Here is a 54,358-nt window from a genome sequence, read left to right on the forward strand (position 1 = left end):
GTTCACACGCTTCGAGACCGCGCTGCGCACCCTGCCCGAACACCAGCGCGGCGCGTCGGTCCAGCCGCTGCTACACGCCTACCGCCGCCCGGGTCTGCCGATCGCGGGCTCGGTGCTCCCGGCCAAGCGGTTCCAGGCCGCCGTCCAGCAGGCGAAACTGGGCCCGGGCGGCGACATCCCGCACCTGACAAGGGAACTCATCGACAAGTACGTGGCGGACCTGAAGCTGCGCGGGCTGCTCTAAGCTTCGCGCAACCGCAGGTAGTGGCCGAGCCGTCCGGCCGCGTCGAGCATGGCCAGGCTCCGCGCGGTCAGCCGGGCGCTCCACTCCTCCAGGGCGCGGGCGAGGGATTCGGTGCCACCGGCGGCACGCACCTGGTCGATCACGGTGGCGATGCGGTCCAGCGGATAGCCACCGCGCCGCAGCAGGTGGGCGAGTTCGGCATCGCGGACGTCGGGCGCGGTGTAGCGGCGGTATCCGGTGCCGGATTCCCTTGCCGGAACCAGGATTCCGACCCGCTCCCACTTGCGCAGCGTCGCCGCGGTGACGCCGAGGCGGTGGGCCAGTTCGCCGATGGTGCGGTCCTGCGTATCGGCAGCCGGTTCCGTGGTGTCCCCGGCCTCGGCGGTCAGATGCCGTACCGCCCGCCGCACACTGTCGAGGGTGTCGCGATCCTGCAATGACTGCTGGTGACCCCGGTCGATGATCACCAGTGCGGTGTCGAGTTCGTCCTCGTGGATCGCGGTCATGATGCGGCCGCCCACCGCGTGCCCGTAGGCGCGGACCAGCGCGAGATACGCGTCGAGGGCCGCCGCGTGCAACTCGGTGTAGATCCGGTAGCCGCTGGCCGTGCGTTCGGCGGGCGGCAGGAACCCGTCCTGCTCGTAATTCCGCACAGCCTGGGTCGACAGGCCATGCTCGCGCGCCAGATCGGAGGGTCGCAGGTTGTCCATCGGTTTGAGACTTTACCCGGCCTACAACACCTGTTTAATGGACGGATCTTTGACCAAGTATCAACCGACGTTTCAACGATACGATTCATATACATGACTCAGGACATTCGAGACTTCGTACCCGCCTCATGTGAACTGCTCGGACTCGGTGAGCCCACCCACCGCGAACCCGCCTTCGGTTGGATCCGCAACGAACTCCTGCCCCCACTGGTCGAGCACGGCTTCCGCTCCATCGCCCTGGAGATCGACCGCGTGGCCGCCATGACCGTGAACGACTACGTCCTGGGCGACCCAGGCGTGCTGGAAGACGTGGTGCGAGAAGGCTTCTCACACGAATGGGGCGAACTCGAATTCAATCGCCGCCTGGTGCAATGGCTCCGCGACCACAACAACACCCACCTGCCCGCGGACCGCGTCACCTTCCACGGCTTCGACGCCCCGACCGAGAACTACAGCGCCCCAAGCCCACGCACCTACCTCGAATACGCCCGCGACTACCTGGGTCTCGACCTCGATGTGGCGGGCCTCGCCGGCGACGATCACCGCTGGAGCCGCCAGGAATCGGTCCTGGATCCGGCCATGTCCCCGGGCGCGACCCCCGAGGCGAAGCAACTGCGCGCCCTCGGCGAGGACATGCTGTTCGCGCTCTACCGCCGCGCCCCCGAACTGGTCGCCGCCACCTCCCGCGCCGAATGGTTCCGCGCCGAAACACATCTCACCGGCGGTCTCGCACTGCTGCGCTACCACGCCCAATGCGCCGAACCGCTCCCGCAGCACGAGCGCCTGACCCCGCTCATCCTCGCCCGCGACACCATCATGGCCCAGAACCTGCTGGCCATCCGCCGCCTCGAGGCCGATCGCGGACCGACCCTGGTCTTCTCCCACAACCTGCACCTGCAGCCGGGCCGGACCAGCATGCCCGTGGCGGATCAGGACCACAGCTGGTCCAACGCGGGCGCGATCATCGACGCGCTGGGCGTCATCGACTACACCTTCATCGCCGGAAGTCTCGGCCGCAGTGCGTCTTTCGAGCTCGAGGCGCCTGAGTCGGACACCTACGAAGGTCTGTTGGACGCCCACACCGCCACCTGGGGCTTCAGTCCCGCCGCCCCCATCACCGCCGGACGCCAGCGCGCGGATGTCATGCCGCACGGCCATTTCCCGCTGACCCTCGACCTGCTCGCCCGCGCGGACGCGGTGCTGCACATCGGCGACGGATCAGCGTGCCGCCGGGATTTCGAGCCCGTGCTGTAGCGCCGCGACAGTACTGTCCAGAATCTCGTAGAGGTGGCGCACCGACGGATCCGGTTGTGCCACCCAATGATCGAGCCCCACCCCGAATGCCGAAAAGCAGGTGGTGGCCGCGAGTTTCGCCCGCAGGTCGTCCTCGGGCAGTCCGGCCCGCAGCGCGAAGTTGCGGGCCAGGGCGTCGCGGCGGCCGAAGGTGCCGGTGAAATTCTCCTGGCGCAGTTGCGGATTGGTGATCAGCACCAGGCGGGCGCGCCGCGCCGTGTCCGCCTGGCGGCGGCGCAGCTCGGCCTGGCTGTCGTCGAGCAGGAAATCACGCAGCGCCGCGCGCAGCGCGACGAAGACCGCCTCCTGCGGCGGGCGGCGGTCCAGCGCGGCCAGCAGATGCGCCATGACGTCCTCCTCATGGCTGAAGACCACGGCCGTCTTGGAGGGGAAATGCCGGTGGAAGGTGCGGCGGGAGACGTGGGCGGCGTCGGCGATCTCCTGCACGGTGGTCTGCTCGAAGCCGCGGCGCTCGAACAGCACCAGCGCGGCGTCGATCAATTCGCGCCGCACCCTGGCCTTCTCGCGTTCGCGCAACCCGGTCGGTGCCGTCATTCCGCCCTTTCCTCGTCGTGTCGCCCACCCCTGGTGTCTCAATGTGACACTTCACAGGATAGTCTGGCCAAAGTGTCTCACTGTGACACCAAGACAGTGGCATCGAACTGGCATGGATACGAGAGGACTCTCCGATGACGCGACGCACCGTGATCACCATGATCTCGGCGGCACTGCTGGCCACCGGTCCGCTGGCCGCCACCGCCGTGGCCGACCCGCCCGCCAGCTCCGAGGGCGCGACCCCGGGCACCGTCATCGGCAACGAGGCCCTGCCGCAGAACTTCTGGCTCGACGGCGCGGGCTCGGCCCGCAAGCTCACCTACTGGACCCGCGACTCCGCCGATCAGCCCGCACTGTCCACCGGCGTCGTGTTCATCCCGGCCGGGACCCCGCCGCCCGGCGGCTGGCCGGTGCTGTCGTGGGAGCACGGCACCGTCGGCATCGGCGACGACTGCGCGCCCTCGGTCGCGGGCCGCTCCGACCGCGACATGGGCTTCCTCGCCACCTGGCTGAAGCAGGGCTACGCCATCGTCGCCACCGACTACATCGGCCTGGGCACCCCCGGAACGCACGCCTACCTCGACGGCCGCGCCGAGGCCCACGCCGCCATCGACATGGTTCGCGCGGCGCACGCCGTCGACGACTCGCTTGCCCAGAAGTGGGTGGCCATCGGCCAGTCCCAGGGCGGCGGTGCAACGGTTTTCACCGCCTCGCTCGCGACTCGCTATGCGCCCGAACTGGATTACCGCGGCGCGGTGGCCACCGGCCCGGCCTCCAATATCGTCGAGGCCGCGACCCTGATCGGCCCGAACACCCCGGCCGTCGGCTCTTCGCACATCACCGCCTACGCCACCTATGTGTTCAACGGGCTGAAAGCGGCGCGCCCCGACTTCGATCTGGACAGCTACCTCACCCCGCTCGGCAAACAGCTGGTGACCGCCGGGCAGACCCTCTGCTTCAGCCCGATGGCCGAACGCGCCGAGGGCATTTCGCTCAACCAGCTGGTGTCCCGACCGCTGTCGGAGGGCGATTTCGTGCCCGTCGCGCACTCGGTCATGGATGTGCCGCTCACCGGCTACGACCGGCCGCTGTTCATCGGCCAGGGCACCAACGACACCGATGTCCCCGCGCCGCTGACCGCCAAGCTGGTGGCCGATATGGCCGCCGCCGGAACCCATCCCGAGGTGCACGTGTACCCGGGGAAGGATCACAGCGGCGCCATGCTCGCCTCGCTGGCGGACAGCGTGCCGTTCGTGGCCCGACTATTCGCCTGACACTCAGCCGATGGTGACCGTGGTGTCGATCAATCCGAAGATCTCGCCCTGCGGTCCCGACACGATGCCCATGCGGCCGAAGGGGCTGTCGTCCGGACCCATGAGGACGGTCGCGCCGAGCTCCTTCGCCTGCTCCAGCGCGGCGTCGGTGCCCGCGACCTGGAACCAGGTCAGCCAGTAGTTGGCATCGCCGCCGGGCCGGCCCGTGGTGTCGGCCATGCCGCCCATGGGCCGGCCCTGCGGGTCGTTGAAGGTGGAGTAGATCATCTGCTCGTTGCCGATCTCGTCGTACGACCAGCCGAAGACCTGCTTGTAGAACTCCTGCGACGGCACGTATCCGTTGGTGTGCAGGTCGTTCCAGCAGTACGCGCCCGGCTCGTTGTAGATGCCCGCGCCGGTGTGCGCCTTGGCTTCCCACACGCCGAACACCGCGCCCGCCGGATCCGCGGCGATGAACATGCGGCCGACATCCATGACGTCGAAGGGCGGCATGAACACCGCGCCGCCCGCCGCCTGCACCGCGCCCGCGACGGCGTCGGCATTGTCGGCGGCGAAGTAGGTGGTCCACACCGAGGGCATGGCCACCTCACCCATCTTGGGTCCGATGCCCGCGGCGGGTCGGCCGTCGAGCATGGCGATCATGTAGCCGCCCGCTTCGGGCGGGCTGTCGAGGACGTCCCAGCCCAGCAGCCGGGAGTAGAAGCCCCGCGCGGCGGCGGGATCGTCGACCGAGCAGTCGACCCAACACGGAGTTCCTTGCGGCCAGGGCTTGTCGGTTGTCGGCATGAATCCTCCCGGGAACGGTCGGTGCGGCCTGTCGGACGGGCAGGCACATGGTCAGCTAACCACTCTTCCGGGCAATCCGGACTTGTAATACCGACTGGTCGTAAATTGATATCGAACTTTCTGTAGGGTGCCCGAAGCTCCGTTCGAACTGCTGTCTTTGCCCGAATCGTCTTTCCGTCGATCGATGTCCAGCCGGCACGAGGGAGTCGAAATGTCCACGGTGCGGGAAGCCGCCTACGCGGTCCTACGGTCTTTCGGGGCGACCACCGTCGTCGCCAATCCGGGATCCAACGAACTGCCGTTCCTGGATCGCATGCCCGAGGATTTCCGGTTCATCCTCGCGTTGCAGGAGGGCTCGGTCATCTCCATTGCCGACGGGTACGCGCAGGCCTCGGGGAAACCGGTCGTGGTCTCGGTGCATTCGGCCGCGGGGTTGGCCACCGGCATGGGTGCGCTCACCAATGCCTATGACAATGGCGCGCCGCTGATCATCCTGGCGGGACAGCAGTTTCGGGCCTTGATCACCGAGGAGGCCATCGTCACCAATCGCGATGCAACCGTGCTGCCGCGGCCGCTGGTGAAGTGGAGTTTCGAGGCGCCCAGCGCGCAATCGGTTCCGGCGGTGCTGGCCCGCGCCGCGGCCTGCGCGTTGACCGCGCCGACCGGGCCGGTGTGCGTGTCGATTCCTCTCGATGACTGGCGGCGCGAATCGGATTCCGACACCGACGGTTACGCGGCGACCCGGCGCATTTCCGGGAATCCGCAAGTGCCGCAGGCGGATATCGATAGGGTCGCTCAGCGTTTGGAGAACGCGGCGAACCCGGTGCTGGTGCTCGGGCCCGATGTCGACAAGTACGGTGGCTGGGAGGCGGCCGTCGCGTTGGCCGGAAAGCTGCGCATGGAAGTGTATTTGGGCAGCGGCGAGTATTCGCGCATGCCGTTTCCCACCGATCACCGCTGCTTCCGGGGTGCGCTCGGGGCGACGGTCGCGCAGGTGCGTGACCAGCTCGCTCCCTATGACGTGGTGGCCTGGATCGGTGGTGCGCTGCTGCCGTATCACGGCTGGTCTCCCGGTCCGTATCTATCGGGTGATCCCGAGGTCATCCACATCACCGCCGATCCGGCCCAGGCCGCGCGGGCGCCGCTGGGCTGGTCGATCGTCGGGGATCCGGCGGCCGCGTTGTGGCAGCTCGCCGAGGCGGTGGCCACCTCGGCCCGGCCCATGCCCGCGGCCCGTCCGGCCCCTGAACCCGCGCCTGCCGGTGGCCACTTCACCGAGCATCAGCTCTGGGATGTCCTCGCCGAAACCCGGCCCGCCGGAGCGCAATTCGTGTGGGATGCGCCGTCGATGATCGGCTGGTGGAATCGCGTGCCGATCACCGAGCCGCGCACCTACTACGCGCCGGGCGCGGCCACCGTGGGCTTCGGTCTGCCCGCCGCCGTCGGGGTGAGCCTGGCTCGTCCGGCTGGTCCGACCGTCGCGATCCTCGGCGACGGTGCCAGCAACTACACCATCGCCGGGCTGTGGACCGCGGCCCGCCACGGTTGCGACGTCACCTTCGTCATCCTGCGCAACGGCACCTATCAGGTGCTCGAGGACTATGCCGTCATGCTCGACGCGCAGCTTCCCGACATCACCTTGCAGGGCATCGACTTCGTCTCCCTCGCAACGGGTTACGGCGTTGCGGCCGAGCGCGTCTCCACGCCCGACGAGGCCGCGACGGCCTTGCGCCGGGCCTTCGCGACGCCGGGACCGCATCTGATCGAGGTCAATGTCAGCGCCCAGTCCAGCGGGATGTACTGATCAGGCGCGGTGCGGGTACGCGCCGCCGTCGACGACGATGCGCTGGCCGGTGAGGTATCCGGCGGCGGGGGAGGCCAGGAAGGCCACCACGTCGGCGATCTCCTCCGGGCGGCAGACGTGGCCGAAGGGGGAGCTGTCGTCGAGATCGGCCGCGTGCTTCAGGGTGCCGCCACTGAGCGCGGCGGTCAGGCGATCGCCCATATCGGAGCTGACCAGGCCGGGGGCCACGATATTGACGTGAATCCCGTTGGCGGACTCCTCCTTCGCCAGCGTGTGCGCCAGGGCTTCGAGTGCGGCCTTGGCCATGTTGTAGGGAGCGCCGTTCGCGCCCAGGGCGTGCGCCGCGACACTGCTGATCATGATGATGTCCCCGCGCGGGCACTTGCGCATCTCCGGCAGCACGAGCCCGGTCAGATAGTGCGGCCCGATGGCCTGAATTCGCAGCAGCCGTTCGACTTCCGCGGAATCGGTGTCGGCGACCGCGCGCCCTCGGCTGGCGATGCCGCCATTGTGCACCAGGATGCTGATCGGCCCGAGCTCGGCCGTGACTCGCTCGACCATGGCCGCCACCGCCGCGGCGTCATCGACCGGCCCATGCACGGCCAATGCCGTGGCCCCGGCCGAATTCAATTCCGCCACGGTCTCGTTCGCCGGTTCCTCGTGCCGCGCCCAGTTCACCGCCACCGCCGCCCCGCGCGCGGCCAACTCCCGGCTGATGGCCCGCCCGATCCCGCGCCCACCACCCGTCACCAGTGCGACCCGCCCCGCCAAATCACCTGCTGCTGCATTCATCCGGTCAACATATGACACCCGGACATCATTGCGATCGGGAGTGGCGGCCATTACAGTCCGACCGTTGGGTACGCAGCGGTTCCTTGCATCGGGGTCGTGCCGATCGCAAGCTGATCCAGTCCGGCTACCACGGGTAGTGGCCAATGTGCGTGCGGCACCCGTTCTCCGAGGGCGTGTGGCAAGTCTTTGTGAATAGTCGTGGTTCTTCTGGAAACGGATAGTTTTCTTTCCATAGGGTTGGTGATCGTTGTTTGTCGGTGGGTTGCTGTATGAACAGCGGTTGTGAGTCGCGCATCTGCCCCTGGGATGGTGTGCCGGTCCTACCGGCTGCCCTCGCTGGCGAACGCGGACAAGCTCGTGCAGGTCGCTGCGATGCTGCCGGTGTGGCAGGCCGGGCTCGGGCGCGCGCAATCCGCGGTACGGCGGCAACTGTTCACCACCGGCGTGCTGCCACGCTGGATCGACACCAAGGGCTGGAACGACGGCCTGTCGCAACGACAGTGGGACTCGATCTCCCAGCAGGCCCTGGCCGCGCACCGGTCATGGCTGGGAAACTGCGAACGCGTATTCCGCGAGTTCGTCACCGGATCGTCGCTGCCCGAAGCGCTCAAGCGAGACCTGTTGTCTGTGAACAAGGCCCACGCTTGGTACCTGCCCGGCGGATCAGCAGGTGAGCCGGTGCAGATTTCGCGCACGCGTGTGGTCGATTCGGAGGTGCTCGTGTTGGCGCGGGCGCTGATGCGTCGTGTCCGGTCCCGGGTCGGGGCACCGGATCTGCGGCGAGTGCGCACGATGGTGATGGACGGCAAGATCGCCGTCGTCGAAACCCCGAAACACGCTGGCACAGCCGACTATTGGGTCAGGATCTCCACCCTGACCAAGAACAAGCCCGTGTGGATACCGCTGCGCACCCAAGCCGCGTTCCTGACGCGTCTGGCCCGCCCGGGTGCGGTGGTGGCCAACCACTGCCAGGTCGTGGTCACTCCGCGCGGTGAGGTCGAGTTCCGGCTCGTCGTAAAGACCGCGAGGGCTACACCAGCCCGCGAACGCACGCGTGATCTCGGCCTGGATTGGGGCATGAGCAACTTGTTCGCGACCAGCGACGGCATCCTGCACGGTCGCGGGTTCCTGGATCTGTTGCGCGCCTACGACACTCGCCTGCAACCGTTGGTGGCTGCGCTGAACCGCCAGCACATCCGGTTGCGTGCCTCCCGCCGCTACCGCGCCCTGGTCCAGGATATTCGCGGGTTCGTCACCAACGAGGTCAATCGTTGCCTCAACCGAATCCTGCACCCGGACAAGGGCGCTGCCGCCGACATCGCCCGCGTCATCGTGGAACGCCTGGACTTCCGGGGCCTGGCACAGGCGGGAAAACTGTCCAAACGCCTGCGGCGCCTGCTCTCGGTCGCCGGCCGCGCCGCGGTCACCGCCAAGCTCGCGGCCTTGCGCGACGATTTCGGTATCGAGGTCGTCGATGTTCCTGCCGCGTATTCCAGTCAGGAGTGCGGCAGCTGCGGTTACACCGCCAGAAACAACCGCCGAACCCAAGCCTCGTTCCGGTGCCGGTTCTGCGGGCGGACCGTCCACGCCGATATCGGCGGAGCCCGAACACTGCTGAGACGTTCTCACGCGGCTGACTCCATCCGGTATCGGAACCGTGGGCAAATCCTGAACGCCCTCGACGAACGGTTCCGGTCCCGCTGGGGCCTGTCCTTCGCCGAGGTCGCTCAGCGACAGCGTCACCGGGCGGCACGAGTCACGCCCACCGCCGATCCTCCAGACACCACCGGAGGACGGCACAAAGGCAACGAATTACCATCCGTTGCCTGACTCTACGGCGGCTGGCACGACACTGGTCGGCCACGCTCAACGATGTCGGCCCCGACGGGAAATCGACGGTGCTGACCTCCGGCCAGCTGACCGCCTCGCTGCGAAAGGTGGACGAGGACAAGGCGACTCGGTCACCGAACGGCGACTACACCGACCCGTACCCGGTCCTGACCTTGGCCGACCGCCAGCCGCTCGTGCCCGGGCAGCCCACCACGATCGATCTGGGCCTGACCGCTACCGACGCCGTACTGCAGCCGGGCCACCGCCTGCGCATCGGCGTCTTCGCCTTCAACTTCCCGCGTGGCCTGCCGCTGCGACCGCTGTTGAACGAAAGTCAGCGTTGTCGCGGTTCAGGATTCGAGCACGACATCCGCCGCGCCCACCACATCCTCCGGACCGACGACCTCGTCGAAGGCGTCGCGGGCCAGCAGGTCGGCGTAGAAGCCGTTGCGCTCCACCAGTTCCCGGTGGGTGCCGCGTTCCATGACCCGGCCGTGGTCGAGCACCACGATCTGGTCGGCGTCGCGAATCGTGGACAGCCGGTGGGCGATCGTGATGGTGGTGCGATTCGCCGACAGCGTGTCGATGGCCGCCTGCACCTCCCGCTCGGTCTTGGTGTCCAGCGCGCTGGTCGCCTCATCGAGGACCATGATCGGCGGATTGCGCAGGATGGCCCGCGCCACCGCCAGGCGCTGCTTCTCGCCGCCGGAGAACCGGTAGCCGCGCTCGCCGACCAGGGTGTCGTAGCCGTCGGGCAGGCTCATGATGTGATCGTGGATCTGCGCGGCGCGGGCCGCGGCCTGCAATTCCTCCTCTGTCGCATCGGGTTTCGCGAAACGCAGATTGTCGGCGATGGACGAGTGGAACAGATAGGTCTCCTGCGAGACGACACCCACGGCCGAGGACAGGTCCGCGAAGGACAGGTCCCGCACATCGACGCCGTCGACCGTCACGCGACCCGACGTCACGTCGTACAGCCGTGCCACCAGATAGCCGAGAGTCGTCTTCCCCGAACCGGTTTCGCCGACGATCGCCAGGCTGGTCCCGGCGGGAACCTCGATGTCGATATTGCTCAACACCTCTCGATCGGCGTCATAGGCGAACCCGACCTTCTCGAACCGCACCGCTCCCGACACCTTCTCGGGTAGGGGAGTGGGTCGCTTCGGCTCCTCGATATCCGGTCGCAGATCCAGGTATTCGAAGATCCGCCCGAACAACGCGAGTGAACTCTGGATGTCCACGCCGGTGGAAAGCAGCATGACCGCGGGCCGCAGCAGTCCGGCCTGCAAGGTCGTGAACGCGACCAGTGTGCCGATCGACACCATCGGATGCCCCTGCGCCACAGTCATTCCCGCCGCCCAGTAGATCACCGCAGGCATGGCCGCCATGACGATGGAGATCGTCGACTGCCGCCACCTCCCCGCCATGCTGGACCTGATCTCCAGATCCACCAGCCCCCGCGATTCCCGCGTGAAATCGTCCACCAACGCCGGCGACCGCCCCATGGTGCGCGACAACAGGATTCCGCTGACCGACAGTGACTCCTCCACGATCGCCGACATCCCCGCCAGCTTCCGCTGCCGCTCCCCGGTGATCTTGCGCCGCTCGGACCCGACCTTCCGGCTGATCCACACGAACAACGGCAACATCACCAGCGACACCAACGTCAGCCGCCAATCCAGCGCGGCCATGGCGATCACCGCCGCCACCACGGATGTGAAGTTCGAAACCAGCGAGGTGAGCGTCGACGTCACCGTCGACTGCATCCCCCCGATGTCATTCGCGATCCGCGACTGCACCTCCCCGGTACGAGTCGTAGTGAAAAAACTCAACGGCATCGACTGCAGCCGCGCATACACAGCCGACCGCAGATCGTGCATCACGTTCTGCCCGACCGCCGTCGAAATATAGGTCTGCAACACGCCGAACACACTGTTCAACGCGGCCACCGCGATCATGCCCGCGGCCAGCAGGGTCAGCAGCCCGGTCCGCCCGTGCGGCAGAGCGTCATCAATGACACCGCGCAACAGAAACGGCGAAGCCAACCCCGCCAGCGAGGACAACCCCACCAGTGCCCCCACCAGGGCCAACCGCCCCCGATAGGGCTGAAAGAGCCGGACGATCCGGCCAAGTTCCGTCTGTGAAGCCACAAGCGCCTCCTTCCAAAGGGAGTCAAGCGCTATAACTGAGTCTGGCTCATAATTGTTCCGAGGACAATGAGCTATGCTCCAAATCATGCCGAACAGCCCGACGGACAACCCTCGTTCGATCCCCGACGACGACCTCGCCGACCTGTTCCTACGCACAACCAAGCGCATGCGCCGCACCCAATCCGCGCGACTATCGCCACTGGGTCTCACCCCCGCCCAGGCCCGCGCGCTGCGCATCATCGGCCGCGCCGCCGAACACGCCGACGAACCACTACGCATGTCCGCCCTCGCGGAACACCTCGGCATCGTCCCCCGCTCGGCCACCACCGTGGTCGACGCCCTCGTCTCGGCGGGTCTGGTTGCCCGCGAACAAGACCCAACCAACCGCCGCGCCACCCTCGTCACCCCCACCGAGGCCGGACGGGCGGCACTCACCCGCATGTTCGACGCCCGCCGCGAAGCAGCCGAAGAAATCTTCGCAGCCCTAACCCCCGCCCAACGCCACACCCTCCGCGACCTACTCGCCACCCTCGCCGCCGATTCCCCGCACTGACGCCATCAGCCGCCGGTCGCGCTGACCGAACGGGCCACTGAGGACGCTACTGCCGCCACGGGGGTGGTCCGGCCGGTACGGCATCCACCGTGGAAGACGCCATCATGTCGATGACAATCGCGACGCATTCGTGGCTACGACATGTGAGCAACCGTCAGGTCCATGAGTTCGTACAGCAGGTGTATCTGAGCGGCCGCACGCCAACCTCCTACGCCTCGCTAACATTCATGACGTTTGTGCCATGTCGGGTTGGCTGGGTTGCGCGGCTCAGTAGCGGATCGGGGGGGCGGATGAGACAGATCCTGTTTGCGGTGGCGATTGCGTTGACGGTATCGATCACCTTGACGCCGTTGCTGATTCGCTTGTTCAGCCGCGCGAAGATGGGCCAGGAGATCCGCGCGGAAGGTCCCGCGAGTCACCAGGCGAAACGTGGCACACCCACCATGGGCGGTATCGCCATCGTTGCCGGTATGTGGGCCGGATATCTGGGTTCGCATCTGATCGGGCTGCGCTACGACGCACCGGGTGTGACGGCATCGGGATTGCTGGTGCTCGGATTGGCCACGGCGATGGGACTGGTCGGGTTCCTCGACGACTTCATCAAGCTCTACAAGCGGCGAAACCTCGGTCTCACCGCGAAGGGCAAATATGTCGGCCAGTTCGGTGCCGCAATCGTTTTCGGCATTCTCGCCCTGCGGTTCCCCGACAGCACCGGGCTGACCCCGGCCAGCCGGCACATCTCGATCATGCGTGACCTGAACTGGCTGTCGCTCGTGCCAGTGCTGTTCGTGCTGTGGGCGTGTTTCCTGGTGGTCGCTTGGTCGAACGCCGTGAACATCACCGACGGACTCGACGGCTTGGCCGCAGGATCCATGGCCCTGACCCTGGGCGCCTACGTACTGATCACGTTCTGGCAATACCTCAACGCCTGCACCACTCGCCCAGGCGCAGGCTGCTACACCGTGCGCGACCCGCTGGACCTGGCACTCATCTGCGCCGCGACCGCAGCGGCATGCGTGGGCTTCCTATGGTGGAATGCCGCACCAGCGAAAATCTTCATGGGCGACACCGGATCTCTCGCCCTGGGCGGACTACTCGCCGGCCTGTCGATCACCACCCGCACCGAACTACTGATGGTGGTCATCGGCGCCTTGTTCTGCGCCGAGATCCTCTCGGTGCTGTTGCAGATAGTGGTATTCCGCAGAACCGGTCGACGACTGTTCCGAATCGCCCCGCTACACCACCACTTCGAACTCAGCAGCTGGCCCGAAACCACCGTCTCCATCCGCTTCTGGCTCCTCGCCGGACTGTCCGCCGCCGCCGGACTGATGCTGTTCTACGGCGAACACCTCTCCGCCACCGGCTAATCCTGAAACGCACTCATCTGCCGCGGAGCGCGCCAACTGGACCGGTCAGCGCGGGTTGGCCGAAAATTCGCACAAACACCTCGGAATCGGCGATTTTCGACCAATTCCCCTGGAAAGTGCGAGATCTGGCCAACTCTGAGCGCCTCCTTATCCGGCGTCGCCCAACCAGTCTGCGGGCACGCGCTCGTACAGTTCCACTGGAATTCCCATGACGCGCTCGCGGCCGAAAGCTGCGTACACATCGCCGTATCGAGTAGGGATGATCAGATTGGCGAACTGGTCGAGTTCGGTGTCGCACCAACGTTGAAGCAACGCGAAGAACTGCCTGATTTCAGTGTCGGTCATCTGCGCGCCGAAAGTGTCTGCCATGCACCGAGGCTAGATGCAGCGCGCAACAGTTCAGCGCTATTTGTAGAGACCCGGCGGCGTCGCGATCAGCTGAAGCGGCGGCATTTCGTCGGAGTGTCCGGATGCGGTGGAGCAGAACTGGAAGGGGCCGTCGGGGTCGAACAGGATGCTCATATGCGGATCGGCGTGGTCGAGAAACCACACGCTCAAACCCGTTCTGCTGTCGATCCGATAATGCTCCCACGTCCGCCACATAGCATCCAGTCGCGCGACCGCCTCAGCGTGCTTCCACCACTGTGGACACCACACTCGACGGCCCTTCCCGACTTCTCGCCGGTACAGAAGACTGAGATAGTTCTCCACGAATTCGACGACAGATCCGTACACCGACGGCGAGTTGCTTGGGTCCACAGAACACTGAACATACTCGGCCGCAAGAGGTTCGGCGCGCTTGGACCAGACCGACTGCCGATACCAGCCCGAACGGCTACCCTCAACGTCCCGTGCCAGCGCGACCCGGGCGGTCGGAAGGGGCTGTCCTGGACAAGAAATCGCAGTTCATCCGGTGAGCGGTGGACTCCGGCAAGCACTACATCAATCCCGGGACGCGATCAGCGATGCTGGCGTGCATGGCCGTTGGAGGATCCCGAGGGTGAGGGAACGTGGCGGCCGGGCGATCTGGCTGTGGCCGTCAGGGCGATACAGGCGCATCCTGTGAAGTGCGCGGCGTTGGTGGGTGTTGTCGGCATGCTGGACTCTGACTGGCGAGGAGGGGCGTATGGAGAGTGCGGCTAGTAGGACGGCGATGTTTGCGGCGGTGTCGCGGGGGTTGTATCGGTTGGAGACGGCGGGGCCGTGGGTGTTGGATGATGTGCTGGCGTTGGTGTTTGTTGGGCCGGTTTGGCAGGAGTTGCGGGAGCGGTTTGATCCGTTGTTTCCTGATCCGATTCGTCGTGAGGCTCGGGCGGCTGTTTGTACCCGCAGTCGGTACGCCGAGGATCGGCTGGTTGCTGGTGGGTTCACGCAGTATGTGATTCTTGGGGCGGGGCTTGACTCGTTCGCGTGGCGGCGGCCGGATCTGCTCGGGGCGTTGACGGTGTTCGAGGTGGATCACCCTGCTTCTCAGGCATGGAAGCTGGAGCGGGTCGGGGAGCTCGGGTTGCCGCTGAGTGGCTCGCAGGTGTTCGTGCCGGTGGATTTCGAGGTGGGATCGGTTCGGGATGCGTTGGGACCGGCCGGGTTCGACTGGGCGCGGCCGACGTTGTTCTGCTGGACGGGGGTCGCCCCGTATCTGACGGCACCGGCGATCGAGTCGACGTTGCGCACGATCGCGGGGGCTGCTCCCGGGTCCGAGGTGGTGTTCTCCTACCTGGCCGAGGACGCCGCGCTCGATGACGCGGGGATCGAATACGCCCGCATCTATACACCGATCGCGGCTGCTGTCGGCGAGCCCCTTCAGCCCGGCTGGTCGGTGTCGGAGATCGAGAGGCTGATCAGCCGTTGCGGGCTGAAGGTCGTGGACCATCCCACACGTGCGGACCTCGAGCAGCGGTACTTCGCGGGCCGTACCGATGGTTTGCGGCCCTATACCTTCGAGACCCTGGTTACCGCGCGGGTCATCTGAGCGGGCACGGCGATTCCGGTCCGCTACGCCGCGCTGACCTGCGGGCTATACCATTTCGCCGCGGCGGCAGGAGCGGGTCGGGGCGGGGTTGGGTGTCGTGGGGGAGGCGTACGGTCGGGGGCGGTTCGCTGAGTTGATCTTTTCCTCGAAACGGATGGGAAGCGGTATGCCTCGGGAGTTGGCCGATCTGTCGTTCGCGCGTTTTCTGGAGGTGCGCGACACGCTGGGGGATGAGGGCACGTACGACTGCGCCCATTTCGATGGCCTCGCCCTCGAGGATCCGCAGGTGCGCGGGGTGACGTTCAGCGAATGCGCGGTGACCGACGGTACGGTGACCGGCGGCATGTTCCGGTATTCGCGATTCACCGACGTCTGGCTGCGGGGCACGCGGTGGATTCGCACCGATCTGTCCGAAACCAATTGGATGGACACGGAATTCGTGATGGCGGCGCTGTCCGGGGTGGAGGCGTTCGGGTCGACGCTGCGCCGGGTGAGCTTCCACAACTGCAAGTTCGATTCGGTGAACCTGCGGGGCGCGACGCTGATCGATGTGTCGTTCGTGGACTGTGTGCTGCGCGATGTCGACATCATGGACGCCAAGCTCACCGGGGTGACGTTTCCGGGCTCGGAGATCAACGGCCTCATGCTGCGCAATGCCAAGTTGAAGAACGTCGATCTGCGCGAGGCCCGCTCGATCGGGATCGCGAGCGGCGTCGAGTCGCTGTCCGGCGCGACGGTCACCAATATGCAGCTGCTCGAACTCGCCCCCGTCTTCGCCCAGGCCTTCGGAATCGTGGTCAAAGACCGCTAGTGGGTAGCGCAAGTGAACTGACAGGGGTTACGCTCCTCACATGACGGAGTGGAAGCCCACGGCCTGCATCCTGTGCGAGTGCAATTGCGGCATTCAGGTGCTGCTCGGGCCGGACGGCCGGTCCTTCGAGAAGATCCGCGGCGACAAGCTGCACCCGGCCTCGGAGGGCTACACCTGCAACAAGGCCCTGCAGCTGGACCGCTACCAGAACGGCCACACCGGTCGGCTGACCTCCCCGCTGCGGCGGCGCGCGGACGGCAGCTTCGAGGAAATCGATTGGGACACCGCGATTTCCGAGGTCTCGGCCCGCCTGCTGGAGGTCAAGCACCACTTCGGCGGCGAGTCGATCTTCTACTACGGCGGTGGCGGCCAGGGCAATCATCTGGGCGGCGCGTACGCCCCCGCGACCATGGCCGCCTACGGCATCAAATACCGCTCCAGCGCCCTGGCGCAGGAGAAGACCGGCGACTTCTGGGTCGGCGCCCGCATGGCCGGCCACCCCATGCGCGCCGATGTCGAGCACGCCGAGGTGGCGTTCTTCATCGGCAAGAATCCGTATCAGTCCCACGGCTTTCCGCGCGCCCGCACGGTCCTGAAGGAGATTGCCAAGGACCCGGCCCGCTCGATGATCGTGCTCGACCCGGTCCGCACCGAGACCGCCGAACTGGCCGACTTCCACCTGCAGCTGCGCCCCGGCACGGACGTCTACCTGCTCTCGGCCATGGCTGCGATCCTGGTGCGCGACAACCTGATCGACCACGAGTGGCTGGCCGAACACACCACCGGCCTCGACGAGGTGCTCCCGGTCCTGCGCGCGGTCCCCATCGAAAAGTACTGCGCCATCGCCGATGTCGACCTCGACCTGGTCACCGCCGCCACCCACCGCCTGGCCGCCGCCAATTCCGTCGCCGCCCTCGAGGACCTTGGCGTCCAGATGAACCGCTATTCGACGGTCGTCAGTTACGTCGAGAAGCTGGTCTGGATCCTCACCGGCAATGTCGGAAAGCCCGGCACTCAGTACGCTTTCACCGGCCTGAGCAATCTCGGCCACGACCGCGGCCACCCGGCTGGCGAGGGCCCCAAGAGCCCGGTGGTCGGCGCGCACATCGTGAGCGGACTGGTCCCCTGCAATGTGATCAGCGAGGAAATCCTCACCGACCACCCCGCCCGCTACCGCGCCATGTTCATCGAGAGCGCGAATCCCGCCCACTCCCTGGCGGATTCGGCCCGCATGCGCGAGGCGCTGGAAGCCTTGGAACTGGTGGTCGTCATCGACGTGGCCATGACCGAGACCGCGCGCCTGGCCGATTACGTCCTGCCCGCGCCCACCCAGTTCGAGAAGTACGAAGCCACCTTCTTCAACTTCGACTTCCCCCGCAACATCTTCCACCTCCGCCACCCCGTGCTCCCCGCCCCCGACGGTGTGCTGCCCGAGCCGGAAATCCACGCCCGCCTGGCCGAGGCCGCCGGTGTCGTCGGCGAATCCGACTACGCGCCCCTGCGCGCCGCCCTGGCTCAGGGCCGCGAGGCCTTCGCCATGGCCTTCCTCGGCATTCTCGGCGACCCGGCCCGCTCGAAACTGGCACCCGTGCTGCTCTACCGCACCCTCGGTGAGACCCTGCCCGACGGCGCCGCCTCGGCCGCCCTGCTGTGGGCCGCGGCCTACAACATGGTCCGCAGGTTCCCCGCCAGTGTCGAACGCGCCGGGTACGGAACAGGTTTGGAAGCGGGGGAGCGCCTGTTCGAAGCGATCCTCGCGGGCAAGCACGGCATCGTCATCTCCGAGGACGACTACGCTGAAACCTGGAATCGCGTGCGCGGCAACGTACTCCGCCTGGAGATACCGGAACTCCTCGAGGTGGTCGCCACCCTGCCGGACGCCCCCGAGGACACCGCCGACTGGCCCTTCATCCTCTCCGCGGGCGAGCGCCGCGCCTTCACCGCCAACACCATCTTCCGAGATCCGGCCTGGCGCAAGCGCGGTGGCGCCGGCACCCTCCGCCTCAGCACCGCCGACGCCGACCGCCTGGGCCTGACCGAGGGTGACCTGGTCCGGATCACCACCCGCCGCGGCACCGCCCAGGTCCCCGTCGAACCGACCGACCGCATGCGCCCCGGCCACCTGTCCCTCCCCAACGGCTTCGGCCTGACGGTCGCGGACCCCGACGGCACCCCCGTCACCACCGGCGCGGCCCCGAACGAGCTGACCTCCTTCGACGACCGCGACGAATGGGTCGGCACCCCCTGGCACAAGTACGTCCCCGCCCGCCTCGATACCGTGACCGCATGAAACGAACGAGTTTCGCGAACTGGCCGTGCACGGTCGCCCGCACGGTGGACCTGCTGGGCGACTGGTGGACTCCGCTGATCCTGCGCGAAGCTTTCTACGGCGCAAAGCGTTTCGACGATTTCGAGTCCACGTTGGGCCTGAGCCGCAATATCCTCACCCAGCGACTGACCCGGCTGGTCGAGACCGGCCTGCTGACCAAGGTGCCCTACCAGGAGCGCCCGGTCCGCTACGAATACCTGCTCACCGATCAGGGCCGCGATTTCTTCCCGGTCATCGCGGCCATGATGGCGTGGGGCGACCGCTATCTGGCCCCCGAGTCGGGCGAGCCGGTCGTGTTGCACCACACCACCTGCGACCACGACACCCACGCCGAGGTCGTCTGCTCCCACTGCCGGGAACCGTTGCACCACAAGGACATCTCGGCGCGACTCGGCCCCGGCTTCCCGCCGAAGCTCCGCGACAAGGCCCTGGCCACCGGCCGTTTCGGCGATCAGTAAAGCTAGCCGTCGAGCCGGTGTTCCTCGACCGGCGTCGACAACGACGTGCCATTGAGCTCGAGATACAGATGCCGATCGGTGACCGAGATCGTGAGACTGTTCCGCCGATCGAACAGCGCCGCGGCCTCATCGATGAACGCCCGATCGAAGGCATACACCGGGATGTCCTCGGCCCGATGGATCTTCTTGGCGGGCAGCGCCGCCAGCACCTTCGCCACATCACGATGGGTGTAAACGGCGACCCGATCGGCCAGTTTGCTGGCCCGGTGGATGCGGTCCGCATCGGGCGCGCCCACATCGATCCAGGTGGTGAGCCGACCGGTCAGGTCGCGCACCAGCACCGGCGGTTCGTCCGTAGACGAGACGCCACCGTCGCTGAAGGTGATCCCCTCCTCATACTCCAGGCAGTACGCCAGCAGCCGCGTGAGCATGTATTCCGCGGTCTCGGAGGGATGCCGAGCGACCCGTAGCTCGAGTTCTTCGTAGACATTGCGATCCACATCCGCCAGATGGACGCTGACGGTGTAGACGGTCGAGTTGAGGGCCATAAGACAGAAACCCTATCGGTGTGCGGCAGACTGGCAGCCATCATGTCTGCCCGCCGCCCGGTAGCCACCGTCCTGGCCAGCATCGTCCTGGTCGTCGCGGTCGGCTGCGCCCGCGACCGCTCACAACCCGACGCTCAGCCGACCTACGACGGCCCGGCCCAGCAGCTCATCACGGTGGTCTCGGATTCCCCGACCGCGACAACCGCGACCTTGACCGCGTGGGACCGCTCCGGCACACGCTGGATCCGGGCCATCGGCCCGCTCCGCGCCGACGTCGGAGCCCAGGGCATCGGCCACACCAGCGAGACCCAAACCCGTTCCCCGGCCGGAACCTGGTCGCTCACAGAGGCGTTCGGCATCGCCGCCACCAACAGCACCAGGCTCCCGTACCGCCGCGTGACGGACTCGGATTGGTGGGTCTCCGACCCGAAGTCCAAGGACTACAACACCTTCCAGACCTGCACCCCCGGCACCTGCCCCTTCGACGAATCCGCCGGCGAGGACCTGGGCCTGGCGGGCGCGGCCTACGACCACGCCGTGGTCATCGACTACAACCGCACCCCGGTCGTCCCCGGCGCGGGCTCCGCCTACTTCCTCCATGTGGGCGACGGCAACCCCACAGCAGGCTGCGTCGCAGTCCCGGCAAAGGATTTGGACCGCATAATGCGCTGGCTCGATCCCGCACGCGGTCCGGTTATCGATATCGCCGTCGAAAATCGCCCCGCGACCAGCTGATTCCCATCGAAACCCATTGTGCCACTTCTCACAATGTCGCAATTGCGCCCACCCACCCGTAATTAGCCGATGTTTCGCTGAACTAAGGTTCGGGTATTCGACCTAGTCGAATGCGATCACCGCACCGCCGGTGATTGTCCGCTGAACGCGTCGGGGCGTTCTCCGGACGAAAGGATGAAGGACATATGGGCGCAAGCCTGATGATCGTGGGGGACGACACCGGCGTCACCGGCTCCTTGCGGACGGCAATGGAGCAGGAGGGCTACGACGTCGACGAGGCAGGCACCGCCGAGGTGGCATTGGAGCGTCTGCGCGGCTATGGCGCGCCCGATGTGATGATCGTGGACCTGCTGGTGGGTGAGATGGACGCCTTCACCTGTATTCGTGAGGTCCGTCGCGCCCATGAGGTGCCGATCATGGTGGTCAGCGTCAGTCAGGACACCCACGACGTGGTCGCGGCCCTGGAAGCCGGGGCCGACGAGTTCGTCACCAAGCCCTTCGAGGTCAAGGAGATCAGCGCCCGCATCCGCGCGCTGCGCCGCCGTCCCCGCCTGGGCGCGCTGCCCGAGGACCCGGTGGCCGAACCCCCGGCCGAGATCGTGCTGGAGTCCGACGACGAAGCGCCGCTGGTGCTTTCGCCCGACGGCGGCGTGGTCCGCCGCGGCGATGATCCGCTGCCGCTGACCATTACCGAATTCCGGCTGCTGTGCGAATTGGCGGCCAATCCCGGCCGCGTGCTCAGCCGCACCCTGCTGCTCGAACGGGCCTGGGACGAAGGCTTCTTCGGCGATGAACGCCTCGTCGACGTCCACGTCCGAAGATTGCGCACGAAGATCGAGTCCGATCCCTCCGACCCGCGCATCGTGGTGACGGTCCGCGGCCTCGGATATCGCCTCGACATGCCGAAATAACGGTATTCCCACGCGGCGTCCAGGAATCGCGGTCATCGGATCGTCATGAGATCGCAATGAGTTCGCATGGAAGACCTCAAAGATTGAACGTCAGGCTGAGGTGGTCATGCAGATCCCAATCAGCAAATTTGACGCGATATCCCAGCAAACCATCGAGATCCGGGAGCCCGTGCTCGCCGACGGCGCGCAGCTGTGGCGCATTGCCGAGGACTCCCGGGTGCTCGACACCAACTCCAGCTACGCCTACCTGCTGTGGTGTCGGGACTTCTCGGAAACCTCCATGGTCGCCGAAATCGACGGTGAGGTAGCCGGTTTCGTCATCGGCTACGCCCGCCCCGCCCGGCCGAACACCCTGTTCGTCTGGCAGGTGGCCGTCGATCATCCCCATCGCGGGCACGGCCTGGGCGTGGACATGCTCGATGTCCTGGTGGAAGCCTGTGCGGCCCAGGGCATCACGCAACTCGAGACCACGATCTCACCCGACAATCCGGCCTCGGTCGCCATGTTCGCGTCGCTGGCGCGCCGCCGCGGCGCGGCCCTGACCCGCACCCCGCTGTTCTCGGCCGACCAGTTTCCCACCGGGCATCAGCCCGAGGATCTCTACCGCATCGCACCGCTCACCCCTCAGGAGGAATGGCGATGACAACCCCCGATATGACGGTTTTCGCAGAACTCGAGTCGAATGTGCGCGGCTACTGCCGCTCATGGCCGACCGTGTTCGATACCGCCTCCGGCGCATGGTTGCGCGATGAGACCGGCCGGGACTATCTGGATTTCTTCGCCGGTGCGGGCGCGCTCAACTACGGGCACAACAATCCCGTGCTCAAGCAGGCGCTGCTGGACTACATCGCCGGCGACGGCATCACCCACGGCCTGGACATGTCCACCGTCGCCAAGCGCGAACTGCTGGAGTCGTTGCGCGAGCGCATCTTCCGGCCGCGCGGCCTGGACTACAAGGTGCAGTTCCCCGGACCCACCGGCGCGAATGCCGTCGAGGCGGCGCTGAAGCTGGCCCGCAAGGCCACCGGCCGCACCGAAATCCTCAACTTCACCAACGCTTTCCACGGCATGACGCTGGGCGCGCTGTCGGTCACCGGCAATGCCGCCAAGCGGGCGGGCGCGGGTGTGCCGCTGCAGCACGCCACCTCGATGCCCTACGACGGCTATCTGTCCGGCCCCGACGATGATTCGTTCGAATGGATGGAGCGCGTCCTCGACGATGCCTCCTCGGGCCTGGACCAGCCCGCCGCCGTGATCGTGGAAACCGTGCAGGGCGAGGGCGGCGTCAACCTCGCCAGCGTGCAATGGCTGCGCAAGCTGGCCGGATTGTGCTCGGCGCGGGAGATTCTGCTCATCGTCGACGACGTGCAGATGGGCTGCGGCCGCACCGGCCCGTTCTTCTCCTTCGAAATGGCCGGCATCACACCGGATATCGTGACCCTGTCCAAGTCCATCGGCGGCTACGGCCTGCCCATGGCGCTGGTGCTGTTCAAGCCGGAACTGGACCTGTGGAAGCCGGGCGAGCACAACGGCACCTTCCGCGGCAACAACCCGGCCTTCGTGACCGCCACCGCGGCGCTGGAAAACTATTGGGCCGACGCCGGTCTGGAGAGCGCCACCCGGGCCAAGGGCGAGCGCATCGAGACCGCCCTGGCGGGCCTGGTCGCCTCCTTCGGCGGGCTCAGCACCCGTGGGCGCGGTCTCGTGCACGGTGTGGTGTTCGACGACGCCTCGCAGGCGGAGAAGGTGTGCGCGGCCGCCTTCCAGCGCGGGCTGCTGGTGGAGACCTCCGGTCCGGAGGACGAGGTGGTGAAACTGCTTCCGCCGCTGACGATCACCGACAGCGAGCTCGACCACGGCCTGGAACTGCTTGCCGCCTCGGTGGATTCGGTGATCGGCGGTGGGCGCTGACATGATCGTGCGCACCACCGACGAGATCACCGGCACCGAACGCGATGTCGCGGGCCCGGGCTGGCGCAGCAAGCGCATCGTGCTGGGCGGCGACGGGGTCGGATTCTCCTTCCACGAGACCACCATCGACGCCGAGACCGTCCATGAATTCCACTACCAGAACCACATCGAGGCCGTCTGGCTCGTCGAGGGCGACGGCACCCTGGTCGATCTCGATCAGGGCGTCACCTACGAGCTCGGCCCCGGCTCGATGTATCTGCTCAACGGCCACGAACGGCACCGGCTGTTCGCTCGCACCCGGATGCGCATGCTGTGCGTGTTCAATCCGCCGGTGACCGGGCGCGAGGTGCACGACGAGCACGGGGTCTATCCGCTCGTCGCCGTCGACTAGGAGGATTTGCCAATGACGCTGTCCGACAATGCGCGGGCCCTGTCCGACACCGCGCGGGCGCTGTCCGACAATGCGCGCATCGATCGCTACCGGACCCGGACGGTGGCCGGAACACCGCCGCTCGACCGCGACGACCCGACGGTCTGGGGCGAGATCGGCACCCCGGCGCTCGCCGACTTCGACGACAACGGGTACGCCATCATCGACGGGCTGCTCGACCCGTACGAGGTCGGCGATGTCGCCACCGAGATCCAAAGGCTGACAAGCGATCCCGAACTGCTGCTGGACGAGCGCGTGATCATCGAGCGCGCGTCCAACCGGGTGCGCTCGATATTCGACGTGCACCGGTTCAGCACGCTGATCGGAGAACTGGTGCGCGAGAGCCGAATCGCGGGCTTGGCGCGTCAGGTGCTGGGTTCGGAGGTGTACCTGCATCAGACCCGCGTCAACTACATGCCGGGCTTCACCGGCACCGGCTTCTACTGGCACTCCGACTTCGAGACGTGGCACGCCGAGGACGGCATGCCCGCCCCGCGCGCGGTGAGCCTGTCGATCGCGCTGACCGACAACTTCCCGTTCAACGGCAGCCTCATGGTGATGCCGGGCTCGCATCGCACCTTCGTGCCGTGTCAGGGCGAGACGCCGCCGGACCATTACCGCGATTCGCTGCGTGAGCAGGAGGTCGGCGTGCCGTCACAGCAGGCCATCACGGATCTGGCGGGCAAGCACGGCATCACCCAGTTCACCGGCCGGGCCGGGTCGGCGCTGCTGTTCGATTCCAACCTCATGCACGGCTCGTCCGGGAACATCACCCCGTTCCCGCGTTCGAATCTGTTCCTGGTGTTCAACAGCGTCGAGAACACGCTGCTGGACCCCTACGCCGCGCCGCATCCGCGGCCGGAGTACCTGGCCAACCGGGACTTCACGCCGCTGGTGTGATCGCGGGCTTGTTTCGTATGCCGATGTCGTTCCACGTGGGTGCGATCACAGAATTCGCCGGATGATGGCTCTGAGCTGGTCATCATCCGGTCGGTGATCGACCCCGTGGAACGTAATCGGTGCATTGTGATTGCGGAACGTTACATTTCCGCTCTACGTTCGGAAGCGTGACGAACGCCCGGCGTCCGGCCGGCGACATCCGCGATCACTGAGGAAGCATTTGCAGTTCACCGAGGTTCAGCAGTCCAAGAGGTTTCAGCCGTCCACCGCGATGCGCTGGACCACCGTCGTACCCCTGCTCGCCGTCGCGGTGCTCGCCGCCGTGTGGGGCCGGGAGTTATCGCTGCTGGCCGACGTCCCGCTGTTCGCGCTGCTGCTCGGGGCCGTGCTCGCCGCCGTGCATCACGCCGAGGTGGTCGCGCATCGGGTCGGCGAGCCGTTCGGCGCGCTGGTGCTGGCCATCGCGGTGACGGTGATCGAGGTGGGACTCATTCTGACGCTGATGGTTTCGGCGGGTGACAAGGCCGCGCCGCTGGCCCGCGACACCGTCTTCGCGGCCGTGATGATCACCTGCAACGGCATCTTCGGTCTGGTCCTGCTGGTGGGTGCGCTGCGGCGGCGGGTCGCGGTCTTCAATGCCGAGGGCACCGGCGGCGCGCTGGCCACCATCGCGACCCTGGCGACGCTGAGCCTGGTGCTGCCGACCTTCACGACAAGCGAACCGGGACCGCAGTTCTCACCCGCGCAGCTGGCTTTCGCGGGCGTCGCCTCACTGGTGCTCTACGGCTGCTTCGTGGCCATGCAGACCGTGCGGCACAAGGAGGATTTCCTCCCGGTCGAGCCGGGTACGAGCGAGCCGGACGAGCATGCCGAGCGACCGAGCGCGCGCGAGGCTCGCACCAGTGCCGGGTTGCTGTTCGCCGCGCTGATCGCGGTGGTCGGACTGGCCAAGGCGGTCTCGCCCGCCATCGAATCCGGTGTCGACGCGGCCGGTTTGCCGCGCTCGGCGGTCGGCGTGGTGATCGCCCTGCTGGTCCTGCTGCCCGAGGCGCTGGCCGCGTATCGCGCCGCGCGCGGCGGGCGCGTGCAGGTCGGCCTCAACCTGGCGCTCGGATCGGCCATGGCCAGCATCGGTCTCACGATCCCAGCCATCGCGGTGGCCTCGATCTGGATCGACACGCCGCTGCTGCTCGGGCTGGGCGCGACCGAGATGGTGTTGCTCGGCATCACCGTGGTGGTCGGCATGCTCACCGTGGTGCCCGGCCGCGCCACCCTGTTGCAGGGCACCGTGCACCTCTCGCTCTTCGCCGCGTTCGTCTTTCTCGCGGTGGCACCGTAGGACGGAAGTCAGGATCACACATGGACTGGGTAGTCGAACCCGATGAGCTGGCCTACCGCTGGCAGGCCGCCGCGGCCGATATCGATCTGCACCCGCTGCGGCTCGGTACCACCGTGCCCGTGGACGGCCATCGCCGAACCTGGCCGGAGACACCGGATTTCGACGCGGCGCTGGCCGTGCTCCTGGCGCCCGAACTGCGAATCACGGCCGAGGGCGACCACCCCGACGCCCTGCACACCATCCGCCTGCTCGGCTGCGCGGTCGGCGACGAGGCCGCCCTCGCGGTCCAGAACTCCAGTCTGATGCCCAATCACGTCGGTCCCGTCCGCATCTGGTTCGGTCCGCGTACCGGCCTCGAAGCCCGCATCGCCGACGCCCTGCCCGCCGGCGCCCGCTGGCGCGCGGAGAACCTGCTGCAGTAGCGCCGTCACCGCATATCGTCGGCGATCCTGCGCCGGAACCGGCGGTTGCGTCGTTCTTCGCTCTCCGTCACGGGCTCCTCGGAGGTGCGGCGGCGCTTGACCGCGCGCCGCTCGCGCTCCACGGCCTCCTCCAGCAGCTGCAACATCGGCACCTCGGCGAGTGCGTCCTTCGTTGCGGCATGATCCACATCGCTGCGCGTGACCAGCCCCGCCGCGATCAACCCCTCCACCGGATTGGCCCCGTACGCGCGCGCCAACTCGATCACGGTATCCGCGACCGGCGGATCCGCCTCCTCCAAATGCCGCTTGACCCGCGGCCCATTGGTATCCAGCCGCTCGGCGATGGCCCGCGTACTCGCCCCCCGCGTCACGGCCCGCTTCCAAGCGTCGAACGCTTCCCTCATCGCATCATCCTCGGCTCGATCGGTGCGTCCGTCCCCTCCGAGCCTAACCGAGCGGGCGTCGTTTTCGTTCAATCACGCAACGCTGGCGTTTCACCCCGGTCGGCGGCGACAATGGTCGCATGGTCGAACTCGTGCTGGTGCGCGGTGACATCACCGAGCAGGAGGTGGATGCCGTGGTGAACGCGGCGAATTCGTCGCTGCTGGGCGGTGGGGGTGTGGACGGGGCCATTCATCGGAAGGGCGGTCCGGCGATTCTGGCCGCCTGCCGGGAGTTGCGGGCGTCGCACTACGGGAAGGGGTTGCCGACCGGGCAGGCCGTTGCGACGACGGGAGGGAATCTCCCGGCACGATGGGTGATTCACACGGTCGGGCCGGTGTGGTCGGCGCAGCAGGACCGATCGGCACTGCTGGCCTCCTGCTATCGCGAATCACTGCGCGTGGCAGACGAATTGGGCGCCGAGACCGTGGCCTTTCCGGCCATCTCCACCGGGATCTACGGCTGGCCCATCGACGACGGTGCCCGCATCGCGATCGAGACCGTGCGGGCGGCCGACACCGAGGTCCGCGAAGCGCGTTTCGTGCTGTTCGGCCCGGACGCCTACGCCGCCTTCTCCGCGGCGCTGTAGTTCCGTAGGGGGAGTCGGGACCGGCACCGCAGGGTGACGCCCTCGGGCGCTTCGGATTTCTAGCGTCAGCGGTATGAGGAGAACAGTTCGTATCGGAGTGACGCTGGGGCTGGCCGGGCTGCTGATGTCGGCGGTGACGGCGTGCGAGCGCGCCTCGGGTGCGGCGCCGACGTGGACCACCTGTCAGGGCTCGGGATTGGATTCGCGGCAGGAGTGCGCGGTGGTCTCGGTGCCCCTCGACTACGACAAGCCCGACGGAGAACAGATCTCGCTCGCGGTCTCGCGGATTCGCAGCGCGCATCCCGAACAGCGGCGGGGCGTGCTGTTCCTGGTGCCGGGCGGTCCGGGGGAGTTGGGGCTGGATCTGCCGTCCACCCAGGGCAAGGATCTACCCGAGTCGGTGCGGGACGAGTACGACCTGATCGGGTTCGATCCGCGGGGATTGGGGGCCAGTACGGAGGCGAATTGCCATATTGCGCAGGCGGATCTGGCGCTGGAGCGAATTCGGCCCTGGCCGGACGCCGATGGCGGGATCGCCGGGAATGTCGAGGTGGAGAAGCGGATCGCGGCGGCCTGCGTGAGCAATGGGGGCGCGATGGTGCGGTCGATCGGGACGCGCACCGCCGCACGGGATATCGATCGAATTCGGGAAGCGCTGGGGGAGAACAAGATAGCGGCGTGGGGGACGTCGTACGGGACGTATGTGACGTCGGTGTACGCCACCATGTTCGGCGAGCACACCGATCGGGTGCTGCTGGACAGCAATGACGATCCGGACCCGGACCGGGTCGAGCGCACCTGGCTGGGGAATTACGCGGTGGGAGCGGAGGATCGGTTCCCGGACTTCGCGCGCTGGGCCTCGGCGGAGAGGAATTCGGATCGGGTGGCGGAGACGCCCGAAGCGGTGCGCAGTGAGTATCTGGCGCTCGCCGCACGGCTGGATCGTGCGCCCTTGCCGTGGCCGGGATCGGAGTCATCGGTTTTGAGCGGCAATGGATTACGGCAGATCCTGCTCAACGGCCTGTACGACGACAAGCAGTTTCCCTATGTGGCCCAGGTGATCAATGCCGCCGGAAAATCGGCGACACTGCCCGCCGCCCATCCCGCGCCTCCCGCGGAGCCGATGCAGCGCTCGACCGCGGTCCTGATCGCGACCCTGTGCAATGACGTCGCTTGGCCGACCGCAGCCGAGGACTACGCGACCGCCGTCGCCGAGGACCGGGCCCGATACCCGCTCACCGCGGGCATGCCGCGGGGCTATGCGCCCTGCGCGACCTGGCCGTATCCGGTCGCGCCGCGCACGGTCGTGAACTCGTCCGGTCCTTCGAATGTGCTTCTGGTGCAAAACCTTCGCGACGTCGCCACCCCGTACAGCGGTGCGCTGAACCTACGGCGGGCATTCGGCGATCGTGCCCGCATGGTCGCGGTCGACGCGGGCGGGCACGGGGCGTACCCCTCACGCGTCGCCTGCGCGAACGAGGCCGTCGAGCGATTCCTGCGCGACGGCACCCGTCCCGATCAGGACCTCATCTGCCGCTGAGGTCCCGACCGCGGGATCAGCTTGCGGCGGAGGCGCTTCGATGACCCTGGCTGCCGTAGAGTTCACGCGCTTCGGCCGGGGTCACCGTCTCCGCGCGGGCGGGCACACCGGCCTTCAGGTGCTGCTCCAGGATCTGCCCGGCCATCGGCGCGATGATCGGCGCGGCCAGGATCAGGCCCAGCTTGTTGAACAGCGTGAACATCCAAACCAGAATGCGGCCAATGGGTTTCACCAGGAAGTCCACGATGGCGGGCCGGTCGTAGCCGCCCAGCTTGCGCATCCACTTGGGCAGGGTCGCGATCGAGGCGAACGAGAGCAATCGCGCTCCCAGGGCGTAGGTCCAGCCCGCGCCGTTCTTCGGCGAGGTGAACAGCATCTGGCGCATGCCCTCCTGGGCGCGCTCCGAACTACACAGGCTCGCACGGACATTCGCGTAGTACTCGCGCACGCCCCCGCGGGTCAGCGGCACGTCCTCGGGCTTGCAGGTCTGCAGCTCGGCCGCGATGCGGCACTCCTGCCAGTAGCGGGCCTCCTCCTCGGGAGTCAGTCCGGGACCGAACATCTCGTAGGCCTTGAGCACCGACTGCCAGCCGGTGATGTGGATCCACAGCTGGGTGTCGGGCGAATTGGGGCTGTAGCGCCGCCCGGTGATCGGCTCGATGCCGGTGCTCTTGGCGTGCACCTGCATCAGGTGCTCGGAGGCCTGGATGGCGGTGCGCGAATCGCCGATGGCCACGATCAGGAAGTAGGCGAAGGTGGCGTCCAGGCGCCCGCGCGGATCGGCGTAGATCTTGCCGGTGTCGGCGACCGACGCGGTCAGGAACGGGTCGAAGAACTCCAGGGTGACCGCGCGCTGGAAGCCGATCACCGCGGTCGGCGAGGTCCAGACTTTCCAGCTCGGCGAATCCGGGCCGAAGAAGCCGTAGTCGTCGCGGCGGAGTGTGGTCGGATCGAAGGTCACTGGGGCTCCTCGCTGGGCTCGATCCCGTGCAATATGACGCAACCGTAGCAATTGCTCGCGACGAATACAACGATCCCGTAGCTTTAGCCGGGTCGGGCGCATGACCTCGGGAACCGGGATGACAGAATGGGGCCGGTGAAGGTGGAGCGGCAGTGAGCAAACCCCCTGCGACGGCAGATCGCCCGCGTCGGCGCTACGCGCCCCGGCTGCCCCCGGAAGAGCGGCGAGCCCAGCTGCTCGACGCCGCCTTCGTAGTCTTGGAGAAGGCCGAACTGCACGAGCTCAGCATGGAGGCCGTCGCCGCCGAGGCGGGCGTCGGCAAGCCGGTGCTCTACACGGTCTTCAAGACCCGCGCCGATCTGGTCGCCGCGCTATTGGAACGCGAACGCGAGCGTGCCCTCGAACAGGTCGCCGATACCCTCCCGACCGACCTGCTCGGCGCGGATCCGGTCGTGGTCGCCTCCGCCACCGTCGAGGCGTTCGTCGATGTGGCACTGAGCAATCCGACCCGCTGGCGGCTGCTGCTGGCCGGTCCCGGCAATGCCCCCGACGAATACCGCGAGGCCATTCGCAGCTCCCGCGCGGGCATCTTCGATCAGGCTGAAGCGCTCGTCCGGATCGGCCTGATCGCCGATCCGCGCTGGGCCGGAATGGATTCCGGCCTGCTGACCAATTCCCTGCTGACCATCGCCGAAATGCTGGGCCGCCTGGCCGTCAGCGACCCGGACGCGTATCCGCGCGAGCGCATCGAGGGCTTCGTCCAGGCCATCGTCCAACTCCTCGTCGGCGGCGCGGTCCCGGACTAGCGCCCGTTCTCGTTCAGCTGCCGGGCGACCCGGGCGCTCATGAGCGTCGAGATTCCCGCCGGGGTCTGCGGGTCGTATCCGGTCAGCTCGGCAATGCGGGTGAGCCGGTAGGTCACCGTGTTCCGGTGCACGGAAAGCTCACGGGCCGTGCCGTTCTGGTTGAAGTCCTGCAGGATGAACACCTCGAGGGTCTCGCCGAGCACCGGCTGCCCGTCGAGCGGATCGAGCACCCGCACCAGATTCCCGGCCGCCCCCGAGGTGGCGATGGCGTATTCGAAGACCATGTCCTCGCGCCGGCAGATCATGCCGGGCCGCCGCAGCGCCCGCCCGGTCTCGGCCAGCACCCGGGCCTCGGCGAAGGCCGCGGGCAGTCCGTCTCGGGTCGGGGCGGCCGAAACGCCCACCCAGATGGCGGGTTTCGCGGCCCGGGTCTTGGGCCGCAGGATCTCGGCCAGGCTGTCGATGGCGGCGCGTTCGTCGGCCGCCGAGCGCAGCGGCAGCAGTGTCGTCCAGCCGCCGCTGTCGCGGTAGAGGAAGCTGCCCGCGATCCCGGCCAGTCGTCGCCGCAGCTCGGTCAGGATGCCGGGCGGCGCGTCGCCGAGCCGGATCACCGCCACCACATAGGCATCCACCAGGGTGACCGCCGCGTCCTCGGCCCATTCGTACGGATCCCCGCCGGTGAGCAGCGCTTCCGCGATGGCCCGATGCTGTTCGATCCGGTCGTAGCGGGACTGTCGCACATCGTCGACGCAGGCGTCCGCAATCCGGCTCGTCATCAGCGCCACGTACTGCGCCAGCCGGAACGCGCTCGTCGCCGCGGTGACGGCCTCCTCCGCCGTGGGCGTCCCGACCACCTGATTCCATACGAACGTGAGCCCCACCCGGTAGTTGGTGAGCGCCTCCACCATGGGCATCCCGTCGCGGGTGAGCGAAACCGCCCGTGCCACCAGCGGTTCGGTGTCGGCTTCGCTCGGTTCCTCCCCGGTGCGCAGGAACCGGAAGAACAGCTCGATATTGAGCTCGGCGGCGGGCAGGAAGTCGGCGTCCATCATGGACGCGGGCAGCACGTCATAGGGCGGTGCGCCGATCGCGAAGTTCGCGATCAGCGCGACCGCCCGCTCGTGCCAGGCATCGATGAACTTCTGGGCCTCGGCCATGAGACCTCCCTGCGTCGGTGTCAGGGTGTGACGATAGCGAAGTGCTGCTGTGAAATGCCGATCGCCGGGACTACCATGCCCGCATGACGGTTGGCACCGACCTGCCCAAACCCGAAGTCCTCTTCGACCTGGATGTCTGGTTGCATCGCTGGCCGGCCAGTGTGTACGCCACCGAATTGCATTACGGCGTACTGGTTTTCACCGGCTGCGACCAGTTCGACGAGCGGGATGCCGAGATCGCCCGGCGCACCTATCCGGGGCGGCGCATCCTCATCGACGACACCGGCAAGCTCGAAGTGCATCCGGCGGGGGACGGCCCGCCGATCTCGATCTTCGATCCCGCGCACCCGTCCCGCGCGGCGCTGACGTAGTCGCACTCCCCGAATCCGACGCGGTGTCCTGCGGCACTTCGGCGTGCCGGAAGTGACCCTTGCCACACCGTGGTACACGCGCGTACCGTTCTGACGGTACGCAGAAGTACCAGGCTGGGAGATGGCGCATGACCACAGTGACACTGCCCGACGGACCAACCACACCGGCCTTCGTGCAGGCCGTCGAGATCCTGGCCGGACGCACCCGGACCTGGCGGCGGCTGCACGCGAAATACGGGTCGGCATTCATGGTCAAGATGCCGCGCTTCGGACCGACGCTGGTGCTCTCGGACCCGGCCGAGGTGAAGGCGCTGTTCACCACGCACACCGATCTGGTCGACAATATCGACGCCAATCTCGGCCAATTCCTCGGTCCCGGTTCGCTTTTCTCGCTGCGGGGCGAGGAGCATCGTAAGGAGCGCAAGCTGCTCACCCCGCCCTTCCACGGGCGGCGGCTGGCGGTCTACGAATCGCTCATCGAGGAGGAGGCCGTCCGCGAGATGGCGTCCTGGCCGTCGGGTCGCGAGTTCGCGACCATGGACTCGATGATGCGGATCACGCTGAATGTCATCCTGCGCGCGGTCTTCGGGGCCGAGGGCGCGGAATTCGACCAATTGCGGGCGCTGCTACCGAAACTCGTGCTGGTCGGGTCCGCGCTGGCGGCGCTTCCGGTGCCGCGCAGGCTGTTCGGGCGCTTCGGGCCGTGGGCGAAGTTCGCGGCGTACCGGGCCGAGTACGACCGGATCGTGCGGCGGCTCATCGAGCGCGCCGCCGCCGACCCGGACCTGAGCGCACGCGACGACGTGCTGGCCATGCTGCTGCAGGCCCGCTACGACGACGGTTCGGCCATGACGCACAGCGAGATCGCCGACGAACTGCTCACCCTGCTCACCGCCGGGCACGAGACCACGGCCACCTCGCTGTCGTGGACCGTCGAACGGCTGCGGCGGCATCCGCACATTCTGGAGCGACTGGTCGCCGAGGTCGACGCGGGCGGTTCCGAGCTGCGCGAGGCGGCGCTGCTCGAGACGCAGCGGGTGCGGCCGGTCATCGACGCCACCGCGCGCATGGTGCGGGCGGAATCGCTGCAACTGGGGCGGTGGACGCTGCCGCGTGGACAGGGCGTGATGGTCAGCATCCGGCTGATGCACGACAATCCCGAATTGTTCAGTAATCCACGGGATTTCGATCCGGATCGATTCGTCGGGAAGCGGCCGGGGACGTTCAGCTGGATTCCGTTCGGCGGTGGTGCACGGCGCTGCATCGGGGCGGCGTTCGCGACCCTGGAGATGAATGTGGTCTTGCGCGTGCTGCTGCGGGATTTCACCCTGGAGACCACCGACGCCCCGGATGAGCGCACCCACTTCCGTGGTGTCGCACTGGTTCCCGCGAAGAAGGGGAGGGCCGTCGTGTACCGGAGGCCACCGCGGCCCACGGTCGCCGAGACCGCGGCCGAGCGCACCGCGACGTCCGGGGACGGCGAGAACCAGGACGCGCGAGGCGAGCAGGTGACGGCATGAGCGAGCAGGTGGCGGAGGTCGGGCGGGGGATCGAGCTCAGCTATGAGCGGCAGGGACAAGGGGTTCCGCTGCTGCTGATCGCGGGGCTGGGGCAGCAGAAGCACGAATGGCACGACGGGCTGGTGACGCTGCTGGCCGAGCGCGGCTACGACGTGGTGCGCTTCGACAATCGCGATGTCGGCAAGTCCACCCACCTCCGGTTCCGGCCGCCGGGCCCGGCCCAGATGCTGCGGAAGCGCTGGGACCCACAGCAATACGATCTCGGCGACATGGCCCTGGACACCCTCGGGCTGCTGGACGCGCTGGGCTGGGAGCGGGCACATCTGGCCGGCATGTCCATGGGCGGCATGATCGCCCAGACCGTCGCGGCCCGGTATCCGGCGCGGGTGTCGTCGCTGACCTCGATCTTCTCGACCACCGGCGCGGCCCGGGTGGGGCGGCCCGCGCTGTCCACCTGGGCCCGCATGTTCAGCAAGCCCGCCAATACCCGCGATGAGCACACCGACGCCGCCGTCCGGATGTACCGGCACATCGGCTCGGCCGGATTCCCCTTGGACGAGGCCAGGATTCGCGCCACCGCCGGCACCACCTGGGACCGCGACCCGCGACCGGCCGCGGGCGTCGGACGCCAGCTCGCGGGCATCATGAAGTCCGGCGACCGGACCCGGGAGGTGCGCACCATCACCGCGCCCACCCTCGTACTGCACGGCGACCGCGACCGCATGGTCAACCCGAGCGGCGGCGCCGTCACCGCGGCCGCCGTGCCCGGCGCGCGCCTGCACGCCCTCCCCGGCATGGGCCACGATCTGCCCGAGGCCCTGTGGCCCACCCTCGCCGAACTCATCGACACCCATATCCGCACAACTGAATCCAGGAGTTCCGATGCCCCGAACGTCTAGGCCCCTGTCCGGCCACCCGGTCATGATCACCGGTGCGGCCTCCGGAATCGGGCGGGGACTGGCCCAATTGCTGTCCCGCCGGGGCTCGCCGGTGGCCATCGCCGATATCGACGCCGACGGGTTGAAGCAGACCGCCGCCGCACTGAGCGGTCCGGTGCTGACCCGGGTGCTGGATGTCAGCGATGCCGCCGAGCAGGTCGCCTTCGCCGACGAGGTCCGCGAATGGCTGACCGCGCCCCTGGCGGCCGTGTTCAACAATGCCGGGGTGGCGGTGGCCTCCTCGGTGCTGGAATCGGTGCCGCAGGACGATGAATGGTTGCGCCGCATCAACTTCGACGGGGTCGTGAACGGGACGCGGGCGTTCCTGCCGATCCTGGTCGAGCAGGACAGCGGCGTGATCGTCAATACCTCCAGCGTGTACGGGCTCGCCGGGATGCCCTACCAAAGTGCCTACTGTGCCGCGAAATTCGCGGTGCGCGGGTTCACCGACGCACTGCGGCAGGAGCTTCGGGGCACCGGGGTCTCGGCGGTGACCGTGCATCCGGGCGGCATCAAGACCAATATCGCCCGCAACGGCCGGGTCCGAAAGGATCCGGAAGGCAAGGGCCGCACCCACGAGCAGATGGCCGCCGAATTCGAGGCCATGGCCATGACGACGCCGGAGAAGGCGGCCGAAATCATCTGCCGCGGAGTCGAACGCGGGAAGGCGCGCATTCTCGTCGGGGCGGACGCGTATATGTTCGACATCCTCGCCCGGGTATCGCCGACGCACTACTTCGATGTGCTGGCGGTCGTGATGGGTGCGGCACGCGGCCGGGCGGCGAAGGGAGCGGGACGATGACCGAACACGTGAACGTGCTGATCGTCGGCGCGGGATTGTCGGGAATCGGTGCGGCGCACCACCTTCAGGACGCATTCCCCTCGCGCAGCTACGCCATCTTCGAGGCCCGCGACGCCATGGGCGGCACCTGGGATCTGTTCCGATACCCGGGCGTGCGGTCCGACTCGGACATGCACACCCTCGGCTACCGGTTCCGGCCGTGGGTGGCCGCCGAGGCCATCGCGGACGGGCCCGCCATCCTCGACTACATCCACGCGACCGCCGCCGACGCCGGGATCGACAAGCGAATTCGATACGGGCACAAGGTGACCGGTGCGTCCTGGTCGTCGGACGAGGCGCGCTGGACAGTGGGTTTCGAGCACGACGGCCAGCCCTCGACCATCACCTGCGATTTCCTCTACCTGTGCAGCGGCTACTACCGCTACGACGAGGGCTACATCCCGGAATTCGCCGGAATCGACGACTTCCGAGGGCAAGTCGTGCATCCGCAGCACTGGCCCGCCGAACTCGATTACGCCGGAAAGCGTGTCGTGGTGATCGGCAGCGGCGCGACCGCGGTCACCCTGGTTCCGGCCATGGCGCGAACGGCCGGGCACGTCACCATGCTGCAGCGGTCGCCGTCCTACATCCTGTCGGTGCCGACCGTGGACGGGATCGCCACCAAACTGCGGGAGAAGCTCGGCGACCGCCGCGCCTACACCATCACCCGCTGGAAGAACGTCGCGGTCAGCACCCTGATCTATCAGCTGAGCCAGCGGCGGCCGACCATGATGCGCAAGTTCTTCCGCAATCTGGCCATCAAGCAGCTGCCCGAGGGCTACGACGTCGACACGCATTTCAAGCCGACCTACAACCCGTGGGATCAGCGGCTGTGCCTGGTGCCGGACGGGGATCTGTTCCGGTCCATCCGCGACGGGCGGGCGTCGGTGGTCACCGATCGCATCGACCGGTTCACCGCGGACGGCCTCGAGCTCGAATCCGGTGCCGAACTGCCCGCCGACATCGTGGTGACCGCGACCGGGCTGGACCTGCTCGCCCTGGGCGGCATCGCGCTGACCGTCGACGGCAAGGAGATCGAACCGCCGGACACCATCGCCTACAAGGGGATGATGCTGAGCGGGGTGCCCAACTTCGCGTTCACCATCGGCTACACCAACGCCTCGTGGACGCTGAAGGCCGACCTGGTCGCCGAGTTCGTGTGTAGGTTGTTGCGGCACATGGATGTTCGCGGCTACGCGCAGGCGACGCCGTGGCCGGATCCGACCGTGACCACCGCGCCGCTGCTCGACTTCCAGGCCGGATACGTGCTGCGGGCCATCGACCGGTTCCCCAAGGCCGGGTCGCGGGCGCCCTGGCGGCTGGGCATGAACTACGCCCAGGACGTGATCACCTTGCGGCACGGCAAGATCGAGGACGGCACCATCCGCTTCGGCCGCCGCCCGTCGCGACCGGCGGCCGTGTCCACCACCGACCCGGAACAGGTCACCGCCTGACCCGCCGTGAGCGCCGCGGCGGCCGGGATTCCGGAAATGCACGACACGCCGTGGCGCTCACGGCGACCCGCCGCGGCGCCCGGGGAGATCGGAGAAACTACGCTGATGCCCGTGACCAGTGCTGACCCGACCACGACGGCCGAGGCCGCCGCCAGCGCCGAGGCGGCCGACAACTCCTCACCGACCACTGACTCCGCGTCGGCCAATGACTCCGTGTACCGGCGACGGCTGCTGGACGCCATGGCCGACGCCGTGCGCGAACGCGGGTACAAGGACGCCACCGTCGCCGATGTGGTGCGCATCGCCCGGACCTCGCGGCGCACGTTCTACGAGCACTTCGCCGATAAGCAGGACTGTTTCGTGGCGCTGCTGACCGAACGCAACAACGAGACCATCGAGCAGATCTACGCGGCCGTCGACCCGACCGCGCCGTGGGATCGGCAGGTGCGCCAGGCCATCGAATCCTGGATCGAGGCGTCGCGGGTGGACACCTCCATCACCCTGGCCTGGATCCGTGATACCCCGGCGCTGGGGGAGCGGGCGCGGCAGTTGCATCGTGATGCGGCGGAGGCGTTCATCGCGTTGATCCAGAACCTCACTGCCACACCGGTATTCCAATCCGCGGGCCTGCATCCGCCGAATCGGCGGATGGCGACGATCCTCTACGGCGGATTCCGGGAGCTCATCGCCTCCACCGTGGAGGAGGGCGGCGATATCACCGAAATCATCGGTGTGGCAGTGGAAACCGCGCTCGCGCTGGTCGGGCCGCGGTACGAGGCGTAGCCGTCGGTCGTTGCGCGGCTTATCGATCGGTCGTCGAGGGCAGGGCCGTCAGTCGTTGCGGGGCCGGGCGCGGAAATGGGCGCGCTCGCCCTGTTTACCGAAGAGGCTGAGGAATTCGACCGGCTGGTCATCGGCCGCGCCGAACCAGTGCGGTTCGCGGGTGTCGAATTCGGCGGCCTCGCCGGGTTCCAGGATCAGATCGTGTTTGCCGAGGATGAAGCGCAGCCTGCCGTTGAGGACGTAGAGCCACTCATAACCCTCGTGGGTCTGCGGATTCGGTTCGGTGCGACCGGATTTCGGCTGCATGATGATCTTGAACGCCTGGATGCCGCCGACCCTGCGGGTCAGGGGCAGCATCTGCATACCGTGGCGGGTGATCGGGCGCATGTGCACGCGCGGGTCGCCGGTCGGCGGGGCGTCCACCAGCTCGTCGAGGGTGACATTGTGGGCGCGGGCCAAGGGGAGCAGCTGTTCGAGGGTCGGGCGGCGCGCACCGGACTCCAGGCGGGACAGGGTACTGACGGAGATTCCGGTCTCGGTGGACAGCTCCGCGAGTGTCGTCTCCCGCTGTTTGCGCAGTTCACGTAGCCGCGGGCCGACACCGTCGAGCGCCCGGTCGGTGTCCTCGCTCATTGGTCCTGGTCCTCGCTCATGGCTCCAGTTTGCCATATCGGCAAAGAAGTTTGCCGATATGGCGGGCGTGGCCGCAGAGTCGTGAGCAGGAGGTGGTCATCAATGACCGATCAGCTGAACAGCAGCTATGACGTGGTAGTGGTCGGCGGCGGAGCCGCGGGACTGAACGGTGGACTGATGCTCGCCCGGGCCCGGCGCTCGGTAGCGGTGATCGATTCGGGCAAGCCGCGCAACGCGCCCGCCGACAAGGTGCACGGGCTCTTCGCGCGCGAGGGAGTCCCGCCGACGGAGCTTCTGGCGCGCGGTCGCGAGGAGGTGCGCCAGTACGGTGGCGCGGTGGTTTCGGGTGAGGTGAGCGGAATCGTCAGGGACGGCGATGAATTCGTCGTCACGCTGACCGACGGTGGCTCGACCCGGGCCCGGCGGCTGCTGGTGACTTCCGGTCTGGTGGACGAGCTTCCGCCGATTCCGGGACTGCGGGAGCGTTTCGGCCGCGATGTCGTGCATTGCCCGTACTGCCACGGCTGGGAGGTGCGCGATCGGGCCATCGGCGTGCTCGGCCTGGGGCCCATGGGAATTCACCTGGCATTGCTGTTCCGGCAGTGGAGTCCCGATGTCGTGTACTTCGCGCACACCACTGCGCCGCCGACCGAGGAGGAGTCGGAGCAGTTGGCGGCCAGGGGAATTCGCGTCGTGAGCGGTGAGATCGCGGCCGTCGAGGTGGCCGAGGACCGGATCACCGGCGTGCGCCTGGCCGACGGCGGCATTGTCGCCCGGGAGATCCTGGCCACCCCCACGCGCATGGTCGCCCGTGCCGGATTCCTCGCCGACCTCGGGCTGACCCCGACCGAACATCCCAGCGGCATGGGCGAATACATCCCCGCCGACGCCACCGGCCGCACCGAGATCCCGGGCGTCTGGGCGGCGGGCAATGTGGTCGACCTGGCCGCCCAGGTCGGCGCCGCGGCGGCCGCCGGTGCCATGGCCGGGGCCCAGATCAATGCCGATCTGGTGGCCGAGGACACCCGCCGCGCCGTCGAGGAGTACCGCGCGCTGCGAGTGAGTTAGCCCTGCGCGCGGGCTAGCCCTGCGGGGTGAAGATCGCCGGGAGCGCACCGAATCGCAGGGCCGCACCGAGATTGTCGGCGGTGTCCTTGGTGAAATTCCCGGTGATCTGGGTCTGGCCGCCGGTGACGGCGCTCTGGATCACCGGGGCCGACACCACCTGCGAGTCGACCACGAAGGCGAACTGCTTACCGATATTGGCCACCGAATACTGGGCGAACTGGCGGGATCCGGCATCGGTGAAGGTCACGTTCACGCCGTAGCGGGCCGTGCGGGTGTCCATCCCGCCCTTGGCGTCGGCGATCTCGCGGCCGTCGATGACCGAGGGGCCCAGCAGATAGGCGGCGTCGCCGGTGTTCGCGCATGTCACGAACGGCAGCGTGGCATCGTCGCCGCCCTGCAGCGGTTCGGGGAGACGGCAATCGAATCCGGCGAGCGTGGCCGCCTGGACCGCCGGATCGGTGCTCTGCCGGATCTCCTTGAGCGGCATGGGTTTCACGCCGGCGGGTTGAAAGATCCTGGTGGACAACACCGGCCGCACCAGGACCCGGCCGGTCTTGCCGAGCAGGCGGGCCGCCGTGCCGTCGTCCCCGGCCACGGTGATGGTCATCATGTCCGCGTCGACGGTGACGGTGGTCTTGCCCAGTCCCAAGCCCTGGGCCCGCTTCTCGACCAGCTGCCGGGCCTGATCCATCGTCCCCGCAGACGGAATAGCGCCCTCGGCGGTGCGGGCCATGAACGCGACCGGTGTGCCCGGCTTATCCTTGTCACCGCACGCACCCGCCACGGTCACGACCGCCAATCCGACGAGCGCAGCACCGATACCGCGACGGACCGACCTCGGCAATCTCATCCGGACCCCTTCGTGACGAGTGACCTCGCGATGATAAACACCCGTACGCCACAACGCCCGATCGAACCCCGCACCAGCGCACGCGGTTTCGGTGGACGATCTGTCTACCGAGTGGCGCGGAAAGCGGTCAGCAACATGCCGGTGAGCTCGTCGAAGTAGTCGGGCTCGGTCGGGACGCCGACGATGGTGAGCCGCCAATAGAGTGGGCCGAGCAGGAAGTCCAGCGCCAGTGGGAGGTTCAGGTCCGCGGGGAGTTCGCCGCGATCGATGGCGCGCTGCAGCAACTCGGCCGCGCGCTCGCGCCGTGCCCCGCCGACGCCCTCGGCCAGGCTCGCCGCCAGGGCCGGGTCGCGGGCCGCCTCGGCGAACAGGTCGGGAATGATCTTCGAGGCCAAGGGGTGTCGGAGCCCGTCGGCCGCCGCGCTCAGATAGGCGCGCAGATCGCCGCGCAGGGTTCCGGTGTCGGGGGTGTCGGCGGCCGCGACGGCGACCTTGGTGATCAGATTCTCGGCCATGGCCTGTTTGGAGGTCCAGCGGCGGTAGACCGCGGCCTTCCCCGCGCCGGCGCGCCGGGCCACTGCCTCGATGGACAGGCGGCCGTAACCGACCGCGGCGAGCTCCTCGAAGAAGGCCTTCGTGAGTGCGTCGGTCAGCTCGTCCTGCAGGACCGGGCCACCGGAAGTGCGGCGCGTGGGGCTGGGCATGGGACTCACGATAGCACGAGACGGAACGGTTGCGTCTCGACTGGATCGGGTCTATCGTTCCTGGCATAGCCGAGACGGAACCGTTCCGACTCGATGAGCGAGAGCGAAGAATCATGAAGTTCCTCTTCGATGACGAGTCCTTCTCCTTCGAGGCCCTGCGCACCGCCTGCTTCGCCGATTACGACGGCGCGGATCTGGGGGAGGTGCTCGTGACCGCCCGCGGCATCGCCGAGGGTGACGAGGCGTCGTGGCATCGGGAATGGAGGAACACGGCCGTGCGGGTCGAGGCGGCCGGGCGGAGCGCGCTGGCGGGCGGTCATCGGGTCAGTGCCCGCGAGGCGCTGCTGCGGGCGTCGAACTACTACCGGACCAGCGAGTTCTACCTGCGCGACGACCCGTTCAACGACCCCGATGCCAAGGAGGCGTCGCAGCGTGCCCGGGAGACCTTCGCCGATGCGGCGGAGTTGATGGACTCTCCGGTCGAGGCGGTTGCCATTCCGTATGAGGGCACCACGTTGCCGGGGTATCTGTTCCTGGTCGACGACTCCGGAATCCCGCGCCCCACGGTCATTTTCACCAGCGGGTTCGATTCCATTCTCGAGGAGGCGTACTTCGCGGTCGCCGCGGCGGCGCTGCGGCGGGGGTACAACTGCCTGGCCTATGACGGTCCCGGGCAGGGTGCGGCGCTGCGGGAACAGCGGCTGTTCTTCCGGCACGACTGGGAGCAGGTGATCACGCCGGTGGTCGATTACGCGCTCACCCGGCCCGAGATCGACGGTGCCCGAATCGCATTGCACGGCTACAGCCTCGGCGGATACCTGGTGTCGCGGGCCGCGGCCTTCGAGCACCGGGTCGCCGCGGTGGTGGCCGACGGTGGGCTCTACGACTACCACGGCTTCAATGTGCGCCACATCCCGCCGTTCCTCGCCGAATGGATGGCGGCCGGGCGCGATGACGAGGTCGAGTCGGTGATGCGGCTGATGATGGCCCACAACACCAGCTTTCGCTGGGCGCTGCGCAATGGGATGTGGACCTTCGGCGCGGACTCCGTCTCGGAGTACGTGCGCCGCACCGAGGGATTCAACCTGGCCGGTGTCGCGGAGCGGATCGTCGCTCCGACATTGATCTTCGACCCGGAGAACGATCTCTTCGAAGGTGAGCCGGAGCGGCTGTACCGGGCATTGACCTGCCCGGCCACACTGATCCGGATGCCGGGAAACGAGGGCGGCGGCGAGCACTGCTGCTACGGCGGGCGGGCGACGCTGCATCGGCACATGTTCGACTGGCTCGACGAAACCCTTTCGGCATAAACAACTTTGAGCATATTTCGGATCGGAAGACGCCCGCCATGGATACCGCCGCCCTCTCCCTTATCGACCGCATCGACACTGCCCTCGACACCGCGGGTGCCCTCGTCGCCGGGATAGGCGTTGAACAGCTGGCCCAGCCTTCGCTCTGCCCCGGTTGGGATATCGGCTTCGAGCTCAACCATCTTGTCGGCGGCCTCCGCATCTTCGCCGCGGAACTCACCGGCACCGATCCCGGCGGGGACCATCACGACGATTGGCTCGGCGCCGACCATCGCGCGGCCTTCGCCACCGCCGCCGAACTGGACCGCGCCGCCTGGTCGCGTCCCGGAGCCCTCGACACGACTATCCGCCTGGGCTTCGGCGAGGTTCCCGGACCGATGGCCGCCCTGATCCATCTCACCGAAATCGTCGTGCACGGAATCGATTTGGCCGTGCTCGCCGGACAGCAACATGTCATCGACGAGGAGCAGGCCGAACATCTGCTCACCGTCATGCGGTCCATGGATTTCGATGCCTTCCGTCGCCCCGGCATGTTCTGTCCGGAACGGCCGGTCCCCGCCGACGCCGCGCCCCACCGGCGGCTGCTGGGTTTCCTCGGCCGCGAATTCTCCTGACGCCACCGCGCCTGCCACGGTTTGCACCCACCTCCTGATGTGATTGCCAGCAGTTTTCCGTCATCAGGAGGTGCGTGTGCATTTTGTCGTCGGGATTCTCGGGCTGCTGGGGTTTCTGCTGCTGGCGTGGCTGCCGAGCACCGACAGGGGAGCGGTGCGGACCCGGCTGGGTCGGGTTGCTCTACTGTTGGCGGTGCAATTCGCGCTGGGGTTTCTCTTGCTGAAGACCGGTGTGGGAGCGGCCGCGGTTCGGGTGGTCAGGGATGGATTCGACCATCTGCTGGCCTATGCGATGCAGGGAACTTCGTTCGTCTTCGGTGACCTGGTGAAGGTGGGGGCGAATACCTCCACCGGAGCGCCGATTCTGTTCACCGTGCTCATGCCGATTGTCTTCGTCTCCATGGTGATCGGGATACTCCAAAGCTTCCGGGTGCTGCCGCTGGTCATTCGCTACCTGGGGCAGTTGCTGTCCTGGGTGTCTGGATACGGGCGGGTGGAATCGTTCAATGCGGTGGCGGCGGCGATTCTCGGTCAATCCGAGGTGTTCATCTCGCTGCGAAATCTATTGCCACGGTTGCCGGAACGGCGAATGGTCACCCTCGCGCTGTCGGCCATGTCGACGGTGTCGGCGTCCATTCTCGGGGCGTACATGATGCTCATCGACGCGAAATACGTGCTGCTCGGCATCGCGCTCAATATGTTCGGTGCGTTCGTGGTGGCGACCTTGATGAATCCGTACACCGTCACGGCCTTCGAGGACGCGGAGGTGCTCGCCGCGCAGCCGGAATTGGTGGATGGGCCGCAGTCGTTCTTCGGCATGCTGGCCGACTACATTCTCGTCGGGTTCCGGGTGGCGTTCACCGTCGCCGCCATGCTGATCGGTTTCATCGCGCTGCTGGCCATGTTGAACGGCATTTTCGCGGCGCTGTTCGACGGCACCACCTTTCAGGAGTTGATGGGTCATGTCTTCGCGCCGCTGGCCTTCATGACCGGAATTCCGTGGCACGAGGCCGATGCCGCGGGCGGGTTCATGGGTACCAAACTGGTGTCCAACGAGATCGTGGCCATGACCGAGTTGAGCCGGCATCGGGAGGGATTGTCGGACCGCACCGTCGCGATCGTCTCCACCTATCTGGTGTCGTTCGCGAACTTCTCCACCATCGGGATCGTGGTCGGTGCGGTCCGTACCTTGAATACCCATCAGGGCACGGTTATTGCCCGGTGGGGGCTGCGGCTGCTGTACAGCGCCACGCTGGTCAGCTTTCTGAGCGCGACCATCGTGGGGCTGATCGCGTGACACTGTCAGCCGGACAGGTCACCCGCACATGGCGAGCTGGATGAATCCCTGCAGGGCGTGGTCGATGGGATGCGGCTGCGGAATCCCGTTGGCGTCGAATCGGTTCCAGCGCTGCAGGTTCACCGCGACCGAGAGCTGGCGGCGGCCGTCGGCGCAGATCATGGACACGGCTCCGCCGCCCCAGACGGAACCGTCGTGGCCCCAGCAGATTCCGCGTCCGGGCAGTGTGAATTTGTGCAGGCCCAGACCGTAATCGACGATCTTGCCCTCGAAGGAGATGACCGGTCCCGTGCGCTGCATCTGGGCCAGCGACTCCGGGCTGACGATCTCGCCCGCCAGCAGCAGGCCGAAGAAGCGGTTCAGATCCGAGACGGTGGAGATCAGCGAGGCCGCCGGGCCGACGAACGACATGTCGAAGACGCTGAAGTCGCGGGGCGGCTCGAACATGCCGAACCAGGACTCGTAGTGCAGCGAGTGTGGGCCATCGATCTGGGTTCCGGTGGGGAGCTCGGTGTTTCGCAGCCCGGCGCGCTCGATCACATCGCGGGTGATGTATTGCTCGGCGGTCTCGCCGGTCACTTTCTCCAGCAGCTGGCACAGGAGAAAGTAATTGGTGTTCGAGTACACGCCCGGTGCTCCACCCGGGGCTCCGGTGGCGGGTGCGTCGACGCCCAGGGCAATGATCTTCACCGGGTCGAAATGCGTGAACCTGTTGGCCTCGAAGCTTTCCGGCGTCGTCTTCGCGACGGCGGGGAAGGCGGCGAGGGAGGGGTAAGCGTACGGAAGGTATTCGGCGAGGCCGCTGGTGTGGCTGATCAGCATTCGCACGGTGATCGCCCGGCCGCGTTCGCCCGGCACCAGATCCGGCAGATAGCGGCCGATCGGTGCATCGAGATCTATTGCACCGCTTTCGACTTGGCGTAGCACGGCGGCGGAGGTGAAGGACTTGGTGATGCTGCCGACCCGGTGACGCATATCGGCGGTGACGGGCCGCCCGGTCGCCGTATCGGCGACTCCCGCTGCGCCACACCAGATCTGATCGCCATCGCGAACCTCGGCGAACACGCCGGGCAGCCCCGCGCCGTGGATGGCTTCCAGCGCGATCTGAAGCTTGTCGGTATCGAGTGAGTCGGTCACGGTAGGTGTCCTTTCGCGGTCGATGAATGATGCGCTCACCACTATCGGCCGCCCGCCCCCGCGATTTATTGAACGAATTTTCCCCAGGCCCGATACCGCTGCCGCGCAATGCTCGGCAGATGATTGGCCGCCACCCCTCGCGGCGTACTTCCCGCGAAAGCCGCCACATCCCTGCACAAATGCGCCTGATCGCTGTACCCGCACTCCACCGCCACCTCGGCCGCCGCCCCACCCGCCAGCAACTCATCCACCGCATGCCGAAACCGCACCAACATCGCCACCCGCTTCGGCGTCAACCCGATCTGCCCCTCGAACCGCCCCCACAACCGCTTATGACTCCACCCGATCTCCTCGGCAACCTCCCCGATCCGCACCTGCCCATGCGAAGCCCGTATCCGCTCCCAAACCTCGATTACCTCCGGATCAGGCCCCCGCCACCCCGTATCCCCTTGCCCCAGAAAAACATTCGTCAACGCAAACCGCTCATCCCAACTCCCAGCCTCGGCCAGCTGCTCCCGCAACCGCCCCACCCGCTCCCCGAACAACTCCTCCACCCCAACAGCCCGTCGCCCCAATTCCCCCGGCGCGACCCCCAATACCGAGTAGGCCCGCACCGGCGACAACCGCACCTCCACACACGCGGCCCCCTCACTCCGAATCCGCATAGCCTCAATAGGCAGCCCCGCAACAAATCCCCCCACCCTCCGCTGCCCACCCGCATCATCGATCACCACCTCACCCCCACCGAACTCGACAACCACCGTCACCGCCGAAGTCCCCGCAACCCGCAAATCCAACCCCACCCCACCCACATCCCGATACCCGATCACCGCCCCACCCCCGGGCCCAACCACCCCCGCTCGCGCAAAATCCCAATCCCCACCCTCGAACTCGCCCACCGCAACGCTCATCCACCCAGGCTACGCAACCGTGAATCGGCCCCGGAATATCGGCTTTGGACACCCCAGGGCGACTCAGCGACGGTGTCGATTATCCGTTCACCGGAGGATCCAGTGTTTCCGCTGCCGCGTCCGGCGGAATGATCCATCGCGCGTATGTGTCGTGTGGTTCGACGGTGATCACATCGACCACCTGAACCAGTGCGGTTGGCACAGTGCCACCGAGATGAGCCAGGTTCGGCACAACCACCGCGTCGGCCTGCACCCGCCGGACAACGTTGACCAGCCGTTGGATGGGTTCCTCGACGTGCTGGCTGAACACGACGGTTTTGGCCACGGTGTAGCCGAGCCGTTTGGCCAGACTGCGGGTCTGCATCTCGTCCCACTGCTGGCGCGCACCGGACACGTCGCTACGCAAATAGTCGATGGCTGTTGGGATTTCGAGCATTATCACCACCGCCTGCTCGGGCGGTGGGAGCGCCTGCGCTCTGCCGCGAGGCGGGCTTGGATGCTGGCGACGCTCGCACCACCTCGATGCTGTGCCGGATGGGTTGTGCGGCTGGACGATAGAGCTGTCGCGAGCATCACCGTGACAGCCAGTGTGATGGCGAGAATCGCATCCATATCGAGCTCCCTCCGGGAATTCCTTCGTTGTCCTGACGGGCCGACGCGAATACGGGTCGGTTGGACCACGTGGTGTCGGACCTGACATGAACGTAAGGTCGCCGGCTGTCGTCGTTGTAGCACCGAGGGTGTTACCTCTGGGCCGACAACTCGGTACCCTCGAAATCGGGGCGACCAGCTAAGGAACCAGGCATGGAAGAATCGCTGGGCGAACGTATCAAGCGCCGTCGCGGCAGAGCCCTCACGCAGGGGCAGCTCGCCGAACTGGTCGGGATCAGTAAGTCGATGGTCTCCCAGATCGAACAAGACAAGAAGACGCCATCGATCCCGGTCCTCCAACGAATCGCGAGGGCGTTGGATGTCGATGTGCGAGATCTGCTCGGTACCAAGAGCAGCCTGCCGTCGGCAGACCCCGACGCCGGGATCGTGGCGATCCGTCGCGCGCTGACACCTGTCGACGATCTGATGCATGGTACGGACGATGAGCTTCACGTTTCCTTATCCGATGCTCGGCGCACGGTCGATAGAGCGTGGGGCGCTTACTCCTTCGGTCGATTCGAAGTACTGGCTGGGCTGTTGCCGACGGGCATAACTCAGGTACGCGCCACCGCCCACGCCGCCCAGGGCAACGAGATCGCCCCCGCGCATGAGCATCTCGCGCGAATCAACTGGGTCGCGGGATGCGCGCTGGTGCACTTCGGGCAACCGGACCTCGCATCAATAGCGATTCGCGATGCGTTGACCGCGGCGGAGAAGGGTAACGACGAGCTGCTGCTTGCGGCCCTGCGCGGCAGTGTTTCCTGGCAGCTTCTCGTATCCGGGCGTTACGAGGAGGCCCACGCGGTAGCGCTGAAGGCCGCTGAGTCGGTCGAACCCCGCGGTGAGGTGCCAGAACAGAAACTCGCCGTGCACGGCGCCCTGCTCCTTCAAGGCGCAACCGCGGCTGGACGCGGCCAGCGGGTGCACGAGGCATTGGGTTTGACGGAGGAAGCGAAGGCGGTTGCGACGCGCATCGGTCGCGACACCAAATGGTACGAGTCGGATTTCGGCCCCAGCCAGCAAGTCATGCAGACGGTGGACATCAACATCTCGAACGAGCGATACGCCGAGGCGTTGAAGGTCGCGAAGACGATGCCCAACCGTGGAATCGGCCTGACACCCGTAGCTCAGGGACGTCATCTGGTCGCAAGGCCGCCGCAGCAGTGCAATTGGGCCAATACCAGCTCGCTCTCGATATGCTGCTGACGGCCGAACGCGTTGTGGGCAAAGAATGGGTCCGCTATCAAACCCTGCTCCGGACGGTAGTCGGTGTGCTCCTGCAACATGACAGGCGGACAACACTTCGGGAGTTCGCGCAGCGTGTGGGCGTGTCCGTCTAATCGCTCTGTTCTTTCGAAAACATATGGCCCATCGATAGCTCGCATCGGCGTTATGGGGGGAGAAACTCGTCCAAACCCATTTCAACGTCGGCGCAGAACAGCCCACTGGTAGTGCCAGCGGTCCGTGCCCGGCCACGTCAGCCATTGCTCGAGGGTCCCGTGTCGCTCGAGTACCGCCTTCAATGCGGTGTCGGTGCGGATGCTGAAGAACCGGGCGGGCCCGTGCCCGCTGCCGTCGTCCCACTGCTCCTCGCTGCCATGCTGGTCGCCCCACAGTCCGATCGCCAGCGGCGCCCCTGGCCGCAGGACGCGCAAGATCTCCGCCAGCGCGGAGTCCAGATCGGTGTCGGCGATGTGCAACAGCGTGCTCATGGTCCAGCCGGCGCCGAAGCTCGCGTCCTCGAATGGAAGCTGCAGGACTGAGGCCTGGCAGGCCACCAGTCCCAGCGACCGGGCGGTGGCGACGCTTTGCGGGGCGAGATCGACGCCGGTGTATGCGAGACCCGCGTCCGCGAACGCGATGCCGTCATGGCCTGGGCCGCAACCGATCTCGAGCAGGTTCGTGATGCCTTCGCGCTGTAGCAGGTCGACATACTCGGCGCGGCGCTGCACGCGTGGTGGCGGCAGCTCGCGTGCAGCGCGTTGGTGAATCTCGTTGTCGTAGTAGGCGATCAGGTCAGCCTCGCGTCCGGCCCGCGGTAGTCGATGCATGCAGCCATCATGCGATACCGCGACTCCCCAGAGATCAGTCTGGATGCGGCGAAACGCGCGACCAGCAGCAAAGTGGTGCGTAGCATGGCTCGAAATGCGCGTTCGCTGGCGGCTGCCACGGCCCTCTCAAACCGAGCGATCAGCGGCAGATGAGTGCTTCGTTCGGTGATCGGCTTGGCGGGCACGGATGGGCCTATTCCTACATTTTGGCACCGCATTTCGCAGGAACCTGCTCGCTGGCGCCGGTTTGTGTAGGAATAGGCCCATCGACCTGGTCTCGGCAGATCAGTGCGTTCGCCAACGGGTGCGGTGGCCTGCATGGAACCGAGCGATCAGCAGCAGAATAGTGTGTTCGGCTGTGGTGTGAGGCGTCGGGGAAGGCTCCGACTCTGCGGTTGTCGTAGCCGTCCGAGCCGATCTCGATGAAGGCCACGGCCAGCCGCCGCGGCATCGAGGCCGCTGCTTAGACCAGACCGCGTTTCTCCCGTTCAGCCTCGACCAGTTCCTCCAGGACTTCCTCCGGGTCCACCGCGAACCCGCTGTCGTCCAGGGCGTCGAAGTCCTGAGTACTCAGTGGCAGGCCGAGCTCGGCGAGTTTGGTGGCCAGCCGCGTGAACGCGATTCGCTCGTCGGGCTCGTCCTGGTAACGCGCCTGCACGGCAGCAACTCCCTCGGCCAGGCTGAAGCCGGCCAATCCCCAGAAAGTGAATTCGGTGTCCAGCATTATGACGCGCCAGCCCTGGTTTACGGGCTCGTCGGGGTGGAGCCAGTAACCGACCCATCCCTTGCCCCCTTTCGCCACGAGCTTGAGGTACCGGGCCAACTCGGCGGCTCCGGCGTTCTCGGCCTCCGTCTCCGGATGTGCGAGATCCTCTTCGCGCATATAGCTGGTATCCAGGAGCGGGTTGGCTTCTCCCGCTTCGAAGAAGTCGAGGTCGAGAAGTTGGCCGAAATCGGTGCGACCTTCCCACTGAGCCACCAGAAGCATTCGCAGATCGTCGGGCACAGGTCGGCCATCCAACCGCTCGCGGGAAAACTCAGCGAGCCGTGCGTCGAACATGTGCCCCTCTTCAGAAGTTGAAACGAGATCCTCGCTTCAACCTGACAGCGGTCTCCTACAAGGCATGCTGAGTGCCGGAAACCACAGCGTGACAACTGATCTGCGCCCTTGGTGTCAAAGCATCGTGCATACATGTCAGTTCGGGTTGCGCTGAAAATCGGCAGGAGCGGATATGGGGCGGCACCGGGGGAGGCCTTTGGGCCGTTGATCTTCAGTTGGATCGCATCAACCGCCGCGGACCGAGTGGATGCGTATTCAGGCTGTCGTGTACAGGGTCTACTCGGCAGGTGCCGCAACGGGATTCGGCTTCTTGGTAGTGCAATCACCACTCGGCACCGTATCGATCAGCCTCCGCTGGCGTGGGCTCAGGTACTAACTCGACAGGCTGTTGGGGAGCCAGCCCGCGCTGCCGGTCGCCGAGGTGGAGGACGAGGTGCAACTAGCCCCAGCGGGAGCGTTCTGGACAACATCAACAGTCAGGAGTTCAGCGACACCGCCGTCGTGACCCGGGCCAGCGGAGGACGTTGCCTCGAGCCGAGTCTGTACCGCGATCGTGGGCGTCCATCGGATGGTTGCATCTTGGCCGGCAACATAGGGGGCTCGGGCGATTTCGGTCGCATTCCCACCTGCGGCCGGGACCCACTCGAACAGGAGCTGGTTGTAGCCCTGTGTTGCGGCGACCAGCTGCGCGGCGTCGGCGGCCGGCAGGGTGACCGTGTACGTGGTGCCAACGCAATAGGCTTGCGACGGTTGAATGGTCAGAGCTGCCGATCCGGTTGTGGCCGAGACGACGGTGGCCACCCCCATCGCTGCGACAGCAACGATCCCGGCGGTCGAACGAGCAAGGTTCAGCCTCTGCATATTTCACTCCCCAATGTTCGAGACTTCGTGTGGCACTCGACATGTGCCGCCCCTGTCACGAGGTATCTCGAAGGCTATCCGAATAGTGAAAGGTTGGCGCTTCACTGAATCGGTAGCCGAATGGGTCAGAGCCCGGGAGTTCGACTCTCGGTACCAACGCTCTCGGGGAGACGTGAGCCGATGTCTTGGCGGTGAGCCGGGCGTCCGGCGAGTTGCCATCGGAATATCCGCTCCTCGGTGCGGGTTCGGGCGGTCATCGCACCACTTCGTTGAGTGCTTCCGATGGTGCGCGCTGCTTACGATGGCTGGAGCGCCGCCCGGCGGCGGTCGGGTGCGGTGGCTGTTGTGGCGATCAGTGCGGCTGCGGCGGCGAGAACGGGGACGGCGTAGGACAGCATTTCGCTGATGCCGACCGAGGTGGCCATGGCGAGGGCGAAGGTGGTGAGCAACGCGGCGGTTGCTGTGGCGACGTATCGGACCGTGAGGCCGATGAGTAGGGTCAGGCCCAGGGTGAATTCGGCCGCGGTGGCTGTGGCGGCTGCGGCCGGCGCCAGGGGTGCGAGCCAGTGTGGCAACAGGTCTCGCGTGTAGGCGGTGAACGCGCCGTACTCGCCCCATGACACTCCACTGCTTCCCGGTCCGCCCAGTAGCCCGAACCGATCGGCCACCGAACCGAGCAGCAACAGACCCATCAGGATTCGCACCGCGATCACCACGGTCCGAGAGTGTGCGCGCGTTGCGACCATGATTCCGATGGCGGCGACGACGAGCGCGGTGATCCATCCGATCGACCCGTGCGCGAACAGCAGCCATGCCACCTCGATCCCCAACATCGTTGCGGCGGTTGTGATCGCGATGGTGCGGGGAGTCATGGTTTTCTCCAGCAAGATAGTAAGGTGCTTGATCAAAGCGTAAGGAGGACTCGGAAAATGGTCAAGCGCCTGACTAATCCGCTGTCGAATCGTCCACCGCTGCTCGGGAATCTGCTGACCGCGGCCGCCCGGACGCTGGCGGCCGAACTCGACGCGGGCCTCGCCGCGGCGGGGTTCGCCGATGTGCGGGCTGCTCATGCACCGGTGTTCCAGGTCGTCGACCCGGAGGGCACCCGGTCCAGTGTGCTGGCCGAACGCACGGGAATGACCAAACAGGCTATGGGAGAACTGGTCCGCCACCTCGAGAGCCGAGGTTACGTCGAGAGCGTCCCGGATCCCGCCGACGGTCGTGCCAGGCTGGTGCGACTGACCTCTCGCGGCTGGTCGGTCGTCGACGCGGGACTCGCGGTGGTGCAACAGTTCGACGAGCATCTCGACGCCATCATCGGCACCGCCGAGGTGGCGCGATTGCGAGCCACCTTGCTCGCTGTCATCGGCGGCGCCGGATCGTCCTACGCCACCGCGGCCCAATAGTCCACCACCGCAACGCATACCTGAAGTGGTGTGACACAGGCGCGGTCCGATATCGGTCGTGCGCGTTCCATGACAGGGTGGGTGGCGTGACCGACGAGTTTGGCGCCATGCCGAAGATCCGTATCCACGAGGACGATTGGGGCATGCGCTGTCTGCATCCGGTCGCGGCGGCTGCGGAGGTGGCGAGCGACTTGCGGGCGAGCGACGCCGCAAGTGCCGCCAACCGCGCACCGGACGGCATCGGCTGGACCGATGTGCACGTGATCGCAGAGCCCGAACACGACTATGCGGCGGCAGGGCTGACGTTCGCGCAGGTCGATGCCGCACTGACGCCGATCATGCCGCGGGTCCGGCGGTTCGTCGCGACAGCATCGGCAGGATTCGACGAGGCCATACGGGACCCGTTGGGTGTCTACGAGGATGACGCCTACTGCTACGGCGTGGACGCGTCCTGTTTCATCAAGTTGGACGGCGATGAGCCTCTGGTCGAGAGCATTTGGTTCCAGGCCGACACCGAGGACCCCGCTCGTCTGCAACTGCTCAGGCGCGCGATCATCGCCGTAGACCTACTCGCTCCGTCGATCATCGCCGACCACTGGCTCGACTGCACCGGCACGGTCGCGGACGGTGAATTCCTCGAACGGTACATGCGGATGCTCGCCCGGGAAGCCGAGGACTAGCGAGACCGGCCGCGCGTGTCGGCCGGTCGAGTCGGTCAGTGGTCGGCGACCGGGGTGTTCTGGCAGAAGGTGAGCAGCCAGCGGCCGTCCTCCTTGGTCATGCCGTACAGCGGTGAGCCCTGGGACTGAAGCTCATCGGCATGGTTGAAGTACCGCTGGCGGACCTTGACCGCGGCCACGTCCGGCCGGATGAAGCGAATGAAAAACGGCTCGTAGGTGGCGTAGCCGTCCTTGGTCGCGCCGGGCAGTACGGCGCGGGTGAGCTCGGAGATCTCGTTGAGCCCGTTGAGGAATTTGCCGCCACCGGTGGTCCAGATGGCATCGGGATGGAACAGGGCCAGGAAGGCGTCGGCATCCTCGGCGCGCTGCGCCTTGGCCACCGCGGCGACGACGGCATGAATGGCGGCGACGTCTTCGGTCTGATCGAGTTCTGCGGTTGTCATGTGGCTATCTTCGAACCTCAACCCCCCTCGAGGTCAAATGACCAAGATCGTCTGGTGCGGGATGGATGTCGGTGCGGGACAGGGGGTGTGATCGTGGGCACGCGGGTCTGGACCTCGAGTGTGGTCGAGGTTGCACGATCGTTGCGACAACGTATTCGAGAGGAAGAAGCGAAAAGTGCCGAAGCTCGACCGGATTATCGAGTCCGCGTTGTATGTCGAGGACCTCGATCGTGCCCGCAAGTTCTATGGTGAAGTGCTGCAGCTGGATCCGATTCTGGATGCGGACCCGTTGTGCGCGTTCGATATCGGGGGCGACAATGTGTTGCTGCTCTTCCGTCGCGGCGGATCGCTCGAACCGAAGGTGCTGCCCGGGCCGGGGCTGCCGAACGGGGAGATACCGTCTCACGACGGCAGCGGTCGGCTCCACGTGTGCTTTGCCGTGTCAGAGGAAGAGCTGGCCGCGTGGGTGGAACACCTGACCGCGCACGGGATTCCGATCGAAGGCCGGACCAGCTGGGCGCGTGGCGGTCGCAGCATCTACTTCCGGGATCCCGACGAGCATCTGCTCGAGCTCATGACGCCGGGCAACTGGCCGACTTACTGAACCTCGCGACTAAAGCGCATCTCGCGACGGGAATCGTCGTATCCCTCTGCACCCCTTGTCAATTCAGCGGCACGGCCTTTTCGTAGGGCGCTCGGCGGGTGCCCGTGCCATCGCCGATTGGCGCGGCGAAGGGCCCGCGCGTCGCGGTAGCCGATTCTGGCGGCCACCGTGTGGGTGGTCAGATCGGTGTCGTTGAGCAGATGTTGGGATATATCGCGGCGCGAACGGTCGACTTCGGCGCGCCAGGTGGTGCCGTGCTCGGCGAGGCGGCGTTGCAGGGTTCGCGGTGAGAGCGCAAGTGCGGCAGCGACCTTGGCGAGGCTGAGGTCGTTGTCGCGCATCGCGGATGTCAGGGCGGCGCGGAAGGTGTCGTGCCAGGTGGCGGGGCGGGTGGCGTTCGTGGCGGTCAGCTCGGCGTGCCGGCGGAGCAGATCGGCGAGGCCGGGGCGCACGCCCGGATTGGGTGCGAGCAGGTCGGAGGTCAGGAAGGTCATCGCGTTGGATTCGGCGCCGAAATCCAGATTGCGCGTGCCGATGAGGTCGATCAGGTCGG

59 protein-coding genes and 1 pseudogene (2 of these 60 only partly in view) are annotated in these 54,358 nt (G+C 66.9%); 37 read left to right on the forward strand and 23 right to left on the reverse strand.

Features of this window, described 5'->3' with window-relative positions; all coding sequences use genetic code 11:
• Positions 1 to 244, forward strand: the end of a protein-coding gene (gene car, locus ON43_RS08405; RefSeq protein ID WP_051178149.1) for a carboxylic acid reductase. Its footprint begins 3,275 nt before the window's first position; 244 of the gene's 3,519 nt are visible here — the last part of the coding sequence; its start codon lies beyond the left edge, outside the window; the stop codon is at positions 242 to 244.
• Here the strand turns inward: car and ON43_RS08410 are convergent.
• Entirely contained in the window at positions 241 to 954 is a 714-nt protein-coding gene (locus tag ON43_RS08410) for a TioE family transcriptional regulator (protein ID WP_040805470.1), read from the reverse strand. The two genes, car and ON43_RS08410, sit on opposite strands and share 4 nt — an antisense overlap.
• Positions 955 to 1,047: 93 nt before the next feature.
• Here ON43_RS08410 and ON43_RS08415 point away from each other — a divergent pair, with 93 nt between their 5' ends.
• The gene (locus ON43_RS08415) at positions 1,048 to 2,208 is read left to right on the forward strand and encodes an erythromycin esterase family protein (protein WP_040805473.1); all 1,161 of its coding nucleotides are present in this window, start codon (positions 1,048 to 1,050) and stop codon (positions 2,206 to 2,208) included.
• Here the strand turns inward: ON43_RS08415 and ON43_RS42275 are convergent.
• Positions 2,173 to 2,802 (reverse strand): TetR family transcriptional regulator, encoded by a 630-nt coding sequence (locus ON43_RS42275; RefSeq protein WP_083913237.1) that lies wholly within the window; start codon positions 2,800 to 2,802, stop codon positions 2,173 to 2,175. The two genes, ON43_RS08415 and ON43_RS42275, sit on opposite strands and share 36 nt — an antisense overlap.
• Before the next feature lie 134 nt (positions 2,803 to 2,936).
• On the opposite strand from ON43_RS42275, the gene ON43_RS08425 reads away from it, so the two are divergent.
• A complete protein-coding gene (locus ON43_RS08425; protein ID WP_040805476.1) occupies positions 2,937 to 4,076 on the forward strand; it encodes a lipase family protein in 1,140 nt (379 codons plus the stop codon).
• A 3-nt stretch (positions 4,077 to 4,079) separates the two neighbouring features.
• On the opposite strand, the gene ON43_RS08430 is transcribed toward ON43_RS08425, so the two are convergent.
• Positions 4,080 to 4,862: a VOC family protein gene (locus tag ON43_RS08430; protein WP_040805477.1), complete on the reverse strand. Its 783-nt coding sequence runs from the start codon at positions 4,860 to 4,862 to the stop codon at positions 4,080 to 4,082.
• A gap of 211 nt (positions 4,863 to 5,073) precedes the next feature.
• Here ON43_RS08430 and mdlC point away from each other — a divergent pair, with 211 nt between their 5' ends.
• On the forward strand, positions 5,074 to 6,666 hold the full coding sequence (gene mdlC / locus ON43_RS08435) for a benzoylformate decarboxylase (protein WP_040805479.1): 1,593 nt from the start codon (positions 5,074 to 5,076) through the stop codon (positions 6,664 to 6,666).
• Here the strand turns inward: mdlC and ON43_RS08440 are convergent, their stop codons facing one another.
• Positions 6,667 to 7,458, reverse strand: coding sequence for an SDR family oxidoreductase (locus tag ON43_RS08440; protein ID WP_040805480.1), 792 nt, complete (start codon positions 7,456 to 7,458; stop codon positions 6,667 to 6,669).
• 282 nt (positions 7,459 to 7,740) lie between these two features.
• Between ON43_RS08440 and ON43_RS08445 the strand changes: the two genes are divergently transcribed.
• Positions 7,741 to 9,288: a zinc ribbon domain-containing protein gene (locus tag ON43_RS08445; protein ID WP_157513954.1), complete on the forward strand. Its 1,548-nt coding sequence runs from the start codon at positions 7,741 to 7,743 to the stop codon at positions 9,286 to 9,288.
• Between the two features lie 20 nt (positions 9,289 to 9,308).
• Positions 9,309 to 9,626: pseudogene (locus ON43_RS43570) on the forward strand (CocE/NonD family hydrolase C-terminal non-catalytic domain-containing protein); the annotation flags it as partial.
• A gap of 12 nt (positions 9,627 to 9,638) precedes the next feature.
• Here ON43_RS43570 and ON43_RS08450 read toward each other — a convergent pair.
• On the reverse strand, positions 9,639 to 11,525 hold the full coding sequence (locus tag ON43_RS08450) for an ABC transporter ATP-binding protein (protein ID WP_083913239.1): 1,887 nt from the start codon (positions 11,523 to 11,525) through the stop codon (positions 9,639 to 9,641).
• On the opposite strand from ON43_RS08450, the gene ON43_RS08455 reads away from it, so the two are divergent.
• On the forward strand, positions 11,524 to 11,991 hold the full coding sequence (locus ON43_RS08455; RefSeq protein ID WP_040805589.1) for a MarR family winged helix-turn-helix transcriptional regulator: 468 nt from the start codon (positions 11,524 to 11,526) through the stop codon (positions 11,989 to 11,991). The genes ON43_RS08450 and ON43_RS08455 overlap by 2 nt on opposite strands.
• A 290-nt stretch (positions 11,992 to 12,281) precedes the next feature.
• Positions 12,282 to 13,358 (forward strand): phospho-N-acetylmuramoyl-pentapeptide-transferase, encoded by a 1,077-nt coding sequence (gene mraY / locus ON43_RS08460; RefSeq protein WP_040805483.1) that lies wholly within the window; start codon positions 12,282 to 12,284, stop codon positions 13,356 to 13,358.
• A gap of 147 nt (positions 13,359 to 13,505) precedes the next feature.
• On the opposite strand, the gene ON43_RS08465 is transcribed toward mraY, so the two are convergent.
• Positions 13,506 to 13,727, reverse strand: a complete 222-nt coding sequence (locus tag ON43_RS08465) for a hypothetical protein (protein ID WP_040805486.1) — start codon at positions 13,725 to 13,727, stop codon at positions 13,506 to 13,508.
• Positions 13,728 to 13,763: 36 nt separating this feature from the next.
• Positions 13,764 to 14,117: a DUF4913 domain-containing protein gene (locus ON43_RS08470; RefSeq protein ID WP_040805487.1), complete on the reverse strand. Its 354-nt coding sequence runs from the start codon at positions 14,115 to 14,117 to the stop codon at positions 13,764 to 13,766.
• Positions 14,118 to 14,484: 367 nt separating this feature from the next.
• Between ON43_RS08470 and ON43_RS08475 the strand changes: the two genes are divergently transcribed.
• The 4 genes from ON43_RS08475 (at position 14,485) to ON43_RS08490 (ending at position 18,928) form a co-directional block, all read left to right on the forward strand.
• Complete coding sequence (locus ON43_RS08475) at positions 14,485 to 15,330, forward strand: class I SAM-dependent methyltransferase (RefSeq protein WP_040805489.1); 846 nt, start codon at positions 14,485 to 14,487, stop codon at positions 15,328 to 15,330.
• 166 nt (positions 15,331 to 15,496) lie between these two features.
• Positions 15,497 to 16,141, forward strand: a complete 645-nt coding sequence (locus ON43_RS08480; protein ID WP_218003223.1) for a pentapeptide repeat-containing protein — start codon at positions 15,497 to 15,499, stop codon at positions 16,139 to 16,141.
• 40 nt (positions 16,142 to 16,181) lie between these two features.
• A complete protein-coding gene (locus ON43_RS08485; protein WP_040805493.1) occupies positions 16,182 to 18,431 on the forward strand; it encodes a molybdopterin-dependent oxidoreductase in 2,250 nt (749 codons plus the stop codon).
• Complete coding sequence (locus tag ON43_RS08490; RefSeq protein ID WP_040805495.1) at positions 18,428 to 18,928, forward strand: winged helix-turn-helix transcriptional regulator; 501 nt, start codon at positions 18,428 to 18,430, stop codon at positions 18,926 to 18,928. Before ON43_RS08485 ends, ON43_RS08490 begins: the two co-directional genes overlap by 4 nt.
• Before the next feature lie 2 nt (positions 18,929 to 18,930).
• Here ON43_RS08490 and ON43_RS08495 read toward each other — a convergent pair whose 3' ends face one another.
• Positions 18,931 to 19,476: a YaeQ family protein gene (locus ON43_RS08495; RefSeq protein WP_040805497.1), complete on the reverse strand. Its 546-nt coding sequence runs from the start codon at positions 19,474 to 19,476 to the stop codon at positions 18,931 to 18,933.
• A gap of 42 nt (positions 19,477 to 19,518) precedes the next feature.
• On the opposite strand from ON43_RS08495, the gene ON43_RS08500 reads away from it, so the two are divergent.
• The 8 genes from ON43_RS08500 to ON43_RS08535 all read left to right on the forward strand — a co-directional run bounded on the left by ON43_RS08500 (position 19,519) and on the right by ON43_RS08535 (position 26,124).
• Positions 19,519 to 20,211 (forward strand): L,D-transpeptidase family protein, encoded by a 693-nt coding sequence (locus ON43_RS08500; protein WP_083913240.1) that lies wholly within the window; start codon positions 19,519 to 19,521, stop codon positions 20,209 to 20,211.
• Between the two features lie 185 nt (positions 20,212 to 20,396).
• Positions 20,397 to 21,122 (forward strand): response regulator transcription factor, encoded by a 726-nt coding sequence (locus ON43_RS08505; protein WP_040805499.1) that lies wholly within the window; start codon positions 20,397 to 20,399, stop codon positions 21,120 to 21,122.
• A gap of 106 nt (positions 21,123 to 21,228) precedes the next feature.
• A complete protein-coding gene (gene ectA / locus ON43_RS08510) occupies positions 21,229 to 21,765 on the forward strand; it encodes a diaminobutyrate acetyltransferase (RefSeq protein WP_051178166.1) in 537 nt (178 codons plus the stop codon).
• A complete protein-coding gene (gene ectB / locus ON43_RS08515; RefSeq protein WP_040805595.1) occupies positions 21,762 to 23,033 on the forward strand; it encodes a diaminobutyrate--2-oxoglutarate transaminase in 1,272 nt (423 codons plus the stop codon). The genes ectA and ectB overlap by 4 nt, the downstream gene beginning before the upstream one ends.
• A gap of 1 nt (position 23,034) precedes the next feature.
• On the forward strand, positions 23,035 to 23,424 hold the full coding sequence (locus tag ON43_RS08520; RefSeq protein ID WP_040805501.1) for an ectoine synthase: 390 nt from the start codon (positions 23,035 to 23,037) through the stop codon (positions 23,422 to 23,424).
• A gap of 12 nt (positions 23,425 to 23,436) precedes the next feature.
• Positions 23,437 to 24,363, forward strand: a complete 927-nt coding sequence (gene thpD / locus ON43_RS08525) for an ectoine hydroxylase (protein WP_051178152.1) — start codon at positions 23,437 to 23,439, stop codon at positions 24,361 to 24,363.
• A 271-nt stretch (positions 24,364 to 24,634) separates the two neighbouring features.
• Positions 24,635 to 25,702, forward strand: a complete 1,068-nt coding sequence (locus ON43_RS08530) for a calcium:cation antiporter (protein ID WP_040805599.1) — start codon at positions 24,635 to 24,637, stop codon at positions 25,700 to 25,702.
• Between the two features lie 20 nt (positions 25,703 to 25,722).
• On the forward strand, positions 25,723 to 26,124 hold the full coding sequence (locus tag ON43_RS08535) for a hypothetical protein (protein WP_040805503.1): 402 nt from the start codon (positions 25,723 to 25,725) through the stop codon (positions 26,122 to 26,124).
• A 5-nt stretch (positions 26,125 to 26,129) separates the two neighbouring features.
• Here ON43_RS08535 and ON43_RS08540 read toward each other — a convergent pair whose 3' ends face one another.
• Positions 26,130 to 26,528, reverse strand: coding sequence for a hypothetical protein (locus ON43_RS08540; protein ID WP_157513955.1), 399 nt, complete (start codon positions 26,526 to 26,528; stop codon positions 26,130 to 26,132).
• A 119-nt stretch (positions 26,529 to 26,647) separates the two neighbouring features.
• On the opposite strand from ON43_RS08540, the gene ON43_RS08545 reads away from it, so the two are divergent.
• Together ON43_RS08545 and ON43_RS08550 are read left to right on the forward strand one after the other, a co-directional pair.
• On the forward strand, positions 26,648 to 27,154 hold the full coding sequence (locus ON43_RS08545) for an O-acetyl-ADP-ribose deacetylase (RefSeq protein ID WP_040805508.1): 507 nt from the start codon (positions 26,648 to 26,650) through the stop codon (positions 27,152 to 27,154).
• A 73-nt stretch (positions 27,155 to 27,227) separates the two neighbouring features.
• Positions 27,228 to 28,694 carry an alpha/beta hydrolase gene (locus tag ON43_RS08550; protein ID WP_040805509.1) on the forward strand — a complete coding sequence of 489 codons (1,467 nt, stop codon included), beginning with the start codon at positions 27,228 to 27,230 and terminating at the stop codon, positions 28,692 to 28,694.
• Between the two features lie 16 nt (positions 28,695 to 28,710).
• Here ON43_RS08550 and ON43_RS08555 read toward each other — a convergent pair whose 3' ends face one another.
• Positions 28,711 to 29,655 carry an oxygenase MpaB family protein gene (locus ON43_RS08555; RefSeq protein WP_040805511.1) on the reverse strand — a complete coding sequence of 315 codons (945 nt, stop codon included), beginning with the start codon at positions 29,653 to 29,655 and terminating at the stop codon, positions 28,711 to 28,713.
• Between the two features lie 152 nt (positions 29,656 to 29,807).
• On the opposite strand from ON43_RS08555, the gene ON43_RS08560 reads away from it, so the two are divergent.
• The gene (locus ON43_RS08560) at positions 29,808 to 30,461 is read left to right on the forward strand and encodes a TetR/AcrR family transcriptional regulator (protein WP_040805512.1); all 654 of its coding nucleotides are present in this window, start codon (positions 29,808 to 29,810) and stop codon (positions 30,459 to 30,461) included.
• Here ON43_RS08560 and ON43_RS42280 read toward each other — a convergent pair.
• A complete protein-coding gene (locus tag ON43_RS42280) occupies positions 30,458 to 31,618 on the reverse strand; it encodes a PucR family transcriptional regulator (RefSeq protein ID WP_051178153.1) in 1,161 nt (386 codons plus the stop codon). The genes ON43_RS08560 and ON43_RS42280 overlap by 4 nt on opposite strands.
• Before the next feature lie 83 nt (positions 31,619 to 31,701).
• On the opposite strand from ON43_RS42280, the gene ON43_RS08570 reads away from it, so the two are divergent.
• The 6 genes from ON43_RS08570 (at position 31,702) to ON43_RS08595 (ending at position 37,525) form a co-directional block, all read left to right on the forward strand.
• On the forward strand, positions 31,702 to 31,989 hold the full coding sequence (locus ON43_RS08570; protein ID WP_051178154.1) for a hypothetical protein: 288 nt from the start codon (positions 31,702 to 31,704) through the stop codon (positions 31,987 to 31,989).
• A 128-nt stretch (positions 31,990 to 32,117) separates the two neighbouring features.
• The gene (locus tag ON43_RS08575) at positions 32,118 to 33,509 is read left to right on the forward strand and encodes a cytochrome P450 (RefSeq protein ID WP_083913242.1); all 1,392 of its coding nucleotides are present in this window, start codon (positions 32,118 to 32,120) and stop codon (positions 33,507 to 33,509) included.
• Complete coding sequence (locus tag ON43_RS08580) at positions 33,506 to 34,408, forward strand: alpha/beta fold hydrolase (protein ID WP_040805513.1); 903 nt, start codon at positions 33,506 to 33,508, stop codon at positions 34,406 to 34,408. The genes ON43_RS08575 and ON43_RS08580 overlap by 4 nt, the downstream gene beginning before the upstream one ends.
• Positions 34,392 to 35,249, forward strand: a complete 858-nt coding sequence (locus ON43_RS08585) for an SDR family NAD(P)-dependent oxidoreductase (RefSeq protein ID WP_040805514.1) — start codon at positions 34,392 to 34,394, stop codon at positions 35,247 to 35,249. Before ON43_RS08580 ends, ON43_RS08585 begins: the two co-directional genes overlap by 17 nt.
• Positions 35,246 to 36,742 (forward strand): flavin-containing monooxygenase, encoded by a 1,497-nt coding sequence (locus ON43_RS08590; RefSeq protein ID WP_040805516.1) that lies wholly within the window; start codon positions 35,246 to 35,248, stop codon positions 36,740 to 36,742. Before ON43_RS08585 ends, ON43_RS08590 begins: the two co-directional genes overlap by 4 nt.
• Before the next feature lie 111 nt (positions 36,743 to 36,853).
• The gene (locus ON43_RS08595; protein ID WP_245568512.1) at positions 36,854 to 37,525 is read left to right on the forward strand and encodes a TetR/AcrR family transcriptional regulator; all 672 of its coding nucleotides are present in this window, start codon (positions 36,854 to 36,856) and stop codon (positions 37,523 to 37,525) included.
• Positions 37,526 to 37,573: 48 nt separating this feature from the next.
• Here ON43_RS08595 and ON43_RS08600 read toward each other — a convergent pair whose 3' ends face one another.
• Positions 37,574 to 38,158, reverse strand: a complete 585-nt coding sequence (locus tag ON43_RS08600; protein WP_040805518.1) for a helix-turn-helix domain-containing protein — start codon at positions 38,156 to 38,158, stop codon at positions 37,574 to 37,576.
• 102 nt (positions 38,159 to 38,260) lie between these two features.
• Between ON43_RS08600 and ON43_RS08605 the strand changes: the two genes are divergently transcribed.
• Complete coding sequence (locus tag ON43_RS08605) at positions 38,261 to 39,226, forward strand: NAD(P)/FAD-dependent oxidoreductase (RefSeq protein ID WP_040805520.1); 966 nt, start codon at positions 38,261 to 38,263, stop codon at positions 39,224 to 39,226.
• A gap of 13 nt (positions 39,227 to 39,239) precedes the next feature.
• Here the strand turns inward: ON43_RS08605 and ON43_RS08610 are convergent, their stop codons facing one another.
• Both ON43_RS08610 and ON43_RS08615 read right to left on the reverse strand, forming a co-directional pair.
• A complete protein-coding gene (locus ON43_RS08610) occupies positions 39,240 to 40,076 on the reverse strand; it encodes a preprotein translocase subunit SecD (protein WP_157513956.1) in 837 nt (278 codons plus the stop codon).
• Between the two features lie 104 nt (positions 40,077 to 40,180).
• Positions 40,181 to 40,780: a TetR-like C-terminal domain-containing protein gene (locus tag ON43_RS08615; RefSeq protein ID WP_040805523.1), complete on the reverse strand. Its 600-nt coding sequence runs from the start codon at positions 40,778 to 40,780 to the stop codon at positions 40,181 to 40,183.
• 113 nt (positions 40,781 to 40,893) lie between these two features.
• Between ON43_RS08615 and ON43_RS08620 the strand changes: the two genes are divergently transcribed.
• The 3 genes from ON43_RS08620 to ON43_RS08630 all read left to right on the forward strand — a co-directional run bounded on the left by ON43_RS08620 (position 40,894) and on the right by ON43_RS08630 (position 44,001).
• Positions 40,894 to 42,090 (forward strand): alpha/beta hydrolase family protein, encoded by a 1,197-nt coding sequence (locus ON43_RS08620; RefSeq protein WP_040805524.1) that lies wholly within the window; start codon positions 40,894 to 40,896, stop codon positions 42,088 to 42,090.
• A gap of 38 nt (positions 42,091 to 42,128) precedes the next feature.
• Positions 42,129 to 42,704 (forward strand): TIGR03086 family metal-binding protein, encoded by a 576-nt coding sequence (locus ON43_RS08625; RefSeq protein WP_040805525.1) that lies wholly within the window; start codon positions 42,129 to 42,131, stop codon positions 42,702 to 42,704.
• A gap of 76 nt (positions 42,705 to 42,780) precedes the next feature.
• Positions 42,781 to 44,001: a NupC/NupG family nucleoside CNT transporter gene (locus ON43_RS08630; protein WP_040805527.1), complete on the forward strand. Its 1,221-nt coding sequence runs from the start codon at positions 42,781 to 42,783 to the stop codon at positions 43,999 to 44,001.
• An 18-nt stretch (positions 44,002 to 44,019) separates the two neighbouring features.
• On the opposite strand, the gene ON43_RS08635 is transcribed toward ON43_RS08630, so the two are convergent.
• The 3 genes from ON43_RS08635 to ON43_RS08645 all read right to left on the reverse strand — a co-directional run bounded on the left by ON43_RS08635 (position 44,020) and on the right by ON43_RS08645 (position 46,485).
• Complete coding sequence (locus ON43_RS08635; RefSeq protein WP_051178155.1) at positions 44,020 to 45,138, reverse strand: serine hydrolase domain-containing protein; 1,119 nt, start codon at positions 45,136 to 45,138, stop codon at positions 44,020 to 44,022.
• Positions 45,139 to 45,203: 65 nt separating this feature from the next.
• Positions 45,204 to 46,049, reverse strand: coding sequence for a helix-turn-helix domain-containing protein (locus tag ON43_RS08640; RefSeq protein WP_040805529.1), 846 nt, complete (start codon positions 46,047 to 46,049; stop codon positions 45,204 to 45,206).
• A gap of 79 nt (positions 46,050 to 46,128) precedes the next feature.
• Positions 46,129 to 46,485 carry a hypothetical protein gene (locus ON43_RS08645; protein WP_040805531.1) on the reverse strand — a complete coding sequence of 119 codons (357 nt, stop codon included), beginning with the start codon at positions 46,483 to 46,485 and terminating at the stop codon, positions 46,129 to 46,131.
• Positions 46,486 to 46,853: 368 nt separating this feature from the next.
• Between ON43_RS08645 and ON43_RS08650 the strand changes: the two genes are divergently transcribed.
• Positions 46,854 to 47,906, forward strand: a complete 1,053-nt coding sequence (locus ON43_RS08650; RefSeq protein ID WP_245568513.1) for a helix-turn-helix domain-containing protein — start codon at positions 46,854 to 46,856, stop codon at positions 47,904 to 47,906.
• A gap of 215 nt (positions 47,907 to 48,121) precedes the next feature.
• Here the strand turns inward: ON43_RS08650 and ON43_RS08655 are convergent, their stop codons facing one another.
• From ON43_RS08655 to ON43_RS08670, 4 genes are all read right to left on the reverse strand, one after another.
• Complete coding sequence (locus tag ON43_RS08655) at positions 48,122 to 48,751, reverse strand: class I SAM-dependent methyltransferase (RefSeq protein ID WP_040805533.1); 630 nt, start codon at positions 48,749 to 48,751, stop codon at positions 48,122 to 48,124.
• Positions 48,752 to 49,214: 463 nt separating this feature from the next.
• Positions 49,215 to 49,811, reverse strand: a complete 597-nt coding sequence (locus tag ON43_RS08660; RefSeq protein ID WP_040805534.1) for a hypothetical protein — start codon at positions 49,809 to 49,811, stop codon at positions 49,215 to 49,217.
• Between the two features lie 372 nt (positions 49,812 to 50,183).
• On the reverse strand, positions 50,184 to 50,672 hold the full coding sequence (locus ON43_RS08665) for an Ig-like domain-containing protein (RefSeq protein ID WP_040805535.1): 489 nt from the start codon (positions 50,670 to 50,672) through the stop codon (positions 50,184 to 50,186).
• 296 nt (positions 50,673 to 50,968) lie between these two features.
• Positions 50,969 to 51,544 (reverse strand): hypothetical protein, encoded by a 576-nt coding sequence (locus tag ON43_RS08670; protein ID WP_157513957.1) that lies wholly within the window; start codon positions 51,542 to 51,544, stop codon positions 50,969 to 50,971.
• Positions 51,545 to 51,601: 57 nt separating this feature from the next.
• Between ON43_RS08670 and ON43_RS08675 the strand changes: the two genes are divergently transcribed.
• On the forward strand, positions 51,602 to 52,078 hold the full coding sequence (locus tag ON43_RS08675; RefSeq protein ID WP_051178157.1) for a MarR family winged helix-turn-helix transcriptional regulator: 477 nt from the start codon (positions 51,602 to 51,604) through the stop codon (positions 52,076 to 52,078).
• A gap of 77 nt (positions 52,079 to 52,155) precedes the next feature.
• Positions 52,156 to 52,758: a hypothetical protein gene (locus ON43_RS08680; RefSeq protein ID WP_157513958.1), complete on the forward strand. Its 603-nt coding sequence runs from the start codon at positions 52,156 to 52,158 to the stop codon at positions 52,756 to 52,758.
• 35 nt (positions 52,759 to 52,793) lie between these two features.
• Here ON43_RS08680 and ON43_RS08685 read toward each other — a convergent pair whose 3' ends face one another.
• The gene (locus tag ON43_RS08685; protein ID WP_040805536.1) at positions 52,794 to 53,201 is read right to left on the reverse strand and encodes an SgcJ/EcaC family oxidoreductase; all 408 of its coding nucleotides are present in this window, start codon (positions 53,199 to 53,201) and stop codon (positions 52,794 to 52,796) included.
• A 175-nt stretch (positions 53,202 to 53,376) separates the two neighbouring features.
• Here ON43_RS08685 and ON43_RS08690 point away from each other — a divergent pair, with 175 nt between their 5' ends.
• Complete coding sequence (locus ON43_RS08690) at positions 53,377 to 53,805, forward strand: VOC family protein (RefSeq protein ID WP_040805537.1); 429 nt, start codon at positions 53,377 to 53,379, stop codon at positions 53,803 to 53,805.
• Here the strand turns inward: ON43_RS08690 and ON43_RS08695 are convergent.
• Positions 53,799 to 54,358, reverse strand: partial view of an AraC family transcriptional regulator ligand-binding domain-containing protein gene (locus tag ON43_RS08695; protein WP_051178159.1) — the 3' portion only. It continues 532 nt past the right edge of the window; 560 of the gene's 1,092 nt are visible here — the last part of the coding sequence; the start codon falls outside the window, past its right edge; it ends in the stop codon at positions 53,799 to 53,801. The genes ON43_RS08690 and ON43_RS08695 overlap by 7 nt on opposite strands.

Origin of the sequence: Nocardia concava NBRC 100430 (genome assembly GCF_000308815.1) — a bacterium.
GTDB classification, from domain to species: domain Bacteria; phylum Actinomycetota; class Actinomycetes; order Mycobacteriales; family Mycobacteriaceae; genus Nocardia; species Nocardia concava.

What these genes read in the sequence shown, in the direction of transcription:
- ON43_RS08410 (WP_040805470.1), bottom strand. Translation starts at nt 954, where the DNA reads ATGGACAACCTGCGACCCTCCGATCTGGCGCGCGAGCATGGCCTGTCG.
- ON43_RS08415 (WP_040805473.1), top strand. Translation starts at nt 1,048, where the DNA reads ATGACTCAGGACATTCGAGACTTCGTACCCGCCTCATGTGAACTGCTC.
- ON43_RS42275 (WP_083913237.1), bottom strand. Translation starts at nt 2,802, where the DNA reads ATGACGGCACCGACCGGGTTGCGCGAACGCGAGAAGGCCAGGGTGCGG.
- ON43_RS08425 (WP_040805476.1), top strand. Translation starts at nt 2,937, where the DNA reads ATGACGCGACGCACCGTGATCACCATGATCTCGGCGGCACTGCTGGCC.
- ON43_RS08430 (WP_040805477.1), bottom strand. Translation starts at nt 4,862, where the DNA reads ATGCCGACAACCGACAAGCCCTGGCCGCAAGGAACTCCGTGTTGGGTC.
- mdlC (WP_040805479.1), top strand. Translation starts at nt 5,074, where the DNA reads ATGTCCACGGTGCGGGAAGCCGCCTACGCGGTCCTACGGTCTTTCGGG.
- ON43_RS08440 (WP_040805480.1), bottom strand. Translation starts at nt 7,458, where the DNA reads ATGAATGCAGCAGCAGGTGATTTGGCGGGGCGGGTCGCACTGGTGACG.
- ON43_RS08455 (WP_040805589.1), top strand. Translation starts at nt 11,524, where the DNA reads ATGCCGAACAGCCCGACGGACAACCCTCGTTCGATCCCCGACGACGAC.
- ON43_RS08450 (WP_083913239.1), bottom strand. Translation starts at nt 11,525, where the DNA reads ATGATTTGGAGCATAGCTCATTGTCCTCGGAACAATTATGAGCCAGAC.
- mraY (WP_040805483.1), top strand. Translation starts at nt 12,282, where the DNA reads ATGAGACAGATCCTGTTTGCGGTGGCGATTGCGTTGACGGTATCGATC.
- ON43_RS08465 (WP_040805486.1), bottom strand. Translation starts at nt 13,727, where the DNA reads ATGGCAGACACTTTCGGCGCGCAGATGACCGACACTGAAATCAGGCAG.
- ON43_RS08475 (WP_040805489.1), top strand. Translation starts at nt 14,485, where the DNA reads ATGGAGAGTGCGGCTAGTAGGACGGCGATGTTTGCGGCGGTGTCGCGG.
- ON43_RS08480 (WP_218003223.1), top strand. Translation starts at nt 15,497, where the DNA reads ATGCCTCGGGAGTTGGCCGATCTGTCGTTCGCGCGTTTTCTGGAGGTG.
- ON43_RS08485 (WP_040805493.1), top strand. Translation starts at nt 16,182, where the DNA reads ATGACGGAGTGGAAGCCCACGGCCTGCATCCTGTGCGAGTGCAATTGC.
- ON43_RS08490 (WP_040805495.1), top strand. Translation starts at nt 18,428, where the DNA reads ATGAAACGAACGAGTTTCGCGAACTGGCCGTGCACGGTCGCCCGCACG.
- ON43_RS08495 (WP_040805497.1), bottom strand. Translation starts at nt 19,476, where the DNA reads ATGGCCCTCAACTCGACCGTCTACACCGTCAGCGTCCATCTGGCGGAT.
- ON43_RS08500 (WP_083913240.1), top strand. Translation starts at nt 19,519, where the DNA reads ATGTCTGCCCGCCGCCCGGTAGCCACCGTCCTGGCCAGCATCGTCCTG.
- ON43_RS08505 (WP_040805499.1), top strand. Translation starts at nt 20,397, where the DNA reads ATGGGCGCAAGCCTGATGATCGTGGGGGACGACACCGGCGTCACCGGC.
- ectA (WP_051178166.1), top strand. Translation starts at nt 21,229, where the DNA reads ATGCAGATCCCAATCAGCAAATTTGACGCGATATCCCAGCAAACCATC.
- ectB (WP_040805595.1), top strand. Translation starts at nt 21,762, where the DNA reads ATGACAACCCCCGATATGACGGTTTTCGCAGAACTCGAGTCGAATGTG.
- ON43_RS08520 (WP_040805501.1), top strand. Translation starts at nt 23,035, where the DNA reads ATGATCGTGCGCACCACCGACGAGATCACCGGCACCGAACGCGATGTC.
- thpD (WP_051178152.1), top strand. Translation starts at nt 23,437, where the DNA reads ATGACGCTGTCCGACAATGCGCGGGCCCTGTCCGACACCGCGCGGGCG.
- ON43_RS08530 (WP_040805599.1), top strand. Translation starts at nt 24,635, where the DNA reads ATGCGCTGGACCACCGTCGTACCCCTGCTCGCCGTCGCGGTGCTCGCC.
- ON43_RS08535 (WP_040805503.1), top strand. Translation starts at nt 25,723, where the DNA reads ATGGACTGGGTAGTCGAACCCGATGAGCTGGCCTACCGCTGGCAGGCC.
- ON43_RS08540 (WP_157513955.1), bottom strand. Translation starts at nt 26,528, where the DNA reads ATGAGGGAAGCGTTCGACGCTTGGAAGCGGGCCGTGACGCGGGGGGCG.
- ON43_RS08545 (WP_040805508.1), top strand. Translation starts at nt 26,648, where the DNA reads ATGGTCGAACTCGTGCTGGTGCGCGGTGACATCACCGAGCAGGAGGTG.
- ON43_RS08550 (WP_040805509.1), top strand. Translation starts at nt 27,228, where the DNA reads ATGAGGAGAACAGTTCGTATCGGAGTGACGCTGGGGCTGGCCGGGCTG.
- ON43_RS42280 (WP_051178153.1), bottom strand. Translation starts at nt 31,618, where the DNA reads ATGGCCGAGGCCCAGAAGTTCATCGATGCCTGGCACGAGCGGGCGGTC.
- ON43_RS08570 (WP_051178154.1), top strand. Translation starts at nt 31,702, where the DNA reads ATGACGGTTGGCACCGACCTGCCCAAACCCGAAGTCCTCTTCGACCTG.
- ON43_RS08575 (WP_083913242.1), top strand. Translation starts at nt 32,118, where the DNA reads ATGACCACAGTGACACTGCCCGACGGACCAACCACACCGGCCTTCGTG.
- ON43_RS08580 (WP_040805513.1), top strand. Translation starts at nt 33,506, where the DNA reads ATGAGCGAGCAGGTGGCGGAGGTCGGGCGGGGGATCGAGCTCAGCTAT.
- ON43_RS08585 (WP_040805514.1), top strand. Translation starts at nt 34,392, where the DNA reads ATGCCCCGAACGTCTAGGCCCCTGTCCGGCCACCCGGTCATGATCACC.
- ON43_RS08590 (WP_040805516.1), top strand. Translation starts at nt 35,246, where the DNA reads ATGACCGAACACGTGAACGTGCTGATCGTCGGCGCGGGATTGTCGGGA.
- ON43_RS08600 (WP_040805518.1), bottom strand. Translation starts at nt 38,158, where the DNA reads ATGAGCGAGGACACCGACCGGGCGCTCGACGGTGTCGGCCCGCGGCTA.
- ON43_RS08605 (WP_040805520.1), top strand. Translation starts at nt 38,261, where the DNA reads ATGACCGATCAGCTGAACAGCAGCTATGACGTGGTAGTGGTCGGCGGC.
- ON43_RS08610 (WP_157513956.1), bottom strand. Translation starts at nt 40,076, where the DNA reads ATGAGATTGCCGAGGTCGGTCCGTCGCGGTATCGGTGCTGCGCTCGTC.
- ON43_RS08615 (WP_040805523.1), bottom strand. Translation starts at nt 40,780, where the DNA reads ATGCCCAGCCCCACGCGCCGCACTTCCGGTGGCCCGGTCCTGCAGGAC.
- ON43_RS08620 (WP_040805524.1), top strand. Translation starts at nt 40,894, where the DNA reads ATGAAGTTCCTCTTCGATGACGAGTCCTTCTCCTTCGAGGCCCTGCGC.
- ON43_RS08625 (WP_040805525.1), top strand. Translation starts at nt 42,129, where the DNA reads ATGGATACCGCCGCCCTCTCCCTTATCGACCGCATCGACACTGCCCTC.
- ON43_RS08640 (WP_040805529.1), bottom strand. Translation starts at nt 46,049, where the DNA reads ATGAGCGTTGCGGTGGGCGAGTTCGAGGGTGGGGATTGGGATTTTGCG.
- ON43_RS08645 (WP_040805531.1), bottom strand. Translation starts at nt 46,485, where the DNA reads ATGCTCGAAATCCCAACAGCCATCGACTATTTGCGTAGCGACGTGTCC.
- ON43_RS08650 (WP_245568513.1), top strand. Translation starts at nt 46,854, where the DNA reads ATGGAAGAATCGCTGGGCGAACGTATCAAGCGCCGTCGCGGCAGAGCC.
- ON43_RS08655 (WP_040805533.1), bottom strand. Translation starts at nt 48,751, where the DNA reads ATGCATCGACTACCGCGGGCCGGACGCGAGGCTGACCTGATCGCCTAC.
- ON43_RS08660 (WP_040805534.1), bottom strand. Translation starts at nt 49,811, where the DNA reads ATGTTCGACGCACGGCTCGCTGAGTTTTCCCGCGAGCGGTTGGATGGC.
- ON43_RS08665 (WP_040805535.1), bottom strand. Translation starts at nt 50,672, where the DNA reads ATGCAGAGGCTGAACCTTGCTCGTTCGACCGCCGGGATCGTTGCTGTC.
- ON43_RS08670 (WP_157513957.1), bottom strand. Translation starts at nt 51,544, where the DNA reads ATGACTCCCCGCACCATCGCGATCACAACCGCCGCAACGATGTTGGGG.
- ON43_RS08675 (WP_051178157.1), top strand. Translation starts at nt 51,602, where the DNA reads ATGGTCAAGCGCCTGACTAATCCGCTGTCGAATCGTCCACCGCTGCTC.
- ON43_RS08685 (WP_040805536.1), bottom strand. Translation starts at nt 53,201, where the DNA reads ATGACAACCGCAGAACTCGATCAGACCGAAGACGTCGCCGCCATTCAT.